Here is a 55,150-nt window from a genome sequence, read left to right as displayed (position 1 = left end):
CCACCCTTTTCTACGACGTTGAATTTTCCAAAAGCAGTAGCTACGAGATCAGATTTTACACCAGCACAAAGTTGGTATGTTAAAAATTTTTGACCTTGTTTTGTTGAACAAATAATAGACCTCCTTTTAAAGAACAAAATAAAGAACTAAGTTGTTCTTTATTGATTAGAATAACAATTATTTAATTTTAATAAACGTCGATTGATTATCAATTTTATATCTATCACTAAAACCAGCTGGAACTTCAACTACGTATTGAGCGGGTTGTAAAGAATTATAACTACCACATGGTTTGTGAGTGCAGGGTGGAGCTTCTTTAATAATAGAAACAACTTTAAAATTTTCATCAATATAAATAATGTCAATTGAGAAATTCATATTTTTCATCCAAAAGCTACGGATGTCGGTATTTTCAAAAACAAATAGCATGCCCTCGTCATCTTTCAATTCTTGGCGGTACATTAAACCTTGAGTTTGTTTTTCTGGAGTATCAACAACCTCAGTTTGAATAGTAACAACTTTGTGATCGTCTTTATAAAAAATCACTTTTTGTTTTGAATTGGACGATTGGCCACAAGCGCTTAAAAAAAACAGACTGCCAATTAAAAGTGAAAACAAAATAAATTTGTTTTTCATAAACTTATTTATTTTTATTTAAGGTTTTGATGCACTTGGTGCAGATTTTAACTTTTTTGCCGTCAAGAGTTTTGCTTTGTAAATTTAAATGTTGACGGTGTTTAGTTTTGTTATTAGCATGACTGCGGATATTACCGCGTAGAGCCGTGCGACCACATACATCACATTGTCTGGACATATAATTTATATAAGATTATTATTTATGAAAATATTATAGCGTAGATTTAAATTTTAATCAAGAGCCGTACATATAAACATTTAAACATTTAAACAAAAGGACAAAAGAACATAAAAACATAAAAATAGAAAAACAACTTCAATCGTCATCCCACACTTGATGCGGGATCCAGGGTTTTGTGTCATCCTCAACTTGATTGGGGATCTAGAATTAATATGGGGATTCTTATTTTTTAGAATAAGCTTTGTTAAATTTAAAAGATTTTTTAGAGAGAAGTTAAAAGCGATTAACACTGGATTCCCGGTTAAGCCGGGAATGACGCGTTCGTCATCCCGCACTTGATGCGGGATCCAGGGTTAAGCACATTAGGTGTTGGTTTTAAAATAAACATTTAGATTTAGGTAATTTAAAAATTAATTTTTAAATAATAAAAAGGGCCGACGGATGCCGGCCTTATTTTTTACACGCTTACGCGAGTGAAGTTGTCATAATATCTTTAGGTCTAACGAGTCGGTAACCCCCTTGGATTGTTTCTGTTGGTATTTTTCCTTCACCCCTTTCTAATTCGGATAACTCCAATTTGGAAAGCCGATCGAAGAAAGGAGACAAGGGGCAAAAAGAAGGAGGATCATCTCCTTCTAGTATGCACATACCGATTTCTCCTGATCCATCTTCTGTGGGCTCTCCACAGATGAATTCTCCCTTCTTGTTTTTGTGTAATAACTTACAAGAGGGAAGTTCTTGGATGGGAATTTCCCTATTAATCCATAGGGCTTTGTTTTCTTCTCCCTCACCACCGATCTTAGCCCCTTCTTGTTCATTGAAAAATTTTTCCAACGCCTCCTTGGGGTTATCAGCCTCAACAAGACGGAATCCTCTTGTTTTAGCCGGTAGGTGGTATCGGATGATTTCCAAATTAAGTTGATTCTCTGTATCATAACAGACAAAGATACCAACCTGGTCGATGTGACGACATTTTACATTCGATCCCTGACCAATTTGCATAGATCTCTTAATGATTGGGATTCTGTATAACATTTTTCCTCCTTGTTTTTAGGGAACACGTTTTTTGTTTGATTTTCGAAGTTAAATTGTTGATGTACAATATAGACATCTTAATTTGTAATGGTTTTTTTGTCAATAACTTAGTACCTTCGTAATACAACAAATGCTTGTATTTAATTTTGGATTTTAAAATTTTTAATTTAAAATTTATTTCGGATTTAGGATTGCGAATTTGTAATTTTAGAATTTTATGTTAAAATAAAATATATGTTAATCAGTAGTTTGTTATCCAATCCATTAATGTTTGTGATGTGGATAGTGGCGATTTTATTAGCCATCACAATACATGAATTCGCCCACGCGGCGGCGGCTTTTTATTTAGGCGATCCAACTGGGAAAAATATGGGACGTTTGACTTTAAATCCCTTAGCTCACTTAGATTTAACGGGAACTATTTTTTTATTTTTTGTCGGTTTTGGTTGGGGCAAACCCGTGCCGTTTAATCCCTACAATTTAAAAAATCAAAAATGGGGTCCGAGTTTAGTTGCCCTAGCTGGGCCAGCTTCCAATTTAATTTTTTTAATTTTGATTGGTTTAATCATGCGATTTGTTTATCCATTTTTGGGCTTAGGTTATGAAAATGCTTTATTTAATTTTTTATATTTATTATTAATTATCAACACTTTATTAATGGTGTTTAATTTAATTCCCATTCCGCCACTGGATGGTTCAAAAGTTTTGTTAGCTGTTATTCCAGATTCCATGGCTGATTTTAAAATTAATTTTGAACGCTATGGCGTCTTTGTTTTGATCGCTTTAGTTTTTTTGGGTGACGGAATTTTAACTGGCATATTTGACTTTTTTATTAATATCATCCATAATTTATTTATTCTGTAATAAGGTTTAAATTAATAAAAATTTTTAATATTTAATACCAAATTACATATTTTACTTGACATGAAAATTTACATGTAGTATATTTATACAAATTCTTTTTTTATTATTTTTAAAATCATTATAGTATGCCAACAATTAATCAATTAGTCCGTAAAGGTAGGAAATCAAAATCTAAAAAACCGAAAACGCCAGCTTTGCGTAAACGTTTAAATACTTTAAAACGTAAGACTAAAGAAATAGCAAAAGGATCACCTTTTCAACGAGGTGTCTGTACTAAGGTCACAACAGTTACTCCTAAAAAACCAAACTCAGCTTTACGTAAAGTGGCCAGGGTTAAATTATCTTCAGGTGAAGAGGTGACAGCTTATATTCCAGGTATTGGCCATAATTTACAAGAATATTCAGTGGTTTTGGTTCGAGGTGGTAGAGTTAAAGATTTGCCTGGTGTGCGTTATCATGTGGTGCGGGGAGTTTATGATACTACGGGTGTTGCCAATCGCCAACAAGGACGAAGTTTATATGGAGCCAAAAAGGGCGCCAAAGTCACCAAGGGCAAAGCAAAGAGTGAAGAATAAATTTAAATTAAATTATTATTAAATTAAATAATCTAATATGAGAGGAAAAAAAGCTAAAAAAAGAGATATTATTCCAGATCCCAAATTTAGTAGCGTAACAGTCGCTAAATTAATTAATCACATTATGTCTCGGGGTAAAAAAAGTGTAGCCCAAAAAATTATCTATCAAGCTTTTGATATTATCAGTCAAAAAACAAGCAAAAATCCTTTAGACATTTTTGATTTAGCTTTAAAAAATGTTGGTCCAGATGTCGAAGTTAGAACCAAAAGAGTTGGTGGAGCTAACTATCAAATTCCTTTTCCAGTTCGAGGCGATCGTAAATTAACTTTATCTTTGCGTTGGATTATTGGTGCGGCCAAAACAAAAAAGGGGCAACCAATGGCAGAAAAATTAGCTTCAGAATTAATGGCGGCTGCCAATGAAGAGGGGGCAGCTATTAAAAAGAAAGAAGAAGTCTTTAAGTCTGCTCAGGCTAATAAGGCTTTTGCGCACTTTGCTAGATAGCTTTTATTTTATTTTTTAAACTTATTTTTTTAATTTTTTATTATTTATCATGCTTAGACAATTTCCTTTAGAAAAAATTCGTAATATTGGAATTATTGCCCATATTGATGCTGGAAAAACAACCGTTTCTGAACGTATTTTATATTATACAGGCAAAAAACATAAAATAGGTGAAACCCATGAGGGTGGGGCCGAAATGGATTGGATGGAACAAGAAAGGGAGCGAGGAATTACAATTACTTCTGCAGCTACAACCTGTTTTTGGCCACTAGAGCCACAAGACAAAAAATGTCAAATTAATATTATTGATACTCCCGGCCATATTGATTTTACGGTTGAAGTTCAAAGATCTTTAAGGGTTTTAGATGGTGGCGTCTTAGTTTTTGATGGTGTAGCTGGAGTTGAGCCACAGTCAGAAACAGTTTATCATCAAGCCGAAAAATTTTCCGTACCCTTAATTGCTTTTATAAATAAAATGGATCGTATGGGTGCAGATTTTTACTATGACGTTAAATCTATTCATGAGCGTTTAAATCCCCATGCTTATCCGGTACAATTGCCAATTGGTGCCGGTGAAACTTTTCAGGGTATTGTGGATTTATTTGAAATGAAAGCCGAAATATATAAAGATGAAATGGGAAGAGAAATTGAAAAAACTGAAATTCCAGAAGACATTAAAGAAAAGGCAGAAGAATTTAGACATAAGTTGGTTGAGGCCATTGTTGAGCAGGACGAAAATTTAATGAATCAATATTTAGAAGGTCAAGATATTTCAATAGAAGATTTAAAAAGAACTTTACGTAAAGCAGTTATTGGAAATAAAATTATTCCCATTTTATGTGGATCGGCTTTAAAAAATAAAGGTGTCCAATTTTTATTAGATGCTATTGTTGATTATTTACCTAATCCTCTAGAATTGCCAGATATTAAAGGTAAAAACCTTAAAGATGAATCAGAGATGATTAGAAAAACTGAAGATGATGCACCTTTTTGTGCTTTAGCTTTTAAAATTGCCACTGATCCATATGTGGGTAAGCTAAGTTTTTTTCGAGTTTATTCTGGAAAATTAGAGGCAGGTTCATATGTTTTAAATACAACAACAGGCGATAAAGAAAGAATTGGTCGTATTGTTAGAATGCACGCTAATCATCGTGAAGAAGTTGATCAAATTTTTGCCGGAGAAATAGCAGCAGCAGTTGGTTTAAAAAACACTACTACCGGAGATACATTGTGTGATCCAGAAAAACCCATTGTATTAGAATCAATTACTTTTCCTGATCCAGTTATTTCTGTTGCTGTTGAACCTAAAACTAAAGCTGACCAAGAAAAAATGGGAGTTGCCTTGCAACGTTTAGCTGAAGAAGATCCAACTTTTAAAATTAAAATTGATGAAGAAACTGGTCAAACTGTTATTTCGGGCATGGGCGAATTACACCTTGACATTATTGTTGATCGGATGAGACGCGAATTTAAAGTTGAAGCTAACACGGGCAAAACTCAAGTAGCTTACCGCGAAACTATTACAGCCATGGCTGAGGCTGAGGGTAAATATGTTCATCAGTCTGGTGGTCGTGGACAGTATGGTCATTGTTATTTAAGACTTGAGCCACAAGAACGAGGTCAAGGTTTTGAATTTGCTAATGAATTAAAAGGTGGAGCTATTCCACAAGAATTCGTACCAGCAATTGAAAAGGGCGTTAAGGAAGCATTAGCTAATGGCGTTTTAGCTGGTTATCAAATTGTTGATGTGAAAGTAACAGTTTTTGATGGTTCATATCACGATGTCGATTCTTCAGAGGTGGCCTTCAAAATTGCTGCTTCTCGCGCCATTAATGATGGATTTAAAAAAGCTAAACCAGTTTTATTAGAACCAATTATGAAAGTCGAAGTGATTACGCCAGAAGATTTTATGGGGGATGTGATTGGAGATTTAAATTCCAAACGCGCGCAAATTAAAGAAATGAAAGATCGTGGTCAATCTAAGGTTGTTGATGGTATTGTACCCTTGGCTGAAATGTTTGGTTATGCTACACAATTAAGATCTATGACTCAGGGTCGGGCCAGTTATACTATGGAATTTTCTCATTATGATCCTGTTCCACAAAATGTTGTGACTGCTATTATCGAAGGTAAAAAATAATTAACTTGACTTTTTTATTTAAAATATTATTATATAAATAAATTAATTTAAAAATAAAATATGGGAGAATCATCAATAAATGAAATTATTAATTTAATTCAACCGCAAGACAAATTAATTGTTTTAAAAGATGACCGGCCAGCCTGTGTTATTCTGGGTATGGAAGTTTACAAAAAAATGTTATCCCCAAATAATTCAGGTTTAGACTTGACAAGGCAACAACTATTAGATAAAATAAACAGAGAAATTGCACTGTTGAAAACCTTGGAAGAAGAAGAAGCTTTAGACGGGTTGGATTTAGAATTAAATAATAAAAATAATAAAAGTCAGAGTTTTAAAGAAAAATATTTTTCTGAAATTACCAGTCAAGAAATTTATTACCCTGAACCACTTGAATAATTTTTCAATTTAATATATAATAATTAATATCTTTTTAAAAAATAATTTAATTAACATTAAATAAAAAAATATGGCAGAAAAATTTGAGAGAAATAAACCTCATCTTAATATTGGTACCATTGGTCACGTCGATCATGGTAAAACAACTTTAACTGCGGCAATTTTAAAAGTTTTGGCCGCCAAAGGATTAACTGCTCAAGAAAAATCAGTTGATCAAATTGATAATGCTCCAGAAGAGAGAGAGCGTGGTATTACAATTGCAACAACTCATGTAGAATATGAAACAGCAAAAAAACATTATGCTCACATTGATTGTCCAGGACATGCCGACTATGTTAAAAATATGATTACTGGTGCAGCTCAAATGGACGGAGCTATTTTAGTCGTCTCTGCAACTGATGGTCCGATGCCACAAACTCGAGAACACATTTTATTAGCCGGTCAAGTTGGTGTACCAGCTATGGTTGTTTTCATCAACAAAACTGATCAAGTTGAAGATCCAGAATTAGTTGACTTAGTTGAAGAAGAAGTCAGGGACTTACTTAAAAAATATAATTTTCCTGGCGACGAAACACCAATTGTTCGTGGTTCAGCATTAAAAGCTATTGAAGATCCCAATGGTCAATATGGTGATGCCATTATGGAATTAATAAACAAAATTGATGAATATATACCTGATCCACAACGCGATATTGAAAAACCATTTTTAATGCCAATTGAAGACATTTTTTCAATTGAAGGTCGTGGGACTGTAGTAACTGGTAGAATCGAAAGAGGCAAGGTTAATTTAAATGACGAAATTGAAATTGTAGGTATTCGCGATACCGTTAAAACTGTTGTAACTGGCATCGAAATGTTTAAAAAATCTTTAGACGAAGGTCAGGCTGGTGATAATGCAGGTATTTTGTTAAGGGGTATTAAAAAGGACGACGTTGAGAGAGGTCAGATTATTTGTAAACCAGGATCAATTACTCCTCACACTGAGTTTGAAGCCGAAGTCTATATTTTATCTAAAGACGAAGGTGGTCGTCATACGCCATTTTTCAAAGGCTACAAACCACAATTTTATATCCGCACAACCGATGTAACTGGAGACGTTGAAATTCCTGAAGGCAAAGAAATGGTTATGCCGGGTGATACCGTTAACTTAAAAATTAAATTAATTGCACCAATTGCTATGGAAGAAAAGTTAAAATTTGCCATTCGCGAAGGCGGCCGAACCGTTGGAGCAGGTGTAGTTACTAAAATTATTAAATAAATATGTATACCAACATCCCGATTTATATCGGGATGTTGAGTATGCTTTATAACTAATTATTTTTTATTCTGAAAAATTAACATGGTAGCAGAATTGAAAGAACCTAAAAAATCAAAGATTCAAATTAAAAAGAGCGAATCAAAAAATCCTGAACAACAAAAAATTAGGATTAAAATTAAGGCTTACGATCATAAAATTATTGATCAATCAACTAAGTCGATTATTGATATTGCTCAGAGAACCGGGGCTCAGATTAGAGGACCCATTCCCTTGCCGACAGAAAAAAGACGTTACACGACTTTGCGTTCTACTTTTGTGCACAAAGATAGTCGTGAACAATTTGAAATTAGAACCCATAAGCGTTTTATTGATATTATTAATCCGACAGCCAAAACGATTGAATCTTTGACCAGTTTGAATTTGCCGGCTGGAGTAGATATAGAAATAAAAATGTAATTATTTAACCAAGATTAAAATTGATTAAAGGTAACCCACATGGAAGTGCTTTTAAACATATATTAATCTTAAGGGGGATTTAAAAAAAGACAGAATCAAATAACATTAGAGACTTTAGAAACGAAGATAACTTATCTGGTTTAAAGTCCGGATATTTTTTATTAAAATATGAAATTTATATTAGGTAAAAAAGTAAAAATGAGTCAGGAATTTAAAGAAGATGGTCAGGTTATACCAGTGACAATTATTGAGGCTGGACCTTGCCAAGTGACTCAAATCAAAAGCCAAGAGCCAGATGGTTATATTGGAGTTCAGTTGGGTTTTGATAATAAGAAAAAAATTAATAAAACACTACAAGGCCATTTAAAGGATTTACCTAATTTTAGATATTTAAAAGAATTTCGTTTAAATAAAATTGATCACGATTTCAAACGCGGTGATGAAATTAAAGTTAATATTTTTAATCTAGGAGATGTAGTCCAAACTACTGGCGTGTCAAAGGGTAAAGGATTTCAAGGTGTCGTTAAGCGCCACGGTTTTAAAGGACATCCAGCTACTCATGGTCACAAGGATCAATTAAGAATGCCTGGTTCAATCGGGGCAACCAACGCTGCTCGTGTTTTTAAAGGTACGCGCATGGCAGGTCGAATGGGTGGTGAACAAGTGACGGTCAAAAATTTAAAAGTAGTAAAAATTGATTTAGATAAGAATTGGCTATATTTAAAGGGTGCTGTGCCGGGGGCTAATGGTGGTTTAATTTTAATTAAAAGCTTAAAAGAAGTAAAAGGCGATGACTAAAAATAATTTAAAAATTCAAATTATTGATCAACAAGGTCAAGAAATTAGCCAACAGGAATTATCGCCTAAAATTTTTGACGTTGAAATTAATTCCGGTTTGATTCATCAAGCCGTTGTGACTCAACTAGCTAATCGTCGTCAAAATTTATCTCACACTAAACAAAGAGCAGAAGTGCGTGGTGGTGGTCGCAAACCTTGGCGTCAAAAAGGCACTGGTCGTGCTCGACATGGTTCGTCTCGCTCACCTTTATGGATTGGTGGCGGAGTGACTTTTGGTCCCACCACAGAACGTAATTTTAAAAAGAAAATCAATCAAAAAATGAAAAAGAAAGCCATTTGGATGTGTTTATCTGACAAGGTGGCAAATAACTTAATGTTAGTTTTAGATAAAATTGAATTAAAAAAAATAAAAACGCAAGACATGGTTAGAATTTTAAATAAAGTTTTACCAACAGAAGAAAAAGATAAAAAAATTAAAAAGGTTGATCCCAAAACTAAGGAAACTAAAATTACTAACAAAAAAATAAAAGTTCAACCAAGTTGTTTAATGGTTTTGGACGATAAAAATGATGAACTAGTAAAATCAGCCCGTAATATTGATAAAATTAAAATTATTCGAGTTGAGAATTTAAATATTTTAGATATTTTACAATATAAATACTTTTTAACTACAGTGGCGGGGATACAAAAAATTACACAACTTTATATCAGCGAAGCAAATGCGCCTGAAATTAAATCCACTGTTAAAAAAGTTTCAAAAGTTAAAGAGGCAAAAGTAAGTGCCACTAAAAAATAATATGTCAATTCTAGATAAAATTTTAAAAAAGAAAACTGATAAACTGGCTATTAATTCTCAAGAAGTTGAAGTTAAAAAATCGGCTAAAGATAAGAAAAAACAAGTTGAAACCAAAAAAGCAGTTTCTAAGCTTGAAGTTAAAAAAGAAACTAAAGTTTCAACCGTCAGTAAAAAAACAAGCGATTGGAAAAATTTTCCTGTTTATCGCGTTTTAATTCGACCAGTTATTACTGAAAAAGCCACAGATTTATCAGTTAATAATCAATATATTTTTGAAATTAGCAAACAAGCGACAAAAAATGAAATTAAAAAAGCAGTCGCTGGTCGTTATGGTGTAAAAATTAAAAAAGTTAATCTTATCAACGTTAGAGGCAAACAAGTACGTTATGGCCGAACTCGCGGGAAAACTAAGAGTTGGCGTAAAGCGATTGTTACTTTACAAGCGGGTGATAAAATAGAATTATAAATATGGCAATTAAAGTTTACAAACCAATTACTCCAGGTCGTCGACAATCTTCGGTGGTTGTTAACTCAGCAGTTAGCAAAAATAAGCCGGAGAGATCTTTGATTTCCATCATTAAAAAGAAATCAGGTCGCAATAATAGTGGTAAAATTACAGTTAGGCATCGTGGTGGCGGAACTAGATGCTATTATCGCCAAGTTGATTTTAAGAGAAATAAATTTAACATGCCGGCGGTGGTTGAAACTATTGAATATGATCCTAATCGTACAGCTTATATTGCTTTATTAAAATATGAGGATAATGAAAAAAGATATATTTTAGCACCAGCAGGTTTAAAAGGTGGTGATAAAGTTTTATCTTCCAAAGAAAAAATTGAACCACAATTGGCCAATGCTATGCCATTGAAATTTATGCCGATTGGTGCTGAAGTTCATAATGTTGAATTAGAACCGGGTCGTGGTGGTAAAATTGTTAGATCGGCCGGTATGGTAGCTATTTTAATGGGTTGTGAAAATCGTCATGCGCAATTAAAATTGCCATCAAGTGAAATTAGATTAGTCCCTGAAATGTGTTTGGCAACTTTAGGTCAAATTAGTAAATCAGAACATCGCCACATTAAATTAGGCAAAGCCGGTAGAACGCGTTATTTAGGTAAAAGGCCAACGGTTAGAGGTAAGGCTATGAATCCGTGTGATCATCCGCATGGTGGTGGAGAAGGTGGTTGTTCAATTGGTTTAGTCCATCCCAAAACGCCTTGGGGAAAACCAGCTTTGGGAGTTAAAACTCGTAAGAAGAAAAAGAATACCAATAAATTTATTTTAAAACGTCGTAAATCTAAAAAGAAAAATTAACCTAACTAATTTGTATGTCACGTAGTCTTAAAAAGGGTCCTTATGTTGATCCAAAATTAATGAAAAAAATTAACAAAGCTCAGGCCAATGGTGATAAGGGTTTGATTAAAACTTGGGCTAGAGCTTGTACAATTACTCCAGAAATGGTAGGTTTTAATCTTGGTGTTCATAATGGCAAAGATCACCTTCCAGTTTTTATTACTGAGGCTATGGTGGGTCATAAATTGGGTGAATTTTCTCCAACACGTAAATTTTATAAACATGGCGGTAAAAAACAAAAAGAACAGGATAAAGCTGCCGCCAATAAAAGTTAATTAATTATAAAATATGGAAGTTACAGCTAAATTAAAAGATTTTAGAATGTCAGCTAAAAAAATTCGTTTAGTGACAAATTTGGTTAAAAATATGCCAGTGATTGAAGCTCAGGGTCAGTTAGGTATTTTAAATAAAAAAGTGGCCTTACCGATTTTAAAATTATTAAATTCGGTTATAGCCAACGCTGAAAATAATTTTAATTTAAAAAAAGAAAATTTATATATTAAAAATATATTAGTTGACGAAGGTCAAACCTTAAAACGTTGGCGACCACGCGCTTTTGGTCGTGCCACGCCGATTCGTAAGAGAACGGCTCAGGTAGAGATAATTTTAGACGAAAAAATTGCTTCGGTTCAAATTAAGAAAAAAATTGAAAAATTAGAGAAACCACAGTTAGTCGAAAATAAACCAGTTGAATCTAGACAAGCGCTGCCGGTTACCGAAGAAGAAACAAGTGCGCCGGTTGAATTAGATCAAGATAAAAGCGAAAAAATTGTTGACGTAACTCGACAAGGGAAACATCGTCATCAACAGCATTTAGATCAAACTAAAATAAAGTCAAGTGAAGGAAAAATTAAAAAGTTTTTCCGTCGTAAAGCAGCTTAAATATATGGGACACAAAGTTAATCCAAAAGTTTTCAGAATAGGTAACAATAACGATTGGGCATCGAAATGGTTTTATAATTGTCGTAGCCAAAAAAATGTTGGTCAATTAAAGCAAGATGTTTTAATTAGAGAATTTTTAATTAAAAAATTAAAAGGTTCTAGCGTTGATGAAATTCAAATTGAAAGATCAGCTGATGAAATGAAGATAATTATTTATACGGCTCGCCCAGGTTTTATTATTGGTCGGTCTGGCCAGGGTATTGAAAAGGTTAAAGAAACCTTGAAAAAGAGTTTTGATTTTAATAAAAAAACTAAATTTGAAATAATAATTAAAGAAATTAAGGATCCAAATTTATCGGCTCGGGTAATTCTGGAAACCATTGCTTTGGATTTAGAAAAAAGAATTCCTTATCGTCGAACACTTAAGAAAAATATTGAACAAGTTAAAAAAGCTAATGCTCAGGGTGTCAAAGTTGTCGTTAGCGGTCGTTTAGATGGAGCTGAAATTGCTCGACAAGAAACCTTAAGTTATGGTAAAATTCCTTTACACACCGTAAGAGCTAATATTGATTATGCTCAGGGTGGAGCTCAAACAATTTATGGAACGATTGGGGTTAAAGTTTGGATTTGTAAAGGCGAAATTTTTAAAGGCGAAGCCAGACCGGATAAGGCAAAAGAAGAAACAGATGGTCAGCGGAAAAAATTTTTTAATAAAAAAGGGCCAGTTAAAAAATTTACTCCGACCAAAAAATAATTTTAAATTAAAAACAAGTTTTAAATAAATATATGTTAAGTCCACGTAAAGTTAAACATCGTAAATGGCATAAAGGTAGAACCAAAACCAAGGCTGATCGTTGTGTTGAAGTAAGTTTTGGTAGTTATGGCTTGAAAAGCTTAGAAGCTAAATGGATTACTGCTCGTCAAATTGAAGCGGCTCGTCGTTCGATTACGCGTTTTATTAAGCGTAAAGGTAAGGTTTGGATTAGAATTTTTCCAGATAAACCAGTTACTACTAAAAGCGCGGAAGTTCCTATGGGTGGTGGTAAGGGTGCAGTTGATCATTATGTTGCGGTGATTAAGCCTGGTACGGTTTTAATGGAATTAGACGGCGTAAATGAAGAATCAGCTCGTGAAGCTTTACGTTTAGCTGGACATAAATTTCCAGTTAAAACTAAATTTGTGATTAAAAATTAATTATGAAATTTAAAGAATTAAAAAATAAAACCCCACAGGAATTAGAAATTTTATTAAAAGAATCAAGAAATAAGATTTTAGATTTGGAAATTCAGGCGACAACTGGTCAGTTAAAACATGTCAGGGAGATTCGTAAAAATAAAACAATGGTCGCACAGATTTTAACATTAATTAATAATCAATCTAATAAAAAAAAATAATTTTATGACCGAACAACAAGATAAAATTTATCGTAAATTTACCGGTGAAGTCGTTTCTGATAAAATGGAAAAAACCATCGTTGTTAAGGTTAACCGTTCGAAAATTCATCCAAAGTATAACAAAAGATATATGACGAGCAAAAAATACAAAGTTCATGACGATAAAAATGAAGCTCAGATTGGTGATAAGGTTATTTTTCAAGAATGTCGACCAATTAGCAAGGATAAGTGTTGGCGTTTAATTCAAATTATTAAATAAAGATATGATTCAAGGACAGACATATTTAAAAGTTGCCGATAATAGTGGTGCCAAAAAATTAATGTGCATCAAGGTTTTGGGTGGTTATAAAAGTCGTTATGCTCGCGTGGGTGATATTATAGTTGCGAGTGTCAAAGAGGCCCGTCCTTATAGTATGGTTAAAAAGGGTGATATCGTTTATGCTGTTATCGCTCGAACTAGAAAGGAACAAAGACGATCAGATGGTTCATATGTTCGTTTCGATGACAATGCGGCCATTATTGTTGATCCCAAGAATAAAGAACCTAAGGGGACACGTATTTTTGGTCCTATTGCTCGTGAATTAAAAACACAGGGTTTTACTAAAATAATTTCATTAGCTCCAGAAGTTTTATAATAATATGAAAATTAAGAAAAATGACAATGTAAAAATTTTAGCTGGTAAAGATAAGGGTAAGAAGGGTAAGGTGCTTAAAATATTACCTAAAGAGCATAAGGTTGTAATTGAAGGGATTAATTTACTAACTAAACACGTGAGAGCGCGTCGCGAAGGCGAAAAGGGCCAAAGAGTCCAATTTCCAGCGCCATTAGACGTTTCAAAAGTAATATTAATTTGTTCTCATTGTAATAAGAGTGTTCGAGTTGGTTATAAAGTTTTAGATAATAAAAAGAAGATTAGATATTGTCGGCAATGTCATCAAGTCATTGATCAATAATCTTATTAATTTAAAATATGAATAGACTTAAAGAAAAATATTTAAAAACAGTTCGACCTCAATTAAAAGAAAAATTGGGGTGTCAAAACGACTTGGCAGTTCCTCAGATCAAAAAAGTGGTGGTTAATGTTGGGTTAGGAGCAGCACGAAGTGATGATAATTTTATTAAGGCGGTGGAAAATACCTTAGCTAGAATTACAGGTCAGAAACCAGTTTTAACTTTAGCTAAGAAATCAATTGCTGGTTTTAAGATTCGACAGGGTCAAACTGTTGGTATAAAAGTTACTCTACGGGGAGAGAGAATGTATGATTTTATTGATAAAATTATTGGCGTAGCCTTGCCACGCGTAAGAGATTTTAGAGGTTTGGACGAAAAAATTATTGATCAGGCTGGTAATTTATCTTTAGGATTAAAAGAACATTTGGTTTTTCCGGAAATTAATCCTGATGAAATTGATCGAGTGCATGGTTTGGAAATTGTAATTACTACCAGCGCACATAATCAAGTCGAGGCTTTAGAATTATTTAAGTTATTAGATTTTCCCTTTAAGAAAAAAGAAAATAAATAATATTAATTTCAACAATAATTTATATGGCTAAAAAATCCTTAATTGAAAAAGCAAATCTTAAACCTAAATATTCAACACGCACGATTCATCGTTGTTGGCGTTGTGGGCGTAATCGGAGCTATATGCGTGATTTCGGTTTATGTCGTATTTGTTTTAGAGAATTAGCCAATAGAGGAGAAATCCCTGGAGTAAAAAAATCTTCATGGTAATAATTTTTAAATTTTATTAATTTATTATGACAGATCCAATCGCTGACATGCTAACTAGAATTAGAAACGCCTCGGCAGTTAAAAAGCCTGAGGTAGTTATACCATTTTCCAAAATTAAATGGCAGATAGCTCAAATCTTAGAACGTGAAGGATGGGTGGGTAAAATAAAAGAAGAGGAAAATGGAAGTAATGGTTTTAAAATAATTAAAATCAATTTGAAATATATTGAGAATCAACCAGCTATTAAAAATTTAAAGAGAGTGAGTAAACCAGGCTTAAGAGTTTATGTTGATAAAAATAATATTTCAAAAGTTTTGAATGGTTTGGGTATGTCAATTATTTCAACTTCTCAAGGATTATTAACTAACAATGAAGCCAAGCAAAAAAATGTTGGCGGAGAAATAATTTGTGAAATTTATTAATATGTCTAGAATAGGAAAACAAATCATTAATTTACCAGAAAAAATTGAATTAATAATGGATGATTCAATAATTAAAGTAAAAGGCCCCAAGGGTGAGTTAAGTTTAAATTTGCCGAAAACTATTAAAGTTAAAAAAGACAATCAAACTATAATAGTTAATGTTGAAAATGAAGATATTAAAGAGCAACGTTCTTTATGGGGAACATATAATCGCTTAATTAATAATATGGTGATTGGAGTGAGTCAAGGTTTCGAAAAAAAATTAGAAATCAATGGAGTCGGTTATAGAGCTGAAGTTAAGGGAAAAATATTAGTTTTAAACGTTGGTTATTCTCATCCGTTTGAATTTGAAATTCCAGAAGGCATTGAAATTAAAGTAGAAAAAAATGTTATTAGCGTAGCCGGTATCGACAAACAATTAATAGGGGAAACGGCAGCTAGAATTAGAAAAATTAGAAAACCTGAACCATACAAGGGTAAGGGCATTAAATACGCAGATGAGATTATTCGACGTAAGGTTGGTAAGCGCGCTGCTGGTTCATCTAGTTAATTTTAAACATTAAATTTATGATTAATATTAGTCAAAATAAACGTAAGACAAAGATTCGCCGTCATCGTAAAATTAGACAAAAAATACAAGGCGATGCCCAATGTCCCAGATTGTGTGTCTTTCGGAGTTTAAAACATATTTATGCTCAAATTATAGATGACCAGATCGGTCGAACTTTAGTTAGCGCCAGAGATGAAGAAATTAAAGCTAAGTCTAAAACTAAAGAATCAGAAACGAAGGTTAACTTAAAGGCTTTCGCCGTGGGAGAATTAATTGCTCAAAAAGCCTTACAACAAGGCATTAAAACCGTAGTTTTTGATCGTGGTGGTTATAAATATCATGGCCGGGTAAAGGATTTAGCTGAAGGCGCTCGGGCAGGTGGTTTAAATTTTTAAATTAATTCTAAATTCATGACCAAGTCAAAAGAAAAAAAACAAGATAAATCCAGAGTTAAAGAAGAAAAAGAATTTAATCAACAGGTTGTTGATATTCGTCGCGTAACTCGGGTAACTAAAGGTGGTAAGCGTTTACGTTTTCGCGCTTGTGTTGTTATTGGCGACAAAAAGGGTCGAGTTGGTTATGGTATGGCTAAAGGAGCTGATGTAGCCATGGCGGTTAATAAAGCGGTAGTCAAAGCCGAAAAGGATATTTTAAATGTTATAATTATTAATGACACCATCTCACATGAAATTAGAATAAAATATAAATCAGCTCGTTTAATGTTAAAACCGGCTAAACAGGGTAAGGGTATTATTGCCGGTGGAGCTATTCGGACAGTTTTAGAATTAGCTGGTTATAAAAACGTGACTGGTAAAATGTTTGGTTCTCGCAATAAAGTTAATAATGTAAGAGCGACTTTTCAAGCTTTAAAGAGTTTTAAATACGCAAAATAATATGGCCTTAAATTTATCTAATTTAAAACCTGGTTCAGGTTCTCAAAAAACTAAAAAAAGAGTTGGTCGTGGTGGTAAACGAGGAACCTATTCTGGACGTGGTCAGAAGGGTCAAAAATCACGTTCCGGTGGAAAAGGTGGTTTAAAGACTTTAGGTTTTAAATCAACGTTACAACGCATCCCACAAAAACGTGGTTTTAAAAGTTTGCAAACCAAAATGGAAGTAGTTAATCTAGCCGATTTAAATAGAATTTTTAAAGATGGCGACACTATTGAATTAGAGGCTTTGTTAAAAAACAATTTAATTGATAAAATAAAGAATGGAGTTAAGATTTTAGGTCGGGGAGTATTAAATAAAAAATTAATTGTGCGTGCTCATCAATTTTCTAAATCAGCTCAAGAGGCTATTGAAAAAGCTGGCGGTAAAGCCGAGATAATAGGCGGAAAGGAATAGATTTAAGTTTTGAAATTTTAATTTTATGTGGAAAAAATTTTTTCAAGTGTTTAAAATTAAAGATTTACGTAAAAGCATTTTTTCTGTTATAGGAATGCTTGTTATTTTTAGAATTGCTGCTCATATCCCGGTGCCGGGAGTTGATATTGAAGCTTTGAAAGAATTTTTTGGATCAAATCAGGTCTTTGGTTTAGTAAATGTTTTGTCTGGTGGTGCTATGTCAAATTTTTCAATTATTGCTTTAAGTATTGGTCCATATATCACTGCTTCAATTATTTTTCAATTATTAGTCATGATTATTCCCAAGTTAGAAGAATTATCTAAAGAGGGTGAAGCTGGTCAACGTAAAATTAATCAATACACTCGTTTATTAACCGTACCATTGGCCGTCATGCAGGCTTACAGTATGATTATTTTATTAAGTCGTTCTCAACAGGGTATTATTCAAAATATAGCCGGTTGGCAAACCGTTATTACGGTTTTAATTATGACTGCTGGAACTATGTTTTTGGTTTGGTTGGGAGAATTAATTTCAGAAAAAAATATTGGTAATGGTATTTCTTTAATCATCTGTGCGGGTATTATTGCTCAATTGCCAACAACTTTACAGCAAATGGTGGTGACTTTTACCACTAGTCAAATTACTAATTTAATAGTTTTTGCAATCTTAGGTATAATTACTATTGCGGGTATCGTTTATATTACTGAAGCACAACGCAATATCCCAATTTCTTACGCTCGTCGTATTCGCGGTCGCAGAATGTATGGTGGTACTGACACTTTTTTACCCTTAAGAGTTAATCAAGCCGGCATGATTCCAATCATTTTTGCTATTTCTTTGGTATTATTTCCATCATTAATTGGCCAACTTTTAACTCGTGCAAGATTAGATTGGGTGTCTCAGATAGGTTATTTTTTAATTGAAATGTTTAAAAATCAATGGATTTATGGTTTAATTTATTTTAGTTTAGTAGTAGCTTTTACTTATTTTTACACTTCAGTTGTTTTTCATCCCCATCAAATTGCCGACAACTTAAAACGTCAGGGCGGTTTTGTTCCGGGTATTCGGCCAGGGGCAACCACGGCGGATTATATCGGCCACGTAAGTACCAGAATTATGCTAGCCGGGGCTTTGTTTTTGGGGGTGATTGCTATTTTACCTTTAATTACTCAACAATTTTTAGGTTTTCAGGGCATGTTGGTGGGTGGTGCTGGTATTTTAATCATAGTTTCAGTTATTTTAGAAACTGGTAAAAAATTAGATTCTCAATTAAGTATGCGCGAGTACGAGGGTTTATAGAATTTAATTTTTAAAAATAAAAATAAAAATATGTCTTTTTATGACCAGGATAAAAAATTATCTATAGCTTATTGGTTATCAACCAATGCTGAAAAAATTAAGAAGATAGCTAAAGCTATTTTTATTTTTTTAGATGGAGTTTTGATTTTATATTTATTAATCACCATAATTATTTTATTAGTTAGTATACCTAATTATAAAGATACTTTAGTTAATTTATCGCAAAATTATATTAATTTTGAACTCTGGAAACAGCGTAATCATCCACAAGATTTAAAAACAACAGGCTTTCAGGTAGTAGAATACGCTGGCCAGGGTGAATGCGATTTAATTGCCCAGGTTGAAAATTTAAATTCAAAATGGGCAGTCAAAAGTTTTGATTATCGATTTATTTATCAAGGGGGCGTGACTCAATATCAACAAGGTTTTATTTTACCTCAAGAGAAAAAAATAGTCGCTATTTTTAATCATCGTTTCCAAGCTAAAATTATTAATCCACAGCTCGAAATTACCAATATTATTTGGCAGAGGATTGATAATCAAAAATCATTGTGGCAAATCAAATCAAGTGATTTTATTATTGATGATATAGAATATTTAAACAATAAGAGTGTTGAAAATTTAGATATTTCTCGAGTTAAGTTTAGTTTAAGAAATAATACTTTGTACGGATTTTATGATTTGGAAATTAAAGTTATTTTATATCAATCTGGCCGAGTGGTTGGGATTAATAGTTTAACCGTAAGTCAATTAATGAGCGGTGAAAAGAAAAATTTAGAAATGGCATTTAATGAAAATTTGCCGTTGGTGGTACAGGTAGTGGTGCAACCGGAAGTTAACATTTTAGACAGTCATAATGTAGTTTCTTTTTAGGCAAATTTAAATTTAAATTTTAAAATCATGGTACATTTAAGAACCATCTTTAAAAAAATTGATTGGACAGTTTTAATTATCATCTTAATTTTAGGTTGTTTAGGTCTGGCCATTCAATACAGTTTGGGTTTGAGTCAACAGTCGCAAAATATTTTTTATCGTCAAGCAATTTATTTAATTATTAGTTTGGCGTTATTTTTTTTAGTTTTAAATATTGATTATCGTCATCTTAAAAATTATAGTAAAATTTTATATCTAATTATGATTGGCCTGCTGGTTTTGACTCTATTTTTTGGTAAGGTTCAAAATAATACGCGAGGTTGGCTATCCTTTGGATTTTTTAATTTACAAGTAGTTGAAATCGCTAAAGTAATTTTAATTATTGTTTTGGCTAATTATTGGTCAGCTAAAAATCGTTATCAAGTGACCTTTAGACATGTTATTGAAAGTGGGTTAATTGCCGGTTTACCTTTTGCTTTGGTAATGTTACAACCAGACTTAGGTTCAGGTTTAATTTTATTTGGCTTGTGGCTAGGCATGTTGTTTTTTTGTGACTATAAAATTAGCCATTGGTTATTGGTTATTGTTTTAATTGCAATTTTAATTTTAGTTGCTTGGTGTGGGGTTTTAAAAGATTATCAGAAGGATCGTTTAATCTCTTTTGTTAATCCACAAAGTGATCCATTGGGGCGAGGTTATCAATTAACTCAATCAATGATTGCAGTGGGCGCTGGTGGTTTAAGTGGACGAGGGCTGGGTCTAGGCACTCAAAGTCAACTGAAGTTTTTACCAGCTAGTCACACTGATTTTGTTTTTAGTGTTATCGCGGAAGACTTAGGTTTGGTTGGTGCCGGTCTGGTTTTAATTATCTATTTTATTTTATTTTATAAACTTTTTAATTTGGCTCGGTCGAGTTATGACGATTTTAGTTTATTGATGTTGGTGGCAATCAGTTTAGTCTTTTTTGTACAGATTTTTATTAATATTGGCATGAATATAGGTTTAATGCCGATTACGGGTGTGCCATTGATTTTTTTAAGTTATGGCGGGAGTTCATTGTTGTCAACTTTTATAATTTTTGGTTTGATTGAAAGTTTGATTATTTATCGTATTAAAACTTAAAATAAAAGATTTTAAAAGAGACGAACGTTTAAACAATTTAACAATTTAACAAATTTCTACGTCGTTTATGGCGACGGTTTTGTTTTGTGATAAATAATCCCTGCTATGGGCAGGGTAGAAAGATTTTATTAAAAAGGCGACACATTGTTGTATCGCCTAGAGTTATGAGTAATATTTTACTCGGTTTTGTTTTTATTGTCACTCAATAAGTTCATAATGAGTCTATAGGCCTTTTCATCGTCTGTTATAAAGAAGATCTCGGCCATCTGGTCAGGTGATAGCAAGTTCTTCTCAATAAGCATCCATCCAAATATTATATTTGGATTTTTTAGCCAAAAATTGAACATTTCATCACTAGAGAACCCTTGCGACACAAACTGATCAGCAACCATTCCCCAAATTTCCCAATGGTTACGGTTTTCCGCGATTTTAATCATTTCGTCTGGCATAAGTTTGCCCGACCGAACGATTGCCAAATCAACTTCATGGCAATTAGCTTCTTCACGGAGTTGGAGCATTTTGTCTAGCGATAATACGCCGGATAAAATGGCGGCCGCGCCGATTGTTGGATCATGGGTTCTCTCCCAAAATCCAAAAATTTTATCTGGCGACAATTTGCCTGTTTTGATGATTTGCGCCAATAATAAATAGCCCTCAGTCATTTGTTCCTCCTTGTTTTGTTGATTTTAAAAAGAAATATAGTTATTAACATTTTAGCAGGTATTTTATCTTTGTCAAGGATTATATCTGCAAATTTTGTGTCATAAAACTTATTAGCCTTGACTTTTTAACTCAGAATTGCTAAAATAAAACCATTATAAATTTAAAATAAATTTTATGGAAAAATTAATTTTAGAAACTCAAAAAAGAGAAGCTGTTGGCAAGGCTGTGCAACAAATTAGACAAGCGGGATTGGTGCCGGCGGTTTTATATGGTCATGGTGTAGAAAATATTAATTTAAGTGTTGATGGCAAAAAATTGACCAAAATGTATGAACAAGCCGGTGAAAATACCTTGGTTGATCTAGTTATTGATCAGGCCGAGTCTGTGCCAGTTTTAATTAATGCAATTCAATATGATTCAGTTACTGGTCAAATTTTGCATGTTGATTTTTATAAAATTAAAGCCGGTGAAAAAATTACAACTGAAGTGGAATTGATTTTTATTGGCGAATCTAAGGTAATTAAAGAAAGTGGTGGAACTTTACTTAAAAGTATGGATCAGGTTAAAATTGAATGTTTGCCACGTAATTTAATTCACCAGATTGAAGTAGATATATCAGTTTTAGATGATTTTGAAAAAGCTATACACGTAAAAGATTTAAATGTGCCAGCTGAAATTAAAATTTTAGACAAGGAAGATGAAGTTGTGGCCACGGTTACTCCGCCACGAGCCGAAGAAAAAGCAGAGACCGAAATCGAAGAATCTGCCATTACAGAAAAACCATTGGCGGGTAAAGAGGAAAAAACTGCTGATTCAGAATAAAATTAATTTTTTAAATCAGACGGATTCATGTCCAAAAACAAAATTATTAAAATTATTTTAATTATCATTTTATTTTTAATCTTGATTGGTTTTGGTGCTTTTCTTTACCAAGATAGTCAAACTGATTTAGTTTTAGATAATTTTAATGTTAATTTAAATTTAGATTCATCTATAAATCAATTTCCCCGTCGTTTAGACGGGGTTTTGATTGAGAATGAAGAACAAATTAATCCATGGGTAGGTGCGGTTATGATTGATAATATGGTTGATGCTCGTCCGCCAGCTGGATTAGATAAAGCAGGACTAGTGATAGAATGCCTTGCAGAAGCTAATATTAGCCGTTTTTTGGCGTTTTTTACTCTAGACACACTTATAGACCAATTGGGCCCAATTCGATCAGCCAGGCCGTATTTTGCCGAATGGGCAGGGGAATTACAAAGTTTATATATTCATTCTGGTGGCAGTCCGGAAGCACTAAAAAATTTAAAAAATAATATTTATAATGTCACAGATTTAAACGAATTCAGTTGGGGGCCTTATTTTTGGCGTGATTGGAAAAGATATGCGCCCCATAATTTATTTACTTCAAGCGAAAAGTTAAATCAATTTTTAGACGATCAAAACTTAAACGATCAAGTACCAAATTATAGATCGTGGTTGTATAAAAGAGATTTAATTAAAAAACAACGACCAATTGATGAACAAAAAATTAAAATAATTTACAAAGAGCCCAGCTATATGGTTGAGTGGCAATATGATTTAGATCAAAATGATTATTTAAGATATCAAGCCGGTCAACCTCATTTAACTGCCGACGAGCAAGAATTACGAGCTAAAAACGTAATTATTCAATATGTTGAGATGGAAATTATTGATTATCTTGGTCGCAAAAAAATTCCAACAGCTGGACAGGGTCAAGCGGTTATTTTTCAAGATGGGCAAAAGATAGAAGGTCAATGGCTAAAAAATAATTCCGACGAGCGGACTTTATTTTATAATCAAAACGATGAGGAAATTCAATTTAACCGCGGTATAACCTGGATTGAAGTTGTGCCCGAAGGATATAGAGTGGAGTATTAAAGATTAATATGCTATAATTAATTTTAGGAGGACAATTACGTTCTTTAACAAGAAAACAATTAAAATAAGAGAGGATAAAATGAAAGAACAAGTTAACTTTGAATTAAATCCGAAATCAGACCTTACACCAGATGAAGTTATGGAGATGTTGGAGAAAACAGGAGCAATAATGATTGATGGCCATTATGAACTAATATGTGGCGAACATACCTCAGGCTTTTTCTGCTTTTACAGAATTGCTCAATGGCCGTTTGTTATAACTACAATAAGCGATGACATAGTTCGGTGGATAAAGAAGGGGCGACTAAAAAAAATAGGCGCTATCCTTACTATATCTAATCGTTCGTTAGTTTTAGGCTTTGATGTAGCTCGCACACTAAATGAAAAAATGAACACGAGAATTGTTGAGGCTCTAACAGATAAAAAGGGAGAGACTACAAAAAAATTAAGAGCTGGTCAAAACCTATTACCAAGTGAGAGAGTGGTAATAGTCGCGAGCGTAACAACTACAGGTGGAAGCATCAATCAATGCATCTCTATAGTCAAGGAGCACGAGGCACTTTTATCGGCTATTTGTATTTTTGCTACCAGAAACGACAGGGCTATTCAAAACATTAAGGATTTTCTTGAAAAAGAACTTCCAGGTTCCGAGGTTCCTATCTACGTCATTCTGAATTTTAAAGGAGAAGAATGGAATTCTTGTCCCAAATCGGAATGTCCGATATGTAAACAAAAAAAGCCTTTCGAATATGCCAAAGATGTGCGCTAGGAGTCCAATTATCCTTTCAAAAAACACAAAGCCGGGTTTTAACCTCGGCTTTTTTAATATCAAATTATTTTTTTAAAAATTTAACTTATTTGTAAAATTCTATTTTTGCCACTTAAATCTTGAAAAACTTTTATTTTAGCTTGAGGCAAGTGGTGAAGTATAATATTTTTTAAATTTACAGCTTGATTAAAACCAATTTCAATTAAAATATATTGTGGTTGATAATTAAGTTGTTTGATCTGTGAAAATAATTGTTGATAGTGTTGCAAGCCTTGATTTTGGGAAATTAGTGCTGATTGGGGTTCGCGAGGTACGTTTTTAAATTCTTCTTGAGTTAAATAAGGCAAATTGGCGATTAATAAGTCAATTTTTTTATTTTTAAGCGGTTCCAAAAGATTGCCTTGATAGAAATTAATTTTATTTAAAACTTGGTGTTGTTGGGCATTAAGTTTAGCTATTTTAAGAGCTGACTTAGAAATATCCGTGGCATAAAATTTAGATATTGAATTAGAAGACAAGTTTTTAGCAATAGAGATTATAATACAACCTGAACCAGTACCGATGTCGCTTATCGCTAACTGCTGATTGCTTATTATTAATTGCTTGTAGATTTGTAAAGCTTGGTCAACTAGTAATTCAGTCTCTGGGCGAGGAATTAAAACATGAGGATCAACTTTAAATTTTAAATTATAAAATTCTTTATAACCAATTAAATAAGCGACTGGCCATTTTTTTATTCTTTTATTAATTAATTTTTTAAATTTAAACCATTGTTTAAAATTAATTTTTTCTTCCGGATGAGAATAGAGGTGTTCTTTGGATTTATTTATAGCAAAAGATAAAAGCACCTCAGCATCAAGTTGGACTGAGGAGATCTGGTGAGATTTTAATTTTTGAATTGATTGGTCGAATATTTTTTGAATAGTCATATTATTCGGCTAAAAGTTTTTCAGCTTCAGCTTGTTTGAGCGCTTGAACGATTTCGTCAATTTGACCATCTAAAATAGCATTTAAATTGTGCCATGATTGTTTAATGCGATGATCAGTCACGCGGTCTTGAGGAAAATTATAAGTTCTAATTTTTTCTGATCGATCGCCGGAACCGATTTGTTGTTTACGATTTTGGGTTAATTCTTTTTGTCTCTTTTCTTCTTCAAAAGCTAAAACACGCGAACGTAAAACCTCCATAGCTTTAAGTCTATTTTGAAGTTGAGAGCGTTCATCTTGGCAGGTAACTACTAAACCAGTAGGTAAATGAGTAATACGCACGGCTGAATAAGTGGTATTAACTGATTGTCCGCCATGGCCACCGGCACAATAAGTGTCAATTTTTAAATCTTGAGAATTAATTTTAACATCAATTTCTTCAGCTTTAGGTAAAATAGCCACGGTGGCAGCGGAAGTATGAATGCGACCAGATTTTTCTGTTTCAGGAATACGTTGAACTCGATGAGTTCCACTTTCAAATTTTAAACCACCGTAAGCGCCCTGACCGTCAATTTCAAAAATTATTTCTTTAAGCCCACCTAAACCACTAGTATTTTTTGAAATAATATGAATTGGCCAGTGAGAGCGTTCGGCATAACGCGAGTACATTCGAAAGAGGTCAGCTGCAAAAAGTTCGGCTTCGTCACCGCCCACACCAGCACGAATTTCAATAATAATACTTTTATCATTAAGTGGATCAGGAGGTACCAGAGCTTGCTGAGCTTCTTTTTCTATTAAAATTAATTGTTCTTTTAATTTAATTAAATCTTGTTGAGCAAGTTCGGTTAATTCAGCATCTTGATTTTGTTGAATAATGTGTTGATTGTCCTTAATTTGATTTTGAATTTGCTGAATTTTTTCTAATTTATCGACAATATTTTTAACACGCAGATATTCTTGATTGGTTTGCTTATATTTTTGTTGATCATTAAAAATAGCTGGATCTTGTAACTGTTTTTCCAGTTTTTGAAATTGGATTTGATTGTCGGTTAATTTTTCTAGCATACTTTATTATAACTTATTTTTATTAAACAAAAAACAACAGAAATGAATCTATTGTTTTAAGTTTAAAATATTTAATTGTCGTCTTTGGGAGTTATTTTTTTTTCTTTTTTCTCAACCATTTTTTGAGCTTTGGATTTGATCATTTGGCTTTGTTTTTCTAAGCGACGTTTAAATTTATCGACACGTCCTTGAGTATCGACTAATTTTTGCTGACCGGTATAAAAAGGGTGGCAGGCAGAACAAATTTCAACTTCCACCTTTTCTTGAGTTGAACCGGCTTGCCAATTGTTACCACAAGCACAAATAAATTGGGCTTGGGGGTAGTATTGTGGATGAATATCTTTTTTCATGAGATTCAATTTATTTTTTTATTCTTAGATTGATAAAGGTAGCGCGAGCGACGGGAGATAGCAAAAATACTTAAAACCGTAATATAAACCGTACTCACATCTGTAGGTATTGTATATCTTGGATTAAAAATTGTCAAGACCACCATAATTAAAATAAGCGCTGTCCAAAGAATAACGAATCTTTCACCAGCATAACGCGAGGCATATTGACGAGTGATCCAGCGGTCAAATTCTTTAGTACCAACATAAATACTTAAAACAGCAATATAAATGATACCCAAAGTACAACGACTAGCTATTAGCCGACTTTCACCAGAAATAAAATCTAAAATAAAAATACTTAAAGTTATAACAGTCCAAACGTTGACTAGCCAACGCCAATGGCTTTTGTCGTGGGATAAATTGTTTTGTTTTAATTTGGACATAAATTTATTATAAATTAAAATAAAAAAATTTCAAGTCTAAAATTGACTAATTTTATCAAATCAGCTATGCTATTTAAAATGTTAAAAATAATAAAGAAAATTTTAGGCGTTTTAATGCTGGTTGTCGCGGTCTTGGGTTTGATTTTACCTGTTATTCCCGGAGTGATTTTGATCTTTCCAGGTTTAAAATTATTAGGTTTTAATTACACAGAAGCGTTGAAAGATAATAAACTTTTTAATTTAATTTTAGATTCAATTAAAATTTATTTACCCAGAAAACAGACAAAATAATTTTTTAACCCTTGCTTTAAATTTAATTTTTTGCTAAGATAACTTATTATTAAAAAATAACCTTAATTTTTAAGTTTTATAAGAAATATGCCACATATACCAAGTTTACTTGATTTGTTAAAAGCCGGAGTGCATTTTGGTCATCGTAAATCAAAATGGCATCCCAAAATGGAACCTTATATTTACACTGTACGTGAGGGGGTTCATATTTTTGATTTAGACAAAACAGTCGAAGCCTTAAAACGCGCTTTGGATTTTACTAAAAATATTTCTAGTCAAGGTGGACAAATCTTATTTTTAGGTACAAAAAAACAGGCCATGCCAATTATCAAAGCTCAAGCCGAAAGAGCGGAAATGCCTTATATTACCGATAAATGGATTGGTGGAACTTTTACTAATTTTAGTGTTATTTCAAAATTAATAAAAAAAATGAAAGATTTGGAGATTAAAAAAGGTAGCGGTGACTTAGATAAATATTCCAAGAAAGAACAAATAAATTTTGATAAAGAAATTCAACAGTTAAATAAAAAAATTGGCGGTTTACGTAATTTAAATAAATTACCGCAAGCCATTTTTATTATTGATTTATCCAAAGAGAAAAATGCTTGCCAAGAAGCTCGCAAAAAACATATTCCGATTGTTGCGATTTGTGACACTAATGTTAATCCGACTGATATTGATTACCCAATTCCAGCCAATGATGATGCTGTAAAATCGTTAGAAACTATCATTGGTTTAATGGCGGATGCTGTTTTAGAAGGTCGTAAAGAACAAGTCGTTAAAGAATAGTTTATTATTTTTCATTTAATAATTAAATAAAAATAAAATTATGGAATTAGATGCAAACATAATTAAAGAATTAAGAGAAAAAACCGGTGCCGGCATTTTGGATTGCCGTAAAGCTTTAGGTGAAACCAATGGCGATATTGATCAAGCTATCGATATAATTAAAAAATCTGGCAAAAAAATTGTAGCCAAAAAACAAGATCGCGCCACCAACGCAGGCTTAATTGAAGCTTATATCCACGGGGAAGGTCGCATAGGAGTTTTAGTCGAAATAGTTTGTGAAACTGATTTTGTGGCACGCAATCCAGAATTTAAAAATTTAGCTCACGAAGTAGCTATGCAGATAGCCGCTATGGCGCCAGAATATGTTTCAGCTGATGAAATTCCAGTTGAAGTAGTTGAAAAAGAAAAAGAAATTTATCGTCAACAATTAGCTCAGGAAAATAAACCAGCCGAAGTAGCCGAAAAAATTATTGAAGGCAAATTAAATAAATTTTACGAAGAAGTCTGTTTGTTAAATCAGAAATTTATTAAAGATGATAAAAAAACAGTTCAAGTGGTAGTTGAAGAAGTTTTAGCCAAACTTAAAGAAAATATTAAAATTAAAAGATTCGTTAGATTTAGCTTATAATTTTTAAAATGCTAATTTACGGATCGCGTGACCTAACGTTTTTTCGTTAATTAGCATGTGATTGTAAATTAGCATTTTTATTTTTTTCATTATGATTTTAGCTTATATACAATTTTCTCCATGGGATAAGGTTTACCATTTTAATGCTGAAGATTTAAATTTACATCTTGGTGATCAGGTTGTTGTGGCGACTCAAATTGGTAGAGAAATTGGCATGGTGGCTGGTTTAGAAAAAAACGATCAGCCGAGCGAAGAGCTTTTAGCTCAATTAAAACCAGTTTTAAGAAAAGCCAATACTAGTGATTTGAAAAAGATTTACCTACATAAGGATAAAAAAAACGAGATGCTAAAAGAATGTCAGCAATTCGTCACTCAATATAATTTGCCGATGCGTTTGTTGGGAGTGCGTTATTCTTATGATGGCGGTAAAATTATCTTTGGCTTTGTGGCTTCCAAGAGGATTGATTTCAGGGATTTATTAAAAGATTTAACCCATCATTTTCAAAAGACTATTCGTTTGATTCAGGTTGATTCGCGTCAAGCTTTAAAAATTGGCGGTGGTATTGGCCCCTGTGGACGATCTTTATGCTGTACTAAATTTATTAAAAAATTTAACAAGGTTAGCATTGAACAAGCCCAAAGTCAGCAGATTGCTCATCGCGGTAAAGAAAGATTAAGCGGACCTTGTGGCTCATTTTTATGTTGTTTAGGTTTTGAAGCTGATATTTATCAAGAATCTATTAAAAAAATGCCAGCCTTGGGGAGTGAAATTAAAGTTAAACAAGGCAAGGGTAAGGTGATTAATTGGCATATTTTAAAACAGAGCGTAGATGTTAAATTAGACGACGGGATGATTGTTGAAGTTGATATTAATCAATAAATAAATTTTAAATATTAATTTTTAAATTCAAAAAACTATGAAAATCGCAATTAATGGTTTTGGCCGAATTGGCCGAGCAGTTTTCAAAATTTTATTAGACAAAACGAATGTTGAGATAGTTGCCGTCAACGACTTGGTTGATAATCAAACCTTAGCACATTTATTAAAATATGATTCAATTTATGGAATTTACGAAAAAAATGTTTCTGCTAATGATAAATATTTAATCGTCGACGGTAAAGAAATTTTAGCTTTAACCGAAGCCGATCCAGAAAAATTACCTTGGCAAGAATTAGGAGTAGATGTGGTTTTGGAATGCACTGGGTTTTTTACCAAAAAAGAAGGTGCGGAAAAACATTTAAAAGCTGGTGCTAAAAAGGTTTTACTTTCGGCTCCGGGTAAAAGTGATGATATTAAAACCTTTGTTTGGGGCTGTAATCAACAGGATTATAATAAGGAGAATGATCACATTATTTCCAATGGTTCATGTACAACAAATTGTTTAGCACCAATTGTTAAAGTTTTAAATGAAAATTTTGGGATTGTTAAAAGTTTAGCTACAACTGTTCATAGCTACACGGCTGATCAAAATTTAGTGGATGCGCCTCATAAAGATTTGCGTCGTGCTCGCGCTGCGGCTATGAGTATGATTCCAACTACAACTGGTGCGGCCAAAGCCGTTGTTAAAGTTGTTTCTGGGATGGATGGCCGCATTGATGCTTTAGCAATTAGGGTACCAACAGCAGACGTCTCGGTTGTAGATTATGTCGCTCAGGTGACTAAACCAGTCACCATTGAAGAAGTTAATCAAGCTTTAGAAAAGGCAGCCGACAAGGAATTAAAAGGAATTTTAAGTGTTAACCACCAACCGTTAGTTTCAATTGATTTTATTAAAAATCCATATTCATCTATTGTTGATGCGGAGTTTACTAATGTGCAAGGAGAAAATTTAGTCAAAGTTTTAGCGTGGTATGATAATGAATGGGGCTATGCTAATCGTTTAGCTGAAATGGCCGAATTTATTACGAGATAAAAATTAAACATAAAAAAGCTTGTTTGACTGAACAAGCTTTTTTGTTTTTAAAATTATTTTATGTTATAATTAAACTAAATGATGTATTCAAGTTATAAGTTTGTTCAAGAAATTGAACATAAAATAAAAAATTTTTTAATTGAAAAATTTCCTTCTTTATCAGGAGATGATTTAGTTATTATTTTTAATAAACCCCCACAAATCCAGCTGGGTGATTTGAGTTTAAAATGTTTCGATTTAGCGAGAAAGGTTGATTTAAAACCGAATGAATTAGCGAATTTAATTGGTAGTTTAAAATTAAATGATTTAGTAGAGAAAATAGCCGTGGCCGGTCCGTATGTTAATTTTTATCTTAATAAGAATAAATTTAGTCGGGCAATTTTAAGTGATGTTTTAAAAAATGAAAATTACGGACAAGGCGTAAAGAAAAAAGATAAAATTATGATTGAAGGTTTTGGCCAGGCCAACACGCATAAAGCCTTGCATGTTGGTCATTTACGTAATATATTTTTGTCAGCCAGTGTGGCAAATTTGTTGGAGTTTGATGGTTATAAAATTATACGAGCAAATTATCACGGCGATATCGGAGCCCATGTAGCTAAATGGTTATGGTATTTTACCAACCTTACAGATCAAAAAATTCCCATAGAAAATATTGATAGTTGGCTAGCCGAACTTTATGTTAAGGCAAATTTAAAATTAGAAGAACAACCGGAATTTAAAAAACAAGTTGATGACACTTTAAAAAAAATAGAAGCAGGGGACAAAGATTTAAAAAGAATTTGGAAGACAACTTGCGAATTAAGCTTGAAAGAGTTTGCTAAAATTTATGATTTATTGAAAATAAAATTTGATGAAGAATTTTTTGAATCAGACATGGAAAAACCTGGTAAAAATTTAGTTCAATTATTAGTTAAACAGGGAATAGCTAAAAAATCAGAAGGGGCGATTGTAGTAGATTTAGAAAAGTATAATTTAGGCACATTTCTATTATTAAAATCAGATGGTTCAAGTTTATATTCAACTAAAGATTTGGCCTTAGCCCAGATTAAATTTAAAAAATTTAAAATTGATCAATCAATTTATGTGGTTGACGTTAGACAGGAATTATATTTAAAGCAATTATTTAAAACTTTAGAATTAATGGGTTTTAAACAAGCTCAAAATTGTTATCACTTGGCCTACGGTTTTTTAACTCTTGATGGACAAAAAATAGCTTCACGCAGTGGTCAGGTTGTTTCGGCTAAAGATTTATATTATAAAATAAAAAAGATAGCTGTTTTAGAAATAGAAAAACGTCACAACGTGATTAAAGATGAGATCGATAAAATTGCTGATCAAATTACGTTGGCTTCATTAAAATTTGGTATGTTAAAATTTTCACCAGAAATTAACAACGATTATGATTCAGTTAAGGCAACTCAATTTGAAGGCGATACGGGCCCTTATTTACAATACGCCGGTGTCAGGATTAAAAGTATTCTAAATAAAACAGATGTTAAATCTAATAAAAATTTACCTGAATTAAAAAATTTACAACCAAATGAATGGCAAATAATTCAAGATTTATATGATTTTCAATTGATTATCCGAAAAGCTAGTCAAGATTATAATCCAGCTATTTTAACTAGTTATTTATTAAAGTTAGCTAAAGATTTTAGTAGTTTTTATGAGGCTTGTTCAATTTTAGAAGCTGAAAACGAGGAGAGAAAAATATGGCGTTTGAATTTAATTCAAGCGGTTTATCGTGTTTTAAATACAGGTTTGAATTTATTAGGAATTGAAATGCCGGAGAAAATGTAGGATACCTTATCCTTGCGACCCGCCGATTCGGCAGGGAAGCAATTTCGGGGATCGGCGCGCAAGGCGTTGATTTACGGGATTGCCACGTCGTCGGATTACCTCCTCCTCGCAATGACACTATTTTAATCTGTCTTTGCGAGTCCGTCGAATCGGCGGACTCCTCGCAACGACACCCTTCCAAACCGTCATTCCTATTTTCTCTACGTTATTCCCAACTTGATTGGGAATCCAGGTTAAATTAATTCTAGATCCCTGGTCATCCTCCGATTCGGCGGACTAGAGCCAGGGGCGACGAAAGAGAGTTGGACAATGACTAAAAAGAGATAGGGAGGTGGAGGTAATGGAGACGATTAATGACAAGTATTTTTAAAAATGTTATAATTATAATATAAAAAATAAAAATCAAAAATGGAAGATGAAAAAATAAAATTTAAACAAGTTTTTTGGTATATTTTTGCTCTAACCATAATTTTAATCGGTTTATTTTGTAGTTTAAATCAAGAATATGTTTGTCGGGATTTTTATGTTTATGCTCAAGACGAAAAATTTGAAGTAATGGTTGAGTCGCCCGATGGAGAATTGTTAAAAGTTTATGCCGGAGATGTTTTAACTTTTACTACTGGCTATGAAAATGTTTCAGCTTTTAAAGCAGTAGATGTTGAAATTTATGATAAGGTTCCAGATGGAACAACTTATGTGCCAGGCTCGATGATTTTAAACGAAGAAATTTTAACTGACGAAGCGGATGAAGACGAAGGGGACTATAATATTACTCGAGCTAATATGGTGACTTTTTATATTGTAGATGTGCCAGCTGGTGAAGGTGGACAGGTGTCTTTTCAAGTACAAGTTAATGAAGTGGCAGAATCTGGCTCACCCATTGCTAGTCAATCAGAGGCTATTTATTATAGCGATGAAGAGGAACCAACTGGTTATAGCTCTTGGAGCGATACAGTTCAGGGCTTAATTGATATTATTATTTCTCAGGAACCGGGGAATATTCAGGTTCAGGTTTTTTACGATCAAAATACAGATGGAGTTTATGGTAATGACACAGGAGATGCTCTTTTAAGTGATGTGGAGGTTAGATTATATGAAGATTCCGTAGCTGACGGTTTGTTTAATTTTACTCAGGATAATTTAATTGACACTCAATTTTCTAATGAACAAGGAGAAGCTAATTTTTTAGAATTAGAGCCGGGTAATTATTGGCTATATATTGATGAAGAGACAGTGATGGTTCAAGATGCTTTTGAGGGAAACGAACCAATCGCTACTAATGAAAAATCACCTTTATTAGTTGAATTATCCTATAATCAAGAATATCAAGCTAGTTTTGGTTATTTTGGTGGAAGGATTGTGCGTGGTAAATTTTTTTATGATCAGAACAATAATGGCTATATGGATGATTCAGAAATAAATAGTGGACAAAATTTTAAGGGTGTAGTTGTTAAGCTTTTTGAAATAGATAATAGTTGGACGCCTGATCAGGCAGTTGGCGATTTAATGGATGAAACTCAAGCAGATAGTCGGGGTGAATTTATTTTTTTTAGGCCGCCCGATCCAGAGACACCGCCAGGACTTAATAAATTATTCGCGGATTTTTATACTTTTTTAGTGGAGATTGATGAATCGACATTGTCGGATTTGGATCTGTTTAAAGAGGGTACTTATAATTTAACTACCGATAATTTGCCTTGGATTATTAATCCACCCAATTGGTTTTCTTCCGACCAAGATAGAATTAGTAAAACTTTTGGTTTTAAAATAGAAATGCCGATGTGTGGCGATTGGCAAAATGATGAGTGTTTAGAATTTACGGGCGAGATGAATATTAAATTAAATCAAGACTCATCAACAATTTTACCGGCTACTTTTCACGAAAAAAAAACGAGTCGTGAATGTTGCTATGAGTCGACGGGCGAATGTTGGATAGAAGAAAATCAGGCTTATGATCCAGTGTGTCACGCTTGTCATTCTTATACGGATTGGCAAAACGAAGAATGTGTCGAAGGTGAACCAAGGCGAGTTCAGGTACGTTTTTGTGATCCAGTAGATTGTGGCCCATCTTCGAGATTTGTGTTTGATTTTAGTTGTTCTGAAGAAGAGTGTGAGTGTAATAACTGGGTGAGTGGTGATTGTCTTTTTAATGAAGATGGTAATTATACGGGTTATCGTTTAGAAAATCGAGAATGTTTGCCGAGTGGTTGTGACAACGAAAATCGTGAGGTGATGGATGAAAATTGTGTTAATTTAATTCCTTGTGTGTGTACTGCTTGGGTTAATCAAGGTTGTGAAGACAATCAAATGAAACAAACTCGGACTTGTATGCCTAATGAGGTCAGATGTTTTGGCGATCAAGGCTTGGAACGTTTAGTTGATGATAGTAGTTGCCAGCCTTCACCTCAATCAAATCCGGGCGGTGGTAGAATAATTCCAGAATTACCGCCGGTAATTCAAGAAACTATTCAAGAGACAACCGAAGCTATTACTGAAACAGTTGAAAAAGTAGTTGAAAAAATTATTAAACCAGTGGTAGAAATTGTTAAGAAAAATGTTGTTGAACCAGTTATTGAAGCTGTTAAGGAAAAAATAATTGCACCAGTCGCTAAAGTTTATAAAGAAAATATTCAAGAAAACGAAACCGTACAGAATGTGAACAAAAAAGTTTTTGTGCCAACTGTAACTACAGTGGCTATAATTAATGTAGTTACAACGGCGCCAATAGCAGCCACGGCTGTGCCATTTACACAATATTTATTACAAATTTTAAAGCTTATTTTTACCGAACCGGCCTTTTTCTTGGCCCGTAAACGTAAATATTGGGGCACAGTTTACGATTCGTTAACTAAGCAACCAGTGGCTTTAGCTACGATTGGTTTGTATAGTGCCGAAAATCACAAATTACTATCAACCAAAGTGACGGGTGCTGATGGGCGGTATTATTTTTTAATTCAACCTTTGGAAAAATATTATATTAAAATCAATACGCGTGATTATCAATTCCCAAGTCAAATTTTACAAAATGAATTTAAAGATGGCATATATGAGAATATTTATCATGGTGAAGAAATTACCAGTAAGGAAGGTGATCCTAATGTAAAATATGAGACCACTGAATTAATCGAAGAAAAAATTGAACACAAAAATAATCGGTATGTTTTGCCTCGGCCATATTTAAATTTAAATATTCCAGTTGATTTAAAATCTGGATTAAGCGCGAGCGCTGACGGTCGGCAAAATTTAAAAATTAAATTTGATAATTTAAAATCTTTATTAATAGCTTCAGACGATGATAAAATGAAAGAATATAAAAAGATGGTCAAGGAAAAAGCCAAGCAACAAATCGGTAAAATCATGTCGTATTTTGGGCCAATTTTGGGCTTAAGCGCGGTGGTAATTTCGCCAAGTTATTATACTTTAGCCTTATTGGCTTTTCATGTGGTATTATTTTTCTCATTTAGGTTTGTGACTTTTGGGGCCAAAATTAAACCGTGGGGCAATATTTACGATATTGAAACAGGCGAAAAAATTGGTGGGGCAGTTATGCGTTTATTTAGTCAAGAATTTGGTAAATTATTATACACTCAGACAACCTTACGAGATGGGCGCTATGGTTTTAAAATCGGCAAAGATAAATATATTTTAACTTGCCAGAAACCCGGTTATGAAATGGTAGAGGGCCAAATTGAGATTGATGGTGAAGATGGCTTTGTTAAAGAAGACGTGGCTTTAAAAAAAATACAACCCGCCAATTAAATTTATTAAAATAAAAAAATAGTCTTAAATTAATTTAGGACTATTTTTTTACCAAAAGATTATTTTAATAAAAATTGTTTAACTAACTTATCGGCTTGAGAAAAATTTTTAATCCAGTGAATATTTGAATTGCGTTTAAACCAAGTTATTTGGCGACGGGCATAATGGCGAGTGTTTTGCTGAATTAATTCGACGGCTCGATTTAAATCTATTTGGCCATTTAAATAAGCAATTATTTCTTTATAAATTAAACCTTGGAGGGCTGGCAACTGTAGATCGTATTTTTTAATCAAAAATTTAACCTCATCAATTAAGCCATTTTTAACCATATATTGAGTGCGTTGATTAATTTTTTGATATAATTTTTCTCGAGGTAAATTGATACCTAAAATTAAACAATCGAATAAGGGTTTTTTCTTAAGACGCTGTTGGGAAAAGGGTTGCTGAGTAGTTAAGCATACTTCGAGCGCTCGAATAATGCGACGTGGATTTTTAGAATCAACAAAATTTTTAGCAGCTGGATCCAGTTTAATCAAACGTTGATAAAGTTTGTCATGACCAAAAAGTTGAATTTCTTTTTCTAATTGAGCGCGTAATTTTAAATTAGGTTTAACTCGAGGAATGTGCCAATTTTCAATCACCGCATCAATATACATACCAGTGCCACCAACTAAAAAGGGAATATCTTTTTTTTGTTGAATCTGTTTAATAATTTTAATCGCTTGGTGTTGATATCGGGCTAGAGAATAATTTTGTTTAGGCGTAATGATATTAATTAAATAATGAGGAACATTTCGAGTGTCTTGGATTTTATCAGTTCCAATATCCATATATTTATAAATTTGACGTGAATCAGCTGAAATAATTTGTCCATGATATTTTTGAGCTAATTTTAAAGACAAACTGGTTTTGCCAGAAGCGGTGGGACCGAGAACAACAATTAATTTTGGAAGGTTTGAAACCATAATTATTTTATTGTAATTTTAGATATTTTTTTGGTTTTTTGATAAAAATTTGAGTCACGCCAATGTTGGGTTTGTGAACTTAAAGTAGCGCCTTGGGGTTGATTTTTATTTTTGAAATGTTGTTGGGCGCGTTTATCGGCTTTAGTTAAAATTTGTTTTAATTTAGTCATAGCTTTATTATAGCTTAATTTGTTTTAGACATAAATAATAGAGTTTGGTATAATAAAGGATAGCTTAAATTTATGGAAATAATATATAAAATTGCTTTAATTATTTTTGCTTTTTTACCAAGTGTTTTTTGGCTGATTTTTTATCATTATTATGATCGTAAACGGCCAGAACCCTTTTGGTTGATTTTGAAAATTTTTATTTGGGGCATGTTGGCCGCTTTTTTGGCTATAGTTCTAGAACATTTTTTAGTTGAAATTTTAAAACCGGAATTATATGTTTCGCGTGGTTGGCTAATTATTCTCAGAGCTTTAATTATTGTGGCGCCCTTGGAAGAAATTTTAAAATTTGGCGTGGTGCGGAAAAAAATTTATTATAATCGAGAATTTAACGAATCATTGGATGGTATTTTTTATTGTGTTACGGCAGCTTTGGGTTTTGCGGCTTTGGAAAATTCTTTGGCCGTGTTAGTAGGCGGTTCGCAATTAATTTTGTATCGCTTTTTAACTACAACTTTAATGCATGCCGTAGCTACGGGCATTATTGGTTATTATTTGGGTTGGGTGCATTTTCATCATCAATCTCAATGGTGGCTAATTAAAGGCGTTATCTTAGCTATTATTTTTCACGCAGTTTTTAATATTTCAGTGTCTCAGGATTTAGTTTGGCTAAATTTAATTGCAATTCCGTGGTTAATAGCTGGGTTTATTTTTCTATATTTTAAAATTAAGCGATTTCAAAAAACTGGCGTAAGATAAAAACTTAACTAATTAATTCTCCTAACAAGTTCCAATCGTGAGCTTGTTTTATTTTAACTTTAATTTTGTGACCAGTTAAATCATTTTTCGAATCAAATTTAACATTTTTAAAATGACGAGTATGGCCAAAACAAGCTTGATTGTTACATTTATCAACTAAAACTTCCAGGGTTTGATTGACAAAGCGTTGATTATTTTTTAGGTTGGTTTTTTGTAAAATTTGATTTAAAATTTTGTCGCGGTTTTTCTTTTCTGTTTTAGAAACATCATCTTTTAATTTAGCCGCAGTGGTTTGGGGCCGGGGTGAATATTGACCAACATAGATCATGTCGTATTTAATTTTTTTAGCCAAACGCAAGGTGTGTTTAAATTGTTTTAAAGTTTCGCCAGGGAAACCAACAATAATGTCAGTTGAGATTGCGGGATATTTTTCTAAACCAATGCGGTATTTTTTAAAATTATGTTTTATTTTTTTAATTAATTTTTTGTAATGTTGAACGGTATAGTGACGATTCATGGCTTGTAAAATTTTATTATCACCAGATTGGACTGGCAAATGAACATATGGACAAATTTTTAATGATTGAGCCATGGTTTGAATTAATTCATCAGACATATCTTTGGGATGGGAAGTCACAAAATTTAGCCAAAAATTGCCAGATAAATTATTAATCATACGTAAAAGTTCGGGAAAATTAATTTGACTATGAGGACATTGATAACTGTTAACATTCTGTCCAATTAAAATAATTTCCTTGTATCCACGTTTAATTAACGATTTTACTTCTTTGATAATTTCATCAGCTGGTCGAGAGGTTTCACGGTGGCGAGTGTATGGTACAACACAGTAAGAACAAAAATTATTGCAACCATTCATGATAGGAACTAAGGCGGTGTGGGAATTAGAATAATTAGGTTTAACGCCTAGATAGTTTGTGGTTTGTAGGTTATAGTTTGTATGACAGAGATTGTTGTCGGAAAATAGATTGGCGATGGCTGGCGGCCAAGTGTTTAAATCGCGGATATCTAAAATCAAATCAAAACGCGGTTTTAACTTTTTTTTATCTAAGTCCAAAAGGCAACCGGTTAAAATGGTTTTAAAATTATTATTTTGTTTTTGTTTAAGCCATTTAGCACTTAAACCATAAATACGATCTATGGCTGATTGACGAACCGAACAAGCATTTACAATAATTAAATCAGCTGTTGATATATTTTGAGTAGGTTGAAAATTAATGGAATTTAATAAACCAGCGATGCGTTCTGAATCGCTGATGTTCATTTGACAACCAAAAGTTTTGATAAAATATGTTAGCATAATTTAATCCTAACAGAAAAAAGTTTTTATTTCAATTTAATAACATTAAGAGTTATTAACCTTTAAGTCTTGACATTAAATTATAATTATGATATTATTAATAGAAATAAAAAAATAATCTGTATCATTGACAAAAGAAAAAACGAGGAGGAAAAATGTGTGGTTTAATCTTAGGACTATTGATAGCAACAATTGTTTTTAATCAAATGGCCTATCGGATTGCCGGAAAGAGACTCAATGATGAAGAGCGAGCTATAGACGTTTTTACTGAACCGGGATTTTCGATTTTCATCTTACCCTGGCAGAAAAAAAGACTTTGGGAAATGGTGGCTGGATATTCTTATGCTAATAAAGTTTATATTGGCATAATAAGGGAAGTGACTTTATCGGACCGGTTTAATAGAAAAAAAAGACAAGCCTGGCGATATCTAAGACCACGCCTTACCGAAACGGACCGTGTGGAATTACTTAAACATGAATACACCCCCTTAGAGGTTGTAGAGGACATTCTTGATAGTTGGGAAACTCCAGAGTATACGAGCATATTAGAAACAATAGGAGATCAGGGTGTTCCAACACCAACAAAAATATCTTTCTACAATAAATTCAAGCACCTTTTCGGCGAATCAGAAAGAGCGGGGCTCTTTAAGGATTTTCATGTAGGATGGATTCTGCCAGAAATAGCAGAGGATATTATTGAAAATTGGCAGAATCCAGAACCCAAGAATTTAGTAGATATTATATGTTATATTCTTGTACCACCTTCCATAAAAATATCTATCTACAATAAATTCAAGCCCCTTTTCGGCGAATCAGAAAGAGTAGGGATATTGAAGAGGTGTGATGGATGCGGGCAAGCTCCACCTGAAATTGTAGGGGATATGATCGATAATTGGGAAAATCCAGAGCATAAGAGCCTAATGACCATACTTTGCTGGTCGTCCAGTTTCTCTGTCAAGAAGCCTGTTTACCGTAGATTTAAACATTTACTCACTCTCGACGACAAAAAATGGTTGTTGGATCGGGATGATACACCCTCTGAAATTAAGGAGGATATCGCGTCAAGTCTCTAATACTAAAACAATGATGCATATAGGGGTTCTGTTGTAAAACAGATCCCTTTTTTATTTCAATTTAAAAGGCCTCGCTCGAAAGCGAAGCCCTCTCAACTACTATGAAACAGTTAACCCGGTTTGATTGTTAACACGAAAGGAGGAGTCTGTTCTGGTCGTTTGGGTAAAACTGTTTACAACAGTTGATTTTTTATTCAAAAGAACTTGATTATTTTAAATATAAAATTTATTTTTTATCTTCAATTTCTTTCAAAATTTGAGCAATAAATTTCTTTTTTGATATTTTAACCACTTTTTCTTCGCCACGGATACGAACGTGTAAATCTTTACTTTCCATTTCTTTGTCGCCGATGACTAGCATATACGGAATTTTTTCTTTGATAGCCTTGCGAATTTTATTGCCCACAGTTTCATTGGCTAAATCTAATTCAACTTGCAAACCGGCTTGCCTAAATTCTTCGGCTAATTGTTGGCAATGTTTTTCGTGAGTTTCGCCAACGTTAATTATTTTAATTTGGACAGGAGAGAGCCAAATAGGTAGAGCACCAGCGTAGTGTTCAATTAAAACACCAATAAATCGCTCCACACTGCCTAAAATAGTTCGATGTAACATAACTGGTCGTTGTTCTTGGCCGTCAGAATTAGTATAAGTTAAATCAAATTTTTCTGGCATTTGGAAGTCAAGTTGAATTGTACCACATTGCCAAGAACGACCCAAAGCGTCTTCTAAATGAAAATCGATTTTGGGACCATAAAAAGCGCCATCGCCTTCATTAATTTTATAATCTTGACCAGTTTGGTCTAAAACTTGCTTTAGAGTTTTTTCAGCCAATTCCCAAATTTTAGGATCACCCATAGCTTTGTCGGGTTTGGTTGAAAGTTCAATACGATATTTAAAATTAAAAGTTGAATAAACTTGATGCATAAAATCGAGCAGGTTTTTAATTTCAGCTTGGATTTGTTCTTGAGTACAATAGATATGAGCATCATCTTGAGTAAAACAGCGGACTCTAAATAGTCCCGATAAAACCCCTGATAACTCATGACGATGAACTAAGCCAAATTCACCGGCACGAATTGGCAATTCACGATAGGAATGTTTGGTGTTTTTGTAAATTAAAATATTACCCGGACAATTCATCGGTTTAACGGCAAAATCTTGATCATCAATTTTAGTAAAGTACATATTTTCTGCATAGTGATCCCAATGACCAGATTGAAGCCATAAGTCTTTATTTAAAATAATTGGTGTTTTATTAATTTCATAATTTCTTTGACGCATTAAGTCGCTAACCCAATCAACTAATTTTTGCCAAATATAATTGCCTTTGTTGTGCCAAAAGGGCATGCCGGGAGCTTGTGATTGAAAAGAAAACAAATCTAGTTCCTGTCCTAACTTGCGATGATCTCTTTTAATAGCTTCTTGGCGAAGAATTAAAAATTCATCAAGCTGTTGTTGATTTTTAAAAGCGAGAGCATAAATACGAGTTAACATGGGTTTATGCTCATCTCCTCGCCAATAAGCGCCGGCTAGTTTATCTAATTTAAAACCAACATTTTTTAAGATTTGAGTTGATTCGATATGTGGACCACGGCAGAGGTCGACAAAATTACCAGTTTTATAAATTGAAACTTGACTTTCGCCCTGACTAACCAAATCATCAATCAGCTCGATTTTATATTTTTGGTTTTTAAAAATTTCTTTAGCTTCTAAAATATTAATTTTTTGTTGTTCGAATTTTAAATTTTCTTTAATTAATTTACGCATTTCTTTTTCAATTGCTGGTAGGTTTTCCGGCGTAATTTTATCTTTAAAATCAAAATCATAATAAAAGCCATCTTCAATAGCTGGACCAATCGCAATTTGAGTATCTGGGTATAATTTCAAAACGGCAGTTGCTAAAATGTGCGCCAAAGAGTGACGAATAATTTCAAGTTGATTGTTTGGTTGTTTGTGCATATATTTTAAATATCTAATAAATTTTCATATTCCATTATTTTTCCACCAGCATCTTTAATATAATATTCTGATTCAATAAATTTACCTTCATTTTCAGGATCTGGAATATAATATTGTTCTAAAGAATAATTTTTAGGCATAGGGGTGGTTCGAATTAATTTTATAGTATGTCCTTCTTGATTATTGAATCTTTGTAACATCGTACCGTTTGTTTGAATAATTTCTGTTTTACAAATAAAACCCTCTGGATCAGAAAAAAGTTTTTTAACGGTTCCATCTTCTTCTACAATTTCTTTGATAATTCTTAGATCAGTATTTGGCTGTTTATTTTGTTCTGGTGAAAAATTTGATGAGTTGAATTTTTCAGGTAATGACATATAATTTTTATGGTTGTTGAATATTAATTTGAATATGATTTTTTAAGCGTGGCACTTGAAAAACCCAAAAGGGTTTAAATTTAATTTCAACTTTATCAATTTGATCATATGACTCAAAATATTTTAGCACGCCCTTTTTAGAAAGTCCAATCAATTTATCTTTATCTAAAATTAAACTATCGGGTTTTAGGGTTATGCCAGCTTGAAGTTGAGTTTTAATTTTGGCAGTTTTAGTTTCAAAATTACAACTTTCTAATTCGTAATTAAAACTATCGCGCTGTAAGTAAAGTTGATGTTGATTGGCGTCAATTTGTTTTTCGAGTTGATTCAAGGTTAAATTAAAGAGTTGATTTTTTTCGATCGCTAAAACCGTTATTCGCATTTCTAAATTAATTTTAAAACCATCACTAGTTTGGCCGGCTTCAGCATCGGTTTGGGTGTTTAAAATTTCTTTTTGGCTAATATTACTAAGTAATTCATAATTAGCTAAATTTTCGACAGCTTGATCTGTTTCTTCAAAAGGGTTACGTTTTTGATTGTTAAAAGTGTCTTCAATTTCATTCATAATCGTTTGATTAAGTTCAGTTTCAAGTTGTTGTTTGGCTTGATCAATGTCCGTTTGTGAAATAATGCCTAATTTTTTTTCACCACCAGCAAGTGCCTCAGAATTAACACCGTAGATTTTGTCTTGCAAATTGGTTCGCAAGCCTGGAATGGTAAAGCGTGTTTTAGCTTTAACTTGATTAGTTGGGCCAGTTTGATCAGAGGAGATCTGAACGGTTAAATTTTGTCCGGCACCTACGGTCACTGTTTCTTCCAACCGATAAAGAATATTGTCGGGTGATAGAAAACGAGTGGTGGCGATGAGCGTTTGATCTTCGGTATGATTATTATAAATTGTGATTTGACCAGTAATTTGAGCTGGTTGAGTTTTTGCTTCTGACGGAAAAAAAGTTTTTTCCAAGCTACGAGTTACAGAAAAAAATTTGCCTTGCAAGGTTAAATCTTGTTGGGTAGAGCTATCGACAATGGTAATTTGTGGTTCAGCTTGAATATTTTGTTGGCTAGGTGTTAAGGTGATATCGGCGCGCGCTAGAGTAAAATTAACAATTAATAAAATCAAAACAAGAGTGGCCACAATAAAACTTAAAGCAATGGCTTTATAAATGTTGCGAGTCCTGTTTTGATTAGGATTTTTTTTATCTTTATCTTTATTTTTTGAATTTTGAGAAGCCATATTTTTTATTTTATAAATTATGATTAAAATTAATAAGTATAAAAACTATTATAGCTTACTGCCCAGCCAGATTGATTGGCGTATTTAAAGCCATTGTTGGCTGGTGGTTGAAGGGAAAGAATGGTTTTAAGAGAGCTGTCTGGATCATCGGGTTCAATTTTTTTAGCTTCAGCGACAATAACTTTTTTAGTGCCATCCTTGTCAGAAACCTTGCCAATAATAGCCAGGGTTTTTTCTTCTTCCCAAAGATTTTTATTATTATTATAAACATCTGGGAAGACGATTACCTCTAAACTGCCACTCGAATCTTCAATTTTAACAAATAACATTGTTTTATTGTTCGAGGTAATAATTTTTTTTATTTTAGTCACTACGCCAATAATTTTAATATAGCTTTTTGTTTTTTGCTCTTCAATCATAGAACAACTGACAATGTCTTTTTGGGCTATTTCAAAAACTTTTTTTAGGGGATGTTCTGAAACGTACAAACCCAAAAGATTTTTTTCCCATGACAATTTTTCTTTGCGAGTCGCTGGTCGAGCTGATTTTAATTTTAAATTTGGTTCAGTGTTATTTACGGGCAAAACACCAAACAGACTTTTTTGGCCATTAATTTTTTCCTTTTGAATATTACGCACAAAGTTAAGTAAATTTTCAATATTTTCCAACAATTGATTGCGTTCGCCAAAATTATCTAAAGCGCCAGATTTAATCAAACTTTCTAATGATTTTTTATTTAGATCTTTACTTTGAACGCGTTTTAAAAAGTCGGTTAAATTTTGATATAAACCATTGGTTTTTCTTTCTTTAATAATAATATCAACGATAGTTGAACCAACATTTTTAATGGCTAAAAGTCCAAAGCGAATGGTTGGATTTTCGGTACCAACAACGACAGTAAAATTTTTAAAACTTTCATTAATATCTGGCGGAAGAACTTCAATGCCCATGTTTTTACATTCTTCAATTTCAATAGCAACTCGATCACTATCATTTTCATCGGCGGTTAAAAGAGAAGCCATAAATTCAACCGGAAAATTAGCCTTTAAATAAGCTGTTTGATAGGCGATAGTGGCATAAGAGGTTGCATGGGCTTTATTAAAACCATAACCAGCAAAGGGTTCAATAAATTCAAAAATTTTTAAAGCTGTTTCTTTTTTAATATTATTTTTGACACAACCTTTAACAAATTTATCTTTTTGTTGTTTTAAAAGTTCAGCAATTTTTTTACCGACAGCTTTACGTAAAATATCAGCTTCGCCAAGAGTAAAGCCGGCTAAATCGCGGGCGATTTGTAAAACTTGTTCTTGGTAGACTGCAATGCCGTAAGTTTTATCTAAAATAGGTTTTAATTTAGGATGTAAATAAGTAGCTTGACGTTTGCCATGTTTACCATTGATATAATCTGGAATAAATTGCATCGGTCCAGGTCGATAGAGAGCGACCATAGCAATAATATCATCCATATTGGTTGGCTTCAACGTTTTTAAATATCGTTTCATGCCGGAACTTTCTAGCTGAAAAACGCCGGTAGTTTGTCCGTCTTGTAAAAGGCGATAAGTTTTTAAATCTTCTAAAGATAAAGTTTCTAAATTGATTTTTTGATCCTGAGTTTTATCAATAATTTCAAGACAATTTTCAATTAAGGTTAAATTTTTTAAACCCAAGAAATCCATTTTTAACAGACCTAAAGATTCAACACATATCATGTCGTATTGCGAGACAATAGTCTCGTCACCTCGCGAGGCAATTTGTAATGGGACATAATGATCAAGGGGTTCACGGGTAATTAAAACCCCACAGGCATGAGTCGAAGCGTGTCGAGCGACACCTTCTAATTTTTGAGCCATGTCGAGAATTTTTTTAGCATCATCATTGGAATTATATAATTCCTTAAGTTCAGTCACTTTGGTTAGAGCATCTTTTAAATTAGTGAATTGAGGAATTAATTTAGCAAGTTTATCGCAAAAACTATAACTAAAATCTAAAACGCGACCAACGTCGCGAACGGCTGCTCGAGCGGCCATAGTACCAAAAGTAATAATTTGGCTGACATGATCTTTGCCATATTTATTTTCAACATAGCTAACAACTTCATTGCGTCGCGTATCGGCAAAATCTAAGTCAATATCAGGCATGGAAATTCTTTCTGGATTTAAAAATCTTTCAAAAACTAAATCGTATTTTAAGGGATCGATTTCGGTGATATTAGTTAAATAAGAGACGATTGAACCAGCAGCTGAACCGCGACCAGGCCCAACTACGATGTTATTTTTTTTGGCCCAGTTGACAAAGTCTTGAACAATTAAAAAATAAGAAGCATAGCCGGTTTTTTTGATAATTTCCAATTCATATTTTAAACGCTCTTGAATCTGTTTTTCTAAGTCACTTGGTTTTTTTTTATCTTCAGCGATTTCTTTTTCGTAGCGAATCAGGGGATAGCGTTGTACAATGTTTTGTTGGCAAATATCAGTTAAATATTCATCAGCAGTTTTATCGTTTGGAACTTCGAAATAAGGTAATTTAATTTCGCCCAATTCAATTTTTAAATCACACATTTTAGCAATCTTGACTGAATTTTCAATAACTTCTGGGTGATCCTTAAAACCTTCAATCATATTATGTGGCGAACGGAAAGACAAATCGTGATCCATTAAATTCATTCGATCAAGATCTTGTTTTTTCTTTTTGGTTTGCATGCACAAAAGAATGTCTTGAGCTTCGGCATCATGAGAATTGACATAATGAACGTCGTTGGTGGCAACGACTGGGATATGATTTTTTTTGGCAATTTCAAAAATAAAATTATTAACCTTTTCTTGATCTTGATTGCCGGAATGGTGTTGGACTTCTAAATAAAAATTATTAGCGCCAAAAAGCTTTTGATATTTTAAAGCTAATTTTTCGGCTTGCGAAAGTTGATTTTCTAAAATGGCTTGGGGAATTTCACCTTGAATACAAGCGGATAAAGCAATTAAACCTTCGTGATATTTTTCTAAAAGTTCCCAGTCAATACGTGGTTTATAATAAAAACCTTCCAAATGGGCGATGGAAGTTAATTTAATTAAATTTTGATAGCCTTGTTGGTTTTTAGCTAACAAAATTAGATGATAAGGTTTTTCATCAAGTTTGGCTCTTTTTTTATCTAAACCATTGCGAGCTAGATAAGCTTCAACGCCAATAATTGGTTTAATGCCAGCAGCTGTCGCTTTTTTATAAAATTCAATCACGCCATACATAACCCCATGATCAGTTAGGGCTAAAGCTGGCATGTTGTATTCTTGAGCCTGAGCAATTAAATCGTCTAATTTACCTAGACCATCAAGAAGACTATAATGCGAGTGGACATGTAGGTGAACAAACTCCATAATTATTTTTTCTTTTTGTTGGTGGTTTTAGTTTTTTTGTCTTTTTGTTCCTCAGAATTAGTAAATTTTTTAATCAAGGGCACGATTTGTTTAACAGTTTCCGCGACTACGGTAAAGGGCACAGCAATACGTTCAATTTTATTTTTGACGGTTTTGATTAAGTCACTAACTTCATAGACGCGCTCTTTAACGGTTTGAAAAATTTCTTTGGTGGTTTTGATGGTAATTAAAAAATAATATAAAGTCCAACACATAAAAATGGTTAGCCATAAAACACAAAAAGCAATGACTAAATATAAAACGTCTTTGCTAGTTTCTAACATAGGTTTATTTTTTAAAAATTAATTATATTTTATTATAGCATATAAACATTTAAACGCACAAACTTAAAAAATAGAGAAACAGAATATATTAGAATGTAAAAACGTAATTTTTATTTTTGTCATCTCGACCCGCCGATTCGGCAGGGAGAGATCCCTTGAATTTATTTTTACAGTTAGTTTTTTTTTGTTTTTTAATAACAACGTTGAAAGGATCTTTCAGTCACTACCGTTTCTTTGAAATGACAAGTCTCAATAGATTTTTTAGTCCATCGGTTTGGTAGGGATTTACAATGGCACTTATTTAAGGTGTCATGCTGAACTTGTTTCAGCATCTGTTGATACTCACAATGTTGATTTTTAATTGAAATACTTCACTTGATTCCAGATCCCGAAATAAATTCAGGATAACAAAAATAATTTAGGATGACAAAACCTTGTGTATCTTTGAATCTTATCCCTCGAGTTTTTGTAATTCAGAGAATTTTATTTTATTATCTTGTTTTCGTCTTAATTTTTTAGTATAATATTGAATAAGTTTTAAAAAATAAAAAAATAAAAAATGCCACAAATTTTAAATTTAGCTATTTTGGGCCCTCCGGGAGCTGGTAAGGGAACACAGGCCAACTTATTAGAAAAAAAATTTAAATTAGCTCACATTGAAACCGGCGACATTTTAAGAGAACGAGCTCAAAAAAAAGACAAATTAGGTCGTGAGATTCAACAAACCATGCTTGAAGGAAAATTAGTTTCAAGTGATTTATTAATGAAAACAATCGACAAATATATAAAAAAAATATCTAAGAAAAAAGGCATTTTATTAGACGGAACACCTAGAAAATTAAGTCAAGCCAAAGATTTAGATAAATTATTTAAAAAGCATCAACGAGAATTAAGTAAATTTATTTTTTTAGATATTGATCAAAAAACAAGCGTTAAACGTTTATTAAAAAGACGAGTTTGTTTAAAGTGCGACAAATCTTTTATTTTAGGTCAAACTTTAAAAAAAACAGCTAAAAACTGTCCAATCTGTGGTGGTAAAATTTTTCAACGACCAGATGATAATCCAGCTAGTTTAAAAAAACGTTGGCAGGTTTTTAGTCGAGAAACTCGACCGGTGATGGCTTATTTTAAAAAACAAAATAAGTTAATACTAATTAATGGAGAACAAACCATAAAGGAAGTTCATCAAAATATTATTAAACAATTAAAAACATAAAATGATTATTTTAAAAACTCCTCAAGAAATTGAAATTTTAAAACAAGGTGGTCAGATTTTACATCGAATTTTACGTGAGGTGGCTAAAAAGGTTAAGTCTGGGATTTCAACGTGGGAATTGAATGATATAGCTGAGAATCTAATCCAACAAGCCGGAGCTGAACCAAGCTTTAAAAATTATGAAGGTTATCCAGCAAGTTTATGCGTGTCGGTTAACGATCATGTCGTCCATGGTATTCCTAGCCGAGATAAAATTATTCAATCAGGCGATATTGTGGGTTTAGATTTGGGTATTTGGTATCAAGGTTTATGCACCGATACAGCAATCACAATTGGTGTTGATCACATTAATAAAGTCGCCAAAAAATTAATTAAAGTTACTCGTAAATCCCTAGAATTAGGTATTAAACAGGCCAAACCGGGTAGAACGTTAGGTGATATTGGCGCGACCATACAAAATTATGTTGAAAAAAACGGTTTTTCAGTAGTTAAACAATTGGCGGGACATGGCGTTGGTAGACAAGTGCATGAAGATCCGCGCGTATTAAATTTTGGCCAATCCGGCCGAGGAGAAATTTTAAAACCCGGGATGGTAATCGCCATAGAACCCATGGTAAATGTTGGTGGTTATCAAGTTGAGACACTAGATGATCAGTGGACGGTTGCAACGAAAGATGGTAGTTGGTCAGCCCATTTTGAGCACACCATCGCTATTACCGAAAGAGGTAATCAAATTTTAACTTAAATTTATGTCAAAAATTTTAGCCATTGATTACGGCACACAGAATATCGGTTTAGCCATTGGGAGCACTGAAAAAAAATTAGCCTTACCTTTGAAAATTATACAAAATAAATCTTTAAATTTAGTGATCGAAGAGATTGAAAATATTTGTCAGTTGGAAGGAGTAAAAAAAATAATTATTGGTTTGCCGGTGTCTATGCAAGGTAAAAAAACAGATATGACTTTAAAAGTAGAAAATTTTATTCATTATTTATCTCAAAAAATAAATTTAGATTTAGAAACAGTTGATGAAAGATTTTCTACGAAAGAAGTAGCTAAGCAATTTCAACAAGTTGATTTTAAAAACAAAAAAGACGCGGCGGCCGCGGCTTTAATTTTACAAACGTATTTAGATAAAAATAAATAAATATTTGTCATCCTTGAGTGAAACGAAGTGGAACGATAGGATCCTGCTGAGTATACAAAAATATTTTGAACGCTAATTTGTTACCTGCCTACCAGCAGGCAGGATCCAGGGTTAGTAACACTAAATATTGATTTAAGAATGAAATTGTAAATACCTCACCTTCTCTTGTAACCAAAAGAAGCAAAAGTTTTGGTGGCTCGAACTCCCCGTCGAATCGGCGGGTCGGTCTCACCCCCTAGACCCCTGGTCCGGATTTAGATGAATTTTATTTTTATTAAAAATTAGATATTAGAAATTAGAAATTTTATTATTATGTCTTATTTTTTAGCTTTTATTTCCAGTTTTGGTTTAGCTGTAATCTCAACTTGGTTAATCAGAAAATTAGCTTTAAAGTTAAAAATAGTTGACCGGGCCAGTACAGCTCCAGAGCGCAAAATTCATCAAGGTGCTAAGCCACTTTTAGGCGGTTTAGCGGTTTTTTTAAGCATGGCGGTGGTTGCTGGTTTTTTTGTTTTCAAAACTGATTTAATTTTAAACCAAAGTATTGCAACTAAAAATTTAATTGGGGTTTTAATCGCCAGCATTTTAATTATGATTGGTGGTATTTTGGATGACAAATTTAATTTAAAACCTTGGCAACAAATTCTATGGCCAGTTTTAGCTACTATAATTGTGATAGCTAGTGGCGTGGGAATTAAATATATTACCAATCCTTTGGGGGGATTAATTTATTTTGATAGTTGGAAAATTGAGCTTTTTAGATTTAATGGTTTGCCGTATTATTTTACAGTTTGGTCCGATATCTTTACCTTTTTTTGGTTGATGGTTATGATGTATACGACTAAATTTTTAGACGGTTTAGATGGTTTAGTTTCGGGTATAAGTGGTATTGGTGGCTTGGCGATTGCTGGTTTATGTTTAGCTACGGCTTGGTACCAGCCAGAGGTGGCCATTTTAGCCTTAATTTTTAGTGGGGCGTGTGCAGGCTTTTTGGTTTTAAACTGGCATCCAGCCAAAATATTTTTAGGCGAGAGTGGCAGTTTGTGGTGTGGTTTTATGCTAGGTATTTTAGCCATTATTGCTGGCGGTAAGATCGCCACAGCGGTTTTAGTTTTAGGTATTCCAATTTTAGATTTAGCTTGGGTAATTTTACGTCGTTTGATTAGTGAGCACAAAGCGCCGTGGTTGGGAGATAATAAACATTTACATTTTAGACTATTAGATATGGGTTTAACACAGCCACAGGTAGTTTTATTTTTATACTTGATCAGTTTAATTTTTGGTGGAATAAGTTTATTTTTACATTCTTTTGGTAAATTAATTGCTTTGGGAATGATGTTGTTGGTGATGTTAATTTTAGCTATAATTTTAATTAGAAAAAATCACTGGAAAAATATAGAAACTTAAAATTTAAAAATAAAAAAAATAAAAAAATAAAAAAAACACCGTCCTAAGAGGGCGGTGTTGATGCTTTTTCAACTGTACAGACAGTAGAGGTGCTTATTTCTGGACGATTGGGATTGAGAATTGAATCGGCCTTTTCGATGGCTCTTTGATGGTGTCGTGCGATGACGTCGTCGGGAATACCGAATCGCACAAGTCTATCGCGATGCCGTTGAATAATATGAGGACTTTTTCCCTTAATAATTGCTCGACGATAGAACCAAGGGCCCCATTTCTCTCTAAAACTAATTAGAGTCACAACAATAGCCAAAGCAGAGATTAATGCAATGAAAAGAATAACAGCGGCGAAATCCATTTCATCTCCTTTTTTAATGTTTATTTTTTTAAAACAGATAGGGGAGTTGTAATAATATTTTTTCCCCATTTTAATGAGCGTGTCCCTCCTGATTATTTTTTAAAATTAAATTTAATATTCCATTATAAATTTTTTTAAAAAAAATGTCAATATCTCTTGACTTAAAATTAAATATAATTTACAATAAAGTAATTATTATTAATTTTATAAAAACATGTTAGCAATTATTAAAACAGGTGGTAAACAATACAAAGTTGAAAAAGGTACTGTCTTAAAAATTGAAAAAATAGACAAAAAACCTGGCTCCAAAATTATTTTTAAAGACGTTTTGTTATACGCCGATAGTAAGGACTTTAAAGTCGGTCAACCTATTTTAAAAGAAGTTAAGGTTGAGGGAGAGATTTTAGAACAAGGTAGAGATAAAAAAGTTAAGGTGGTTAAGTATAAGCCTAAAGTTAGATATTATAAAACAGCTGGTCATCGACAAGAATATACCGAAATTAAAATTACCGCTATTAGTTTGGCTTAAAAATTATTATCAATTATAAAAAAAGAATCAGCTTAATTGGTTGGTTCTTTTTTTGTAAACAAAAAAGGGGACAAAGCCCCTTTTAAATTAAAAATTCATCTAAAACTTAAACTTCTCGTCTGTCCTTCAATGCATCGGCCAGGGTGATTTCATCTGCGTAATCAAGATCGCTACCAACTGGCAAGCCTCGAGCTAGGCGCGTAATTTTTATTTTAAAAGGACTTAGAATTTTTTTCAAATATAATAAAGTGGTTTCACCTTCCATATCGGGATTAAAGGCAGTAATAATTTCTTTAATTTTATTATTTTTAATGCGTTGTATGAGTTGGTGAATATTTAATTTTTCTGGAGTAACGCCTTGACTGGGATTAATAGTTCCACCGAGCACATGATAAATTCCTTGAAATTGACGTGTTTTTTCTATAGCTCTTAAATCTTGAGGAGTAGCAACAACACAGATAATTTGGTGGTCGCGTTTTTTATCAGCACAAAGATCACACGGATCAGTCTCAGAAAAATTTAAACAAATTGAACAGGTGGTAATTTTATTTTTTAACTCTCGGATGTATTGACCTAAATTTTCCAACTCTTGATTGTTTAAAGTTAATAAATAAAAAACAAACCGTTCTGAGGTTTTAGATCCAATGCCGGGAAATTTATTAAACTCTTCAATTAATTTTTGGATAGCTGAAGAATAATCCATAATTAAAAAGGTAAATTAATCATTGATTTAGCTTTGTCGGCCATTAATTTTTGAACATTATTAATTGCTTGATTAATTAAATCAATTAGATATTTTTGATTATCTTCAAAAGATAACTCAGGATTAAGTTGTAAATCAATAATTTTTTGATCTCCGGTGATAGTTAATTTTAAGCCATGATTTTCAACTTGAATTTTTTCTTGAGCTAATTCATTTTTCATGCGTTGAGCTTGGCTTTGAAGATTTTGTAGTTGTTTTAATTTATCAAACATAAAAATTAAATTTTAAAAATTAATCTGGGTAGTAAATTCTTCTGAAAAATTTTCATCAAGATCGGGGACGGTTTCTCCGGAACGTTCCAAGTTTCTAAAACTAGCAGTATTACTGTCAAAATAAAGTTGAATAGCACCGGTCGGTCCATTACGGTGTTTAGCGATAAAAATATCAGCGATGTTTTTACGATCAGTCTCGCGTTTGTACATTTCTTCACGATAAATAAACATAACCAAATCAGCATCTTGTTCAATTGAACCAGATTCTCTTAAATCAGCTAATTTGGGAATAGGCGGGTGGCGTGATTCAACTGCCCTCGACAATTGAGACAAGGCTAAAACTGGAATATCAAGTTCGCGAGCAATAGCCTTTAAACCCCGTGAAATGTCAGAAACTTCTTGAACACGACCGGAATTATATAAACGATCGCCCTCCATTAATTGTAAGTAATCAATAATTAAAACACCTAAACCATGTTCAGCTTGTAAGCGTCGAGCGCGCGTGCGGATTTGCATAATATTAGCCATAGCCGAATCATCAATATAAACTGGTGCATCTGATAAAACGCCCAAAGCTTGACCAATGCGAGGAAATTCATCATCTTCTTTTTTGGTTGACAAATGACCAGTACGCATTTTCCAGAGATTAACATTAGCTTGGGAACAAATCAAACGATCAGTGATGGAATCTTTTGACATTTCTAAACTAAAAATACCAACCGGTGTTTTAGTGTTAACGGCAATGTTGCGAGCCATATCTAAAGCGAGACTGGTTTTACCCATACTGGGGCGAGCAGCCAAAATAATTAAATCAGATTTTTGTAAACCAGCGATAACATTATCTAAATCAGAAAAGCCAGTTGGCAAGCCTTTAATTTTACCGCCACCTTTATGGAGTTCATCAATGCGATCAAAAGCTTCATTTAAAGTATCTTTCAAAGAAGTAAAAGCTTGGGTTTGATGTTGTTGTGAAACACTGAAAACTTTTTTTTCAGCTTCGTCTAAAATTTTATCCGCGTCTTCTTCTTCTTGATAAGCCAATTCATTAATATCAGCTGCAGCATGAATTAAACGACGTAGGGTAGCTTTTTTTTGAATAATTTGAGCATAAGTACTTACATGGCTAGCAGTTGGTACGCTATTAGCCAGGCTAGCTAAATAACTGCGACCACCGATGGTTTTTAATTCTTGACGTTCGGTTAGTCGATTGGTTAAACTGACCACATCGATAGGTTCTCTGTTTCTGTATAAATCTAACATGGCCTCATAAATTGATCGATGAGTATCTTTATAAAAATCAGTTGGCATTAAAGAGTCAGCTATTTTAATAATAGCTTCTTTGTCAATCAAGAGAGAGCCAAGCACTGATTGTTCGACTTCAATATTTTGCGGTGGAATTTTTTCTTTAATTTCTTTAGCCATATTTTATGTGTGTATTTATAGTTTAATCTAAATTTGAAATTTAAACAAATTAATCTCTCCACATTTTATCCACTTGTGTTTTAAATTTATAATTTTAAACTTTTAAACTTGATTTAATTTTTAAAACTTGCTAAAATATTTTAAACAGTTTATAATTAAAAATTATGTCATCAGATAAACCACAATTAGTTCATGGTTATCAAGTAATGGGTGATGAGGCTGGTATTAAGGCTTTAGAAAAATTTGAGCGAAGTGAAGCGGAAGTTTTTTTTGATTATGCCCGCGAAGAAAGATATGTTAAATTTGAATATGATCGGATGAATTTTACTCTAGAAAAGCAAGGTGATGTTTATCAAGTGACTAAACGGAGTTCAGGGTGGTTTTAGATAGTAGTTTAGATATAATAATTGAAAATTAAAAGTTGATATTTTAAATTCATAATTAAGCCCCTATAGCTCAGTGGTAGATCCGCCAGCCGGCGGACTTTAAGCAGACGATCCAGAGCTATTAATTTATTCATTTTCATTTAAATTCATAATTAAGCCCCTATAGCTCAGTGGTAGATCCGCCAGCCGGCGGACTTTAAGCAGACGATCCAGAGCTATTAATTTATTCATTTTCATTTAAATTCATAATTAAGCCCCTATAGCTC

Annotated in this window: 65 protein-coding genes and 2 pseudogenes; 47 read left to right on the top strand and 20 right to left on the bottom strand. The window is 32.9% G+C overall.

Going from position 1 to position 55,150, the window contains the following annotated elements:
• Positions 1-177 precede the first annotated feature (177 nt).
• The 3 genes from PHS07_01140 to PHS07_01130 all read right to left on the bottom strand — a co-directional run bounded on the left by PHS07_01140 (position 178) and on the right by PHS07_01130 (position 1,819).
• Positions 178-636: a DUF192 domain-containing protein gene (locus PHS07_01140; GenBank protein MDD4606933.1), complete on the bottom strand. Its 459-nt coding sequence runs from the start codon at positions 634-636 to the stop codon at positions 178-180.
• A gap of 4 nt (positions 637-640) precedes the next feature.
• Positions 641-814, bottom strand: a complete 174-nt coding sequence (gene rpmB, locus PHS07_01135; GenBank protein ID MDD4606932.1) for a 50S ribosomal protein L28 — start codon at positions 812-814, stop codon at positions 641-643.
• Positions 815-1,282: 468 nt separating this feature from the next.
• Positions 1,283-1,819: a hypothetical protein gene (locus tag PHS07_01130; GenBank protein MDD4606931.1), complete on the bottom strand. Its 537-nt coding sequence runs from the start codon at positions 1,817-1,819 to the stop codon at positions 1,283-1,285.
• Positions 1,820-2,086: 267 nt separating this feature from the next.
• On the opposite strand from PHS07_01130, the gene PHS07_01125 reads away from it, so the two are divergent.
• The 29 genes and pseudogenes from PHS07_01125 (at position 2,087) to rodA (ending at position 20,618) form a co-directional block, all read left to right on the top strand.
• Entirely contained in the window at positions 2,087-2,716 is a 630-nt protein-coding gene (locus PHS07_01125; GenBank protein MDD4606930.1) for a site-2 protease family protein, read from the top strand.
• Positions 2,717-2,841: 125 nt separating this feature from the next.
• Positions 2,842-3,291 carry a 30S ribosomal protein S12 gene (rpsL, locus tag PHS07_01120; GenBank protein ID MDD4606929.1) on the top strand — a complete coding sequence of 150 codons (450 nt, stop codon included), beginning with the start codon at positions 2,842-2,844 and terminating at the stop codon, positions 3,289-3,291.
• Between the two features lie 37 nt (positions 3,292-3,328).
• Positions 3,329-3,796 (top strand): 30S ribosomal protein S7, encoded by a 468-nt coding sequence (gene rpsG / locus PHS07_01115; protein ID MDD4606928.1) that lies wholly within the window; start codon positions 3,329-3,331, stop codon positions 3,794-3,796.
• 49 nt (positions 3,797-3,845) lie between these two features.
• The gene (fusA, locus tag PHS07_01110) at positions 3,846-5,936 is read left to right on the top strand and encodes an elongation factor G (protein MDD4606927.1); all 2,091 of its coding nucleotides are present in this window, start codon (positions 3,846-3,848) and stop codon (positions 5,934-5,936) included.
• Positions 5,937-5,996: 60 nt separating this feature from the next.
• Positions 5,997-6,335, top strand: coding sequence for a hypothetical protein (locus PHS07_01105; GenBank protein MDD4606926.1), 339 nt, complete (start codon positions 5,997-5,999; stop codon positions 6,333-6,335).
• 70 nt (positions 6,336-6,405) lie between these two features.
• Positions 6,406-7,593, top strand: a complete 1,188-nt coding sequence (gene tuf / locus PHS07_01100) for an elongation factor Tu (GenBank protein ID MDD4606925.1) — start codon at positions 6,406-6,408, stop codon at positions 7,591-7,593.
• An 81-nt stretch (positions 7,594-7,674) separates the two neighbouring features.
• Positions 7,675-8,049 (top strand): 30S ribosomal protein S10, encoded by a 375-nt coding sequence (rpsJ, locus tag PHS07_01095; GenBank protein ID MDD4606924.1) that lies wholly within the window; start codon positions 7,675-7,677, stop codon positions 8,047-8,049.
• A gap of 168 nt (positions 8,050-8,217) precedes the next feature.
• Positions 8,218-8,847 (top strand): 50S ribosomal protein L3, encoded by a 630-nt coding sequence (rplC, locus tag PHS07_01090; protein MDD4606923.1) that lies wholly within the window; start codon positions 8,218-8,220, stop codon positions 8,845-8,847.
• The gene (rplD, locus tag PHS07_01085) at positions 8,840-9,643 is read left to right on the top strand and encodes a 50S ribosomal protein L4 (GenBank protein ID MDD4606922.1); all 804 of its coding nucleotides are present in this window, start codon (positions 8,840-8,842) and stop codon (positions 9,641-9,643) included. Before rplC ends, rplD begins: the two co-directional genes overlap by 8 nt.
• 202 nt (positions 9,644-9,845) lie before the next feature.
• Positions 9,846-10,109, top strand: a pseudogene (gene rplW, locus PHS07_01080) (50S ribosomal protein L23).
• 2 nt (positions 10,110-10,111) lie between these two features.
• Entirely contained in the window at positions 10,112-10,957 is an 846-nt protein-coding gene (gene rplB, locus PHS07_01075) for a 50S ribosomal protein L2 (GenBank protein ID MDD4606921.1), read from the top strand.
• Between the two features lie 14 nt (positions 10,958-10,971).
• A complete protein-coding gene (gene rpsS / locus PHS07_01070; protein ID MDD4606920.1) occupies positions 10,972-11,271 on the top strand; it encodes a 30S ribosomal protein S19 in 300 nt (99 codons plus the stop codon).
• 13 nt (positions 11,272-11,284) lie between these two features.
• Positions 11,285-11,614, top strand: a pseudogene (rplV, locus tag PHS07_01065) (50S ribosomal protein L22).
• A gap of 268 nt (positions 11,615-11,882) precedes the next feature.
• Positions 11,883-12,632, top strand: a complete 750-nt coding sequence (gene rpsC, locus PHS07_01060) for a 30S ribosomal protein S3 (protein MDD4606919.1) — start codon at positions 11,883-11,885, stop codon at positions 12,630-12,632.
• A gap of 32 nt (positions 12,633-12,664) precedes the next feature.
• Positions 12,665-13,072 (top strand): 50S ribosomal protein L16, encoded by a 408-nt coding sequence (gene rplP, locus PHS07_01055; protein ID MDD4606918.1) that lies wholly within the window; start codon positions 12,665-12,667, stop codon positions 13,070-13,072.
• A 2-nt stretch (positions 13,073-13,074) separates the two neighbouring features.
• On the top strand, positions 13,075-13,272 hold the full coding sequence (gene rpmC / locus PHS07_01050; GenBank protein MDD4606917.1) for a 50S ribosomal protein L29: 198 nt from the start codon (positions 13,075-13,077) through the stop codon (positions 13,270-13,272).
• 4 nt (positions 13,273-13,276) lie between these two features.
• Complete coding sequence (gene rpsQ / locus PHS07_01045; protein MDD4606916.1) at positions 13,277-13,531, top strand: 30S ribosomal protein S17; 255 nt, start codon at positions 13,277-13,279, stop codon at positions 13,529-13,531.
• Positions 13,532-13,535: 4 nt separating this feature from the next.
• Positions 13,536-13,907 (top strand): 50S ribosomal protein L14, encoded by a 372-nt coding sequence (gene rplN / locus PHS07_01040; GenBank protein ID MDD4606915.1) that lies wholly within the window; start codon positions 13,536-13,538, stop codon positions 13,905-13,907.
• A gap of 4 nt (positions 13,908-13,911) precedes the next feature.
• Positions 13,912-14,226 carry a 50S ribosomal protein L24 gene (rplX, locus tag PHS07_01035; protein ID MDD4606914.1) on the top strand — a complete coding sequence of 105 codons (315 nt, stop codon included), beginning with the start codon at positions 13,912-13,914 and terminating at the stop codon, positions 14,224-14,226.
• Positions 14,227-14,243: 17 nt separating this feature from the next.
• Positions 14,244-14,795 (top strand): 50S ribosomal protein L5, encoded by a 552-nt coding sequence (rplE, locus tag PHS07_01030; GenBank protein MDD4606913.1) that lies wholly within the window; start codon positions 14,244-14,246, stop codon positions 14,793-14,795.
• A 23-nt stretch (positions 14,796-14,818) separates the two neighbouring features.
• Complete coding sequence (locus PHS07_01025) at positions 14,819-15,004, top strand: type Z 30S ribosomal protein S14 (protein MDD4606912.1); 186 nt, start codon at positions 14,819-14,821, stop codon at positions 15,002-15,004.
• A gap of 26 nt (positions 15,005-15,030) precedes the next feature.
• Positions 15,031-15,426, top strand: coding sequence for a 30S ribosomal protein S8 (gene rpsH, locus PHS07_01020; protein ID MDD4606911.1), 396 nt, complete (start codon positions 15,031-15,033; stop codon positions 15,424-15,426).
• 1 nt (position 15,427) lies between these two features.
• Positions 15,428-15,976: a 50S ribosomal protein L6 gene (rplF, locus tag PHS07_01015; protein ID MDD4606910.1), complete on the top strand. Its 549-nt coding sequence runs from the start codon at positions 15,428-15,430 to the stop codon at positions 15,974-15,976.
• Between the two features lie 17 nt (positions 15,977-15,993).
• Positions 15,994-16,371, top strand: coding sequence for a 50S ribosomal protein L18 (gene rplR, locus PHS07_01010; protein ID MDD4606909.1), 378 nt, complete (start codon positions 15,994-15,996; stop codon positions 16,369-16,371).
• Positions 16,372-16,386: 15 nt separating this feature from the next.
• Positions 16,387-16,869, top strand: a complete 483-nt coding sequence (gene rpsE / locus PHS07_01005; GenBank protein ID MDD4606908.1) for a 30S ribosomal protein S5 — start codon at positions 16,387-16,389, stop codon at positions 16,867-16,869.
• A 1-nt stretch (position 16,870) separates the two neighbouring features.
• On the top strand, positions 16,871-17,323 hold the full coding sequence (gene rplO / locus PHS07_01000) for a 50S ribosomal protein L15 (GenBank protein MDD4606907.1): 453 nt from the start codon (positions 16,871-16,873) through the stop codon (positions 17,321-17,323).
• Positions 17,324-17,348: 25 nt separating this feature from the next.
• Positions 17,349-18,623, top strand: coding sequence for a preprotein translocase subunit SecY (gene secY, locus PHS07_00995; GenBank protein ID MDD4606906.1), 1,275 nt, complete (start codon positions 17,349-17,351; stop codon positions 18,621-18,623).
• 30 nt (positions 18,624-18,653) lie between these two features.
• Positions 18,654-19,496 carry a hypothetical protein gene (locus PHS07_00990; protein MDD4606905.1) on the top strand — a complete coding sequence of 281 codons (843 nt, stop codon included), beginning with the start codon at positions 18,654-18,656 and terminating at the stop codon, positions 19,494-19,496.
• A 27-nt stretch (positions 19,497-19,523) separates the two neighbouring features.
• Positions 19,524-20,618, top strand: a complete 1,095-nt coding sequence (gene rodA, locus PHS07_00985) for a rod shape-determining protein RodA (GenBank protein MDD4606904.1) — start codon at positions 19,524-19,526, stop codon at positions 20,616-20,618.
• A gap of 176 nt (positions 20,619-20,794) precedes the next feature.
• On the opposite strand, the gene PHS07_00980 is transcribed toward rodA, so the two are convergent.
• Complete coding sequence (locus PHS07_00980; GenBank protein ID MDD4606903.1) at positions 20,795-21,280, bottom strand: hypothetical protein; 486 nt, start codon at positions 21,278-21,280, stop codon at positions 20,795-20,797.
• A gap of 175 nt (positions 21,281-21,455) precedes the next feature.
• Between PHS07_00980 and PHS07_00975 the strand changes: the two genes are divergently transcribed.
• The 3 genes from PHS07_00975 (at position 21,456) to PHS07_00965 (ending at position 23,952) form a co-directional block, all read left to right on the top strand.
• Complete coding sequence (locus PHS07_00975) at positions 21,456-22,103, top strand: 50S ribosomal protein L25 (protein ID MDD4606902.1); 648 nt, start codon at positions 21,456-21,458, stop codon at positions 22,101-22,103.
• Positions 22,104-22,130: 27 nt separating this feature from the next.
• Positions 22,131-23,183 (top strand): DUF3048 domain-containing protein, encoded by a 1,053-nt coding sequence (locus PHS07_00970; protein ID MDD4606901.1) that lies wholly within the window; start codon positions 22,131-22,133, stop codon positions 23,181-23,183.
• A 79-nt stretch (positions 23,184-23,262) separates the two neighbouring features.
• Positions 23,263-23,952: a hypothetical protein gene (locus tag PHS07_00965; protein ID MDD4606900.1), complete on the top strand. Its 690-nt coding sequence runs from the start codon at positions 23,263-23,265 to the stop codon at positions 23,950-23,952.
• Positions 23,953-24,032: 80 nt separating this feature from the next.
• On the opposite strand, the gene prmC is transcribed toward PHS07_00965, so the two are convergent.
• The 4 genes from prmC to PHS07_00945 all read right to left on the bottom strand — a co-directional run bounded on the left by prmC (position 24,033) and on the right by PHS07_00945 (position 26,719).
• Entirely contained in the window at positions 24,033-24,881 is an 849-nt protein-coding gene (gene prmC / locus PHS07_00960) for a peptide chain release factor N(5)-glutamine methyltransferase (GenBank protein ID MDD4606899.1), read from the bottom strand.
• A gap of 1 nt (position 24,882) precedes the next feature.
• The gene (gene prfA, locus PHS07_00955; protein MDD4606898.1) at positions 24,883-25,944 is read right to left on the bottom strand and encodes a peptide chain release factor 1; all 1,062 of its coding nucleotides are present in this window, start codon (positions 25,942-25,944) and stop codon (positions 24,883-24,885) included.
• 71 nt (positions 25,945-26,015) lie between these two features.
• On the bottom strand, positions 26,016-26,294 hold the full coding sequence (gene rpmE, locus PHS07_00950; protein MDD4606897.1) for a 50S ribosomal protein L31: 279 nt from the start codon (positions 26,292-26,294) through the stop codon (positions 26,016-26,018).
• Between the two features lie 5 nt (positions 26,295-26,299).
• Positions 26,300-26,719: a hypothetical protein gene (locus PHS07_00945; protein MDD4606896.1), complete on the bottom strand. Its 420-nt coding sequence runs from the start codon at positions 26,717-26,719 to the stop codon at positions 26,300-26,302.
• A gap of 66 nt (positions 26,720-26,785) precedes the next feature.
• On the opposite strand from PHS07_00945, the gene PHS07_00940 reads away from it, so the two are divergent.
• The 7 genes from PHS07_00940 (at position 26,786) to PHS07_00910 (ending at position 35,902) form a co-directional block, all read left to right on the top strand.
• Positions 26,786-27,010 carry a hypothetical protein gene (locus PHS07_00940; GenBank protein ID MDD4606895.1) on the top strand — a complete coding sequence of 75 codons (225 nt, stop codon included), beginning with the start codon at positions 26,786-26,788 and terminating at the stop codon, positions 27,008-27,010.
• A gap of 87 nt (positions 27,011-27,097) precedes the next feature.
• Positions 27,098-27,799, top strand: a complete 702-nt coding sequence (gene rpsB / locus PHS07_00935) for a 30S ribosomal protein S2 (protein MDD4606894.1) — start codon at positions 27,098-27,100, stop codon at positions 27,797-27,799.
• A 40-nt stretch (positions 27,800-27,839) separates the two neighbouring features.
• Positions 27,840-28,427 (top strand): translation elongation factor Ts, encoded by a 588-nt coding sequence (locus tag PHS07_00930; protein ID MDD4606893.1) that lies wholly within the window; start codon positions 27,840-27,842, stop codon positions 28,425-28,427.
• A 91-nt stretch (positions 28,428-28,518) separates the two neighbouring features.
• Positions 28,519-29,307: a regulatory iron-sulfur-containing complex subunit RicT gene (gene ricT, locus PHS07_00925; GenBank protein MDD4606892.1), complete on the top strand. Its 789-nt coding sequence runs from the start codon at positions 28,519-28,521 to the stop codon at positions 29,305-29,307.
• 37 nt (positions 29,308-29,344) lie between these two features.
• Positions 29,345-30,340, top strand: a complete 996-nt coding sequence (gene gap / locus PHS07_00920; protein ID MDD4606891.1) for a type I glyceraldehyde-3-phosphate dehydrogenase — start codon at positions 29,345-29,347, stop codon at positions 30,338-30,340.
• 81 nt (positions 30,341-30,421) lie between these two features.
• On the top strand, positions 30,422-32,143 hold the full coding sequence (gene argS, locus PHS07_00915) for an arginine--tRNA ligase (GenBank protein ID MDD4606890.1): 1,722 nt from the start codon (positions 30,422-30,424) through the stop codon (positions 32,141-32,143).
• A gap of 408 nt (positions 32,144-32,551) precedes the next feature.
• The gene (locus PHS07_00910) at positions 32,552-35,902 is read left to right on the top strand and encodes a hypothetical protein (protein ID MDD4606889.1); all 3,351 of its coding nucleotides are present in this window, start codon (positions 32,552-32,554) and stop codon (positions 35,900-35,902) included.
• 59 nt (positions 35,903-35,961) lie between these two features.
• On the opposite strand, the gene miaA is transcribed toward PHS07_00910, so the two are convergent.
• Both miaA and PHS07_00900 read right to left on the bottom strand, forming a co-directional pair.
• Positions 35,962-36,867, bottom strand: a complete 906-nt coding sequence (miaA, locus tag PHS07_00905) for a tRNA (adenosine(37)-N6)-dimethylallyltransferase MiaA (protein ID MDD4606888.1) — start codon at positions 36,865-36,867, stop codon at positions 35,962-35,964.
• Between the two features lie 2 nt (positions 36,868-36,869).
• Positions 36,870-37,037, bottom strand: coding sequence for a hypothetical protein (locus PHS07_00900; protein ID MDD4606887.1), 168 nt, complete (start codon positions 37,035-37,037; stop codon positions 36,870-36,872).
• A 72-nt stretch (positions 37,038-37,109) separates the two neighbouring features.
• Between PHS07_00900 and PHS07_00895 the strand changes: the two genes are divergently transcribed.
• The gene (locus PHS07_00895) at positions 37,110-37,793 is read left to right on the top strand and encodes a PrsW family intramembrane metalloprotease (protein MDD4606886.1); all 684 of its coding nucleotides are present in this window, start codon (positions 37,110-37,112) and stop codon (positions 37,791-37,793) included.
• 4 nt (positions 37,794-37,797) lie between these two features.
• On the opposite strand, the gene miaB is transcribed toward PHS07_00895, so the two are convergent.
• The gene (gene miaB / locus PHS07_00890) at positions 37,798-39,111 is read right to left on the bottom strand and encodes a tRNA (N6-isopentenyl adenosine(37)-C2)-methylthiotransferase MiaB (GenBank protein MDD4606885.1); all 1,314 of its coding nucleotides are present in this window, start codon (positions 39,109-39,111) and stop codon (positions 37,798-37,800) included.
• Positions 39,112-39,266: 155 nt separating this feature from the next.
• On the opposite strand from miaB, the gene PHS07_00885 reads away from it, so the two are divergent.
• Positions 39,267-40,184 carry a hypothetical protein gene (locus PHS07_00885; protein ID MDD4606884.1) on the top strand — a complete coding sequence of 306 codons (918 nt, stop codon included), beginning with the start codon at positions 39,267-39,269 and terminating at the stop codon, positions 40,182-40,184.
• A gap of 226 nt (positions 40,185-40,410) precedes the next feature.
• On the opposite strand, the gene thrS is transcribed toward PHS07_00885, so the two are convergent.
• From thrS to PHS07_00860, 5 genes are read right to left on the bottom strand one after another with little or no spacing between them, the layout of a single operon-like run.
• Positions 40,411-42,144 carry a threonine--tRNA ligase gene (gene thrS / locus PHS07_00880; GenBank protein ID MDD4606883.1) on the bottom strand — a complete coding sequence of 578 codons (1,734 nt, stop codon included), beginning with the start codon at positions 42,142-42,144 and terminating at the stop codon, positions 40,411-40,413.
• 5 nt (positions 42,145-42,149) lie between these two features.
• Positions 42,150-42,521, bottom strand: a complete 372-nt coding sequence (locus PHS07_00875; GenBank protein ID MDD4606882.1) for a hypothetical protein — start codon at positions 42,519-42,521, stop codon at positions 42,150-42,152.
• A 7-nt stretch (positions 42,522-42,528) separates the two neighbouring features.
• Positions 42,529-43,758 carry a hypothetical protein gene (locus PHS07_00870; protein ID MDD4606881.1) on the bottom strand — a complete coding sequence of 410 codons (1,230 nt, stop codon included), beginning with the start codon at positions 43,756-43,758 and terminating at the stop codon, positions 42,529-42,531.
• 29 nt (positions 43,759-43,787) lie between these two features.
• Positions 43,788-47,126, bottom strand: a complete 3,339-nt coding sequence (locus PHS07_00865) for a DNA polymerase III subunit alpha (GenBank protein MDD4606880.1) — start codon at positions 47,124-47,126, stop codon at positions 43,788-43,790.
• Positions 47,127-47,128: 2 nt separating this feature from the next.
• Positions 47,129-47,449: a hypothetical protein gene (locus tag PHS07_00860; protein ID MDD4606879.1), complete on the bottom strand. Its 321-nt coding sequence runs from the start codon at positions 47,447-47,449 to the stop codon at positions 47,129-47,131.
• Between the two features lie 559 nt (positions 47,450-48,008).
• Between PHS07_00860 and PHS07_00855 the strand changes: the two genes are divergently transcribed.
• From PHS07_00855 to PHS07_00840, 4 genes are all read left to right on the top strand, one after another.
• Positions 48,009-48,665 carry a nucleoside monophosphate kinase gene (locus PHS07_00855; protein MDD4606878.1) on the top strand — a complete coding sequence of 219 codons (657 nt, stop codon included), beginning with the start codon at positions 48,009-48,011 and terminating at the stop codon, positions 48,663-48,665.
• Position 48,666: 1 nt separating this feature from the next.
• Positions 48,667-49,410: a type I methionyl aminopeptidase gene (gene map / locus PHS07_00850; GenBank protein ID MDD4606877.1), complete on the top strand. Its 744-nt coding sequence runs from the start codon at positions 48,667-48,669 to the stop codon at positions 49,408-49,410.
• Positions 49,411-49,414: 4 nt separating this feature from the next.
• Positions 49,415-49,813, top strand: a complete 399-nt coding sequence (gene ruvX, locus PHS07_00845) for a Holliday junction resolvase RuvX (GenBank protein MDD4606876.1) — start codon at positions 49,415-49,417, stop codon at positions 49,811-49,813.
• Positions 49,814-50,125: 312 nt separating this feature from the next.
• The gene (locus tag PHS07_00840; GenBank protein MDD4606875.1) at positions 50,126-51,220 is read left to right on the top strand and encodes an MraY family glycosyltransferase; all 1,095 of its coding nucleotides are present in this window, start codon (positions 50,126-50,128) and stop codon (positions 51,218-51,220) included.
• 43 nt (positions 51,221-51,263) lie between these two features.
• Here the strand turns inward: PHS07_00840 and PHS07_00835 are convergent, their stop codons facing one another.
• Complete coding sequence (locus tag PHS07_00835) at positions 51,264-51,572, bottom strand: hypothetical protein (protein MDD4606874.1); 309 nt, start codon at positions 51,570-51,572, stop codon at positions 51,264-51,266.
• A gap of 214 nt (positions 51,573-51,786) precedes the next feature.
• Here PHS07_00835 and rplU point away from each other — a divergent pair, with 214 nt between their 5' ends.
• The gene (gene rplU / locus PHS07_00830; GenBank protein ID MDD4606873.1) at positions 51,787-52,101 is read left to right on the top strand and encodes a 50S ribosomal protein L21; all 315 of its coding nucleotides are present in this window, start codon (positions 51,787-51,789) and stop codon (positions 52,099-52,101) included.
• A 106-nt stretch (positions 52,102-52,207) separates the two neighbouring features.
• Here rplU and recR read toward each other — a convergent pair whose 3' ends face one another.
• Genes recR through dnaB form a run of 3 tightly spaced genes read right to left on the bottom strand, consistent with a single transcriptional unit; the run spans position 52,208 to position 54,498 of the window.
• On the bottom strand, positions 52,208-52,804 hold the full coding sequence (recR, locus tag PHS07_00825) for a recombination mediator RecR (protein MDD4606872.1): 597 nt from the start codon (positions 52,802-52,804) through the stop codon (positions 52,208-52,210).
• A gap of 2 nt (positions 52,805-52,806) precedes the next feature.
• Positions 52,807-53,076, bottom strand: a complete 270-nt coding sequence (locus tag PHS07_00820; GenBank protein ID MDD4606871.1) for a YbaB/EbfC family nucleoid-associated protein — start codon at positions 53,074-53,076, stop codon at positions 52,807-52,809.
• Between the two features lie 12 nt (positions 53,077-53,088).
• Positions 53,089-54,498 carry a replicative DNA helicase gene (gene dnaB, locus PHS07_00815; GenBank protein MDD4606870.1) on the bottom strand — a complete coding sequence of 470 codons (1,410 nt, stop codon included), beginning with the start codon at positions 54,496-54,498 and terminating at the stop codon, positions 53,089-53,091.
• Positions 54,499-54,662: 164 nt separating this feature from the next.
• Here dnaB and PHS07_00810 point away from each other — a divergent pair, with 164 nt between their 5' ends.
• Positions 54,663-54,884, top strand: coding sequence for a hypothetical protein (locus tag PHS07_00810; protein ID MDD4606869.1), 222 nt, complete (start codon positions 54,663-54,665; stop codon positions 54,882-54,884).
• Positions 54,885-55,150 lie beyond the last annotated feature (266 nt).

The organism is Patescibacteria group bacterium (genome assembly GCA_028707495.1).
GTDB lineage: Bacteria > Patescibacteriota > Patescibacteriia > UBA2591 > JAQWAS01 > JAQWAS01.
The sequence above is the reverse complement of the archived record's forward strand: the minus strand, read 5'-3'. Positions and strand labels throughout refer to the sequence as shown.

Excerpts from the sequence above, each read along its gene's own strand:
- PHS07_00965 (MDD4606900.1), top strand. The coding sequence starts at position 23,263 with ATGAAAGAACAAGTTAACTTTGAATTAAATCCGAAATCAGACCTTACA.
- PHS07_00930 (MDD4606893.1), top strand. The coding sequence starts at position 27,840 with ATGGAATTAGATGCAAACATAATTAAAGAATTAAGAGAAAAAACCGGT.
- rplX (MDD4606914.1), top strand. The coding sequence starts at position 13,912 with ATGAAAATTAAGAAAAATGACAATGTAAAAATTTTAGCTGGTAAAGAT.
- PHS07_00945 (MDD4606896.1), bottom strand. The coding sequence starts at position 26,719 with ATGTCCAAATTAAAACAAAACAATTTATCCCACGACAAAAGCCATTGG.
- PHS07_01130 (MDD4606931.1), bottom strand. The coding sequence starts at position 1,819 with ATGCAAATTGGTCAGGGATCGAATGTAAAATGTCGTCACATCGACCAG.
- rpsL (MDD4606929.1), top strand. The coding sequence starts at position 2,842 with ATGCCAACAATTAATCAATTAGTCCGTAAAGGTAGGAAATCAAAATCT.
- thrS (MDD4606883.1), bottom strand. The coding sequence starts at position 42,144 with ATGCACAAACAACCAAACAATCAACTTGAAATTATTCGTCACTCTTTG.
- argS (MDD4606890.1), top strand. The coding sequence starts at position 30,422 with ATGTATTCAAGTTATAAGTTTGTTCAAGAAATTGAACATAAAATAAAA.
- miaB (MDD4606885.1), bottom strand. The coding sequence starts at position 39,111 with ATGCTAACATATTTTATCAAAACTTTTGGTTGTCAAATGAACATCAGC.
- rpmE (MDD4606897.1), bottom strand. The coding sequence starts at position 26,294 with ATGAAAAAAGATATTCATCCACAATACTACCCCCAAGCCCAATTTATT.
- PHS07_00990 (MDD4606905.1), top strand. The coding sequence starts at position 18,654 with ATGTCTTTTTATGACCAGGATAAAAAATTATCTATAGCTTATTGGTTA.
- rplU (MDD4606873.1), top strand. The coding sequence starts at position 51,787 with ATGTTAGCAATTATTAAAACAGGTGGTAAACAATACAAAGTTGAAAAA.
- PHS07_00865 (MDD4606880.1), bottom strand. The coding sequence starts at position 47,126 with ATGGAGTTTGTTCACCTACATGTCCACTCGCATTATAGTCTTCTTGAT.
- rplF (MDD4606910.1), top strand. The coding sequence starts at position 15,428 with ATGTCTAGAATAGGAAAACAAATCATTAATTTACCAGAAAAAATTGAA.
- rplD (MDD4606922.1), top strand. The coding sequence starts at position 8,840 with ATGACTAAAAATAATTTAAAAATTCAAATTATTGATCAACAAGGTCAA.
- gap (MDD4606891.1), top strand. The coding sequence starts at position 29,345 with ATGAAAATCGCAATTAATGGTTTTGGCCGAATTGGCCGAGCAGTTTTC.
- rpsJ (MDD4606924.1), top strand. The coding sequence starts at position 7,675 with ATGGTAGCAGAATTGAAAGAACCTAAAAAATCAAAGATTCAAATTAAA.
- fusA (MDD4606927.1), top strand. The coding sequence starts at position 3,846 with ATGCTTAGACAATTTCCTTTAGAAAAAATTCGTAATATTGGAATTATT.
- PHS07_01125 (MDD4606930.1), top strand. The coding sequence starts at position 2,087 with ATGTTAATCAGTAGTTTGTTATCCAATCCATTAATGTTTGTGATGTGG.
- PHS07_00900 (MDD4606887.1), bottom strand. The coding sequence starts at position 37,037 with ATGACTAAATTAAAACAAATTTTAACTAAAGCCGATAAACGCGCCCAA.
- ruvX (MDD4606876.1), top strand. The coding sequence starts at position 49,415 with ATGTCAAAAATTTTAGCCATTGATTACGGCACACAGAATATCGGTTTA.
- PHS07_00820 (MDD4606871.1), bottom strand. The coding sequence starts at position 53,076 with ATGTTTGATAAATTAAAACAACTACAAAATCTTCAAAGCCAAGCTCAA.
- rpsC (MDD4606919.1), top strand. The coding sequence starts at position 11,883 with ATGGGACACAAAGTTAATCCAAAAGTTTTCAGAATAGGTAACAATAAC.
- rplN (MDD4606915.1), top strand. The coding sequence starts at position 13,536 with ATGATTCAAGGACAGACATATTTAAAAGTTGCCGATAATAGTGGTGCC.
- PHS07_00895 (MDD4606886.1), top strand. The coding sequence starts at position 37,110 with ATGGAAATAATATATAAAATTGCTTTAATTATTTTTGCTTTTTTACCA.
- PHS07_00810 (MDD4606869.1), top strand. The coding sequence starts at position 54,663 with ATGTCATCAGATAAACCACAATTAGTTCATGGTTATCAAGTAATGGGT.
- tuf (MDD4606925.1), top strand. The coding sequence starts at position 6,406 with ATGGCAGAAAAATTTGAGAGAAATAAACCTCATCTTAATATTGGTACC.
- PHS07_01025 (MDD4606912.1), top strand. The coding sequence starts at position 14,819 with ATGGCTAAAAAATCCTTAATTGAAAAAGCAAATCTTAAACCTAAATAT.
- PHS07_01140 (MDD4606933.1), bottom strand. The coding sequence starts at position 636 with ATGAAAAACAAATTTATTTTGTTTTCACTTTTAATTGGCAGTCTGTTT.
- PHS07_00885 (MDD4606884.1), top strand. The coding sequence starts at position 39,267 with ATGTGTGGTTTAATCTTAGGACTATTGATAGCAACAATTGTTTTTAAT.
- rpsE (MDD4606908.1), top strand. The coding sequence starts at position 16,387 with ATGACCAAGTCAAAAGAAAAAAAACAAGATAAATCCAGAGTTAAAGAA.
- PHS07_00875 (MDD4606882.1), bottom strand. The coding sequence starts at position 42,521 with ATGTCATTACCTGAAAAATTCAACTCATCAAATTTTTCACCAGAACAA.
- rplB (MDD4606921.1), top strand. The coding sequence starts at position 10,112 with ATGGCAATTAAAGTTTACAAACCAATTACTCCAGGTCGTCGACAATCT.
- ricT (MDD4606892.1), top strand. The coding sequence starts at position 28,519 with ATGATTTTAGCTTATATACAATTTTCTCCATGGGATAAGGTTTACCAT.
- rodA (MDD4606904.1), top strand. The coding sequence starts at position 19,524 with ATGGTACATTTAAGAACCATCTTTAAAAAAATTGATTGGACAGTTTTA.
- secY (MDD4606906.1), top strand. The coding sequence starts at position 17,349 with ATGTGGAAAAAATTTTTTCAAGTGTTTAAAATTAAAGATTTACGTAAA.
- PHS07_00910 (MDD4606889.1), top strand. The coding sequence starts at position 32,552 with ATGGAAGATGAAAAAATAAAATTTAAACAAGTTTTTTGGTATATTTTT.
- dnaB (MDD4606870.1), bottom strand. The coding sequence starts at position 54,498 with ATGGCTAAAGAAATTAAAGAAAAAATTCCACCGCAAAATATTGAAGTC.
- rpmB (MDD4606932.1), bottom strand. The coding sequence starts at position 814 with ATGTCCAGACAATGTGATGTATGTGGTCGCACGGCTCTACGCGGTAAT.
- rplO (MDD4606907.1), top strand. The coding sequence starts at position 16,871 with ATGGCCTTAAATTTATCTAATTTAAAACCTGGTTCAGGTTCTCAAAAA.
- rpsH (MDD4606911.1), top strand. The coding sequence starts at position 15,031 with ATGACAGATCCAATCGCTGACATGCTAACTAGAATTAGAAACGCCTCG.
- rpmC (MDD4606917.1), top strand. The coding sequence starts at position 13,075 with ATGAAATTTAAAGAATTAAAAAATAAAACCCCACAGGAATTAGAAATT.
- rplR (MDD4606909.1), top strand. The coding sequence starts at position 15,994 with ATGATTAATATTAGTCAAAATAAACGTAAGACAAAGATTCGCCGTCAT.
- rpsS (MDD4606920.1), top strand. The coding sequence starts at position 10,972 with ATGTCACGTAGTCTTAAAAAGGGTCCTTATGTTGATCCAAAATTAATG.
- PHS07_00940 (MDD4606895.1), top strand. The coding sequence starts at position 26,786 with ATGCTATTTAAAATGTTAAAAATAATAAAGAAAATTTTAGGCGTTTTA.
- PHS07_00980 (MDD4606903.1), bottom strand. The coding sequence starts at position 21,280 with ATGACTGAGGGCTATTTATTATTGGCGCAAATCATCAAAACAGGCAAA.
- PHS07_00840 (MDD4606875.1), top strand. The coding sequence starts at position 50,126 with ATGTCTTATTTTTTAGCTTTTATTTCCAGTTTTGGTTTAGCTGTAATC.
- rpsG (MDD4606928.1), top strand. The coding sequence starts at position 3,329 with ATGAGAGGAAAAAAAGCTAAAAAAAGAGATATTATTCCAGATCCCAAA.
- PHS07_00835 (MDD4606874.1), bottom strand. The coding sequence starts at position 51,572 with ATGGATTTCGCCGCTGTTATTCTTTTCATTGCATTAATCTCTGCTTTG.
- PHS07_00860 (MDD4606879.1), bottom strand. The coding sequence starts at position 47,449 with ATGTTAGAAACTAGCAAAGACGTTTTATATTTAGTCATTGCTTTTTGT.
- recR (MDD4606872.1), bottom strand. The coding sequence starts at position 52,804 with ATGGATTATTCTTCAGCTATCCAAAAATTAATTGAAGAGTTTAATAAA.
- rplE (MDD4606913.1), top strand. The coding sequence starts at position 14,244 with ATGAATAGACTTAAAGAAAAATATTTAAAAACAGTTCGACCTCAATTA.
- PHS07_00975 (MDD4606902.1), top strand. The coding sequence starts at position 21,456 with ATGGAAAAATTAATTTTAGAAACTCAAAAAAGAGAAGCTGTTGGCAAG.
- PHS07_01105 (MDD4606926.1), top strand. The coding sequence starts at position 5,997 with ATGGGAGAATCATCAATAAATGAAATTATTAATTTAATTCAACCGCAA.
- PHS07_00970 (MDD4606901.1), top strand. The coding sequence starts at position 22,131 with ATGTCCAAAAACAAAATTATTAAAATTATTTTAATTATCATTTTATTT.
- prmC (MDD4606899.1), bottom strand. The coding sequence starts at position 24,881 with ATGACTATTCAAAAAATATTCGACCAATCAATTCAAAAATTAAAATCT.
- rplC (MDD4606923.1), top strand. The coding sequence starts at position 8,218 with ATGAAATTTATATTAGGTAAAAAAGTAAAAATGAGTCAGGAATTTAAA.
- rpsB (MDD4606894.1), top strand. The coding sequence starts at position 27,098 with ATGCCACATATACCAAGTTTACTTGATTTGTTAAAAGCCGGAGTGCAT.
- rplP (MDD4606918.1), top strand. The coding sequence starts at position 12,665 with ATGTTAAGTCCACGTAAAGTTAAACATCGTAAATGGCATAAAGGTAGA.
- map (MDD4606877.1), top strand. The coding sequence starts at position 48,667 with ATGATTATTTTAAAAACTCCTCAAGAAATTGAAATTTTAAAACAAGGT.
- PHS07_00870 (MDD4606881.1), bottom strand. The coding sequence starts at position 43,758 with ATGGCTTCTCAAAATTCAAAAAATAAAGATAAAGATAAAAAAAATCCT.
- prfA (MDD4606898.1), bottom strand. The coding sequence starts at position 25,944 with ATGCTAGAAAAATTAACCGACAATCAAATCCAATTTCAAAAACTGGAA.
- PHS07_00855 (MDD4606878.1), top strand. The coding sequence starts at position 48,009 with ATGCCACAAATTTTAAATTTAGCTATTTTGGGCCCTCCGGGAGCTGGT.
- miaA (MDD4606888.1), bottom strand. The coding sequence starts at position 36,867 with ATGGTTTCAAACCTTCCAAAATTAATTGTTGTTCTCGGTCCCACCGCT.
- rpsQ (MDD4606916.1), top strand. The coding sequence starts at position 13,277 with ATGACCGAACAACAAGATAAAATTTATCGTAAATTTACCGGTGAAGTC.